This is a genomic window from Methylobacterium sp. BI1, assembly GCF_056680125.1.
Genome location: NZ_CM155267.1, coordinates 3642039 through 3698563, shown reverse-complemented (window position 1 = coordinate 3698563; position 56525 = coordinate 3642039). Strand labels below are relative to the sequence as shown.

Genomic DNA, 56525 nt, shown 5'->3' with positions numbered 1-56525 from the left:
ATCACCTTGGCCACCGAGGCCTTGATGCCCTCGTGCGCATCCGAGATCACCAGCTTGACGCCTCGCAAACCGCGCCGGGCGAGCTTGCGCAGGAAGGCGGTCCGATGCGTCTCGGCCTCGGAGGGTCCGCCGTCCATGCCCAACACTTCCCTTCGGCCGTCGCTGTTGACGCCGACCGCCACGATGACGGCGACCGAGACAATCCGGCCCTCGCTCCTGACCTTCACGTAGGTCGCGTCGATCCAGAGATACGGCCACTCGCCTTCGATGGGTTGGTCGAGGAACGCGCCGACCCGTTCGTCGATCTCCTGGCACAGGCGCAAGACCTGGCTCTTCGACACGCCCGTGCCGCCCATGGAGGGTCCCTATCGCGGCTTGCCGCGATGGGTGCCCTGTCTGGACGAGGTCGTCGATCGAGCGGGTCGAGATGCCCTGGATGTAGGCCTCCTAGATCACCGCCGTCAGCGCCTTCTCGGCCATCCGGCGCGGCTCCAGGAAGCCGGGGAAGTACGAGCCCTTGCGCAGCTTCGGGATGCGCAGTTCGACCGTGCCAGCCCGCGTCTGCCAGTCCCGGTCGCGATACCCATTGCGCTGGACCCTGCGCTCGGCGCTCTTCTCGCCGTGGGCCGCGCCGGTCAGGCCGCCCACTTCCAGCTCCATCAGGCGCTCGGCTGCAAAACCGATCATCTCACGAAGTAGATCGGCGTCGGCACTTTTCTCCATCAGCCCGCGCAGGGCCGTGATCTCGTCGGTCATCCGGGATCTCTCGGGTTCGGGGTTGGTCGTCGCAACCCGACCCTACCCGGCAACCGCCGATGACCACCCCCAGCTACACCACCGCCTGGGACACGACCCCCGGTTCCGCTTGGACACCTCGGAGAATCCCGTGATTGCGGGGTTTGGCCGTCGATTTGACGCCACTCGCAGCTTTGGCGTGATTGAACTGGCGTTCTAGCGTCCGGACTCATAACCAGTAGCTGACGGTCGCGGCGAGGCAGACGGCGGCGAGGTAGTTGACCGCCGAGCGGTCGTAGCGCGTAGCGATGCGGCGGAAGTCTTTCAGGCGACCGAACATCCGCTCGATGCTGTTGCGGCCCCGATAGAGCACAGGCGAGAAGCACGGCTTCCAGCGCCGGTTGACCTTGGGCGGGATGTTGGGCGCGGCTCCGGCCGCCTCGATTTGTCGGCGGATGGCATCGCTGTCGTAGCCCTTGTCAGCCAGCACGACGCGGCAGGCGGGCAGGCGTTCGAGCAGCAGCGCACCGGCCTTGCAGTCGGCGACCTGCCCGCCAGTCAGCAGGAAGGCGAGCGGGCGGCAGGCGCGGTCGGTGAGAGCGTGGATCTTGGTCGTGCGCCCGCCCCGCGAGCGGCCGATGGCCTGGTTTTGCTCCCCCCTTTACCCCCGGCGGCGCAGCGGTGGGCTTTCACGGCGGTGGAGTCGATCAGCACCTGGGAGGGCGGCCCGCCGGCCTGGGACAGTGTCTCGAATAACCCGACCCAGACCCCCTTGGCCGCCCAGCGCACGAAGCGGTTGTAGAGCGTCTTCTTCGGCCCGTAGACGTCCCGCGGCGCGTCCGTCCAGCGGCCGCCAGACTTGAGCACGTGGACGATACCACTGATCACCCGCCGGTCGTCCACGCGCTCCTTGCCCCGCGTGTCGGTGGGCAGGTGCGGCGCGATCCGCGCAAACTGCTCGTCCGTCAGCCAGAACTGATCCATCGGCCCCTCCCATGGGAGCCGTGAATCACACCTACGCCGTCCGCGCCACCCTTATGGGTCCGGACGCTAGTAATCTGGCGGTAGTCGTGAACGGGCTCAAGTGGCTATCCCGAGCGTCCCTCAGGCCGCCACTGGCCGGCCGTCGATCCAGAGGAAGCGCTTGAGGTTGTAGGCGAGGTTGGCGAGCCCGATCTTGGTCCGGGCCCGGGCTAGGCCGACGGTGCGCACAAACAGGCCGAAGCGGTGCTTCTGGCCGGCGAACACCGTCTCGACCGCCGAGCGGACTTTGGAGCGGACGCGGTTGGCCTTGCGCTGCGCCGGCGTCAGATCGAGGCCAGGCTGTCGCCGGAAGTGGATCTTCGAGCGCCGGCCATGCTTGGCCAGATGAGCTTCGTTGGCCTTCGAGCGGTAGGCGGTATCGGCGAGAGACGTCGCTCGCCGTGTTGGCCGGATCGAGGACGTTGGCCAGTTGCGCCCCGTCGTGAGCGGCCGCGCTGGTGACGGTGAAGCGGCGGACGAAGCCGTGCCTGCGGTCGATCAATATGTGCGTCTTGTAGCCGAACATCGGGATGGCGATCTCGACCCTGGCCTTCGTGCCGTCCGCCTTCGCCGGGCGCGCCTTGGCCCGCTTCAGGGTCCAGCGGGCGTCGCGATCCTTCTGAGCGAGCTTCTTCGGCTTGGCCGCCCACGCCTCCGGGATCCGGCCCTCCTTCAGATCCGCCTTCTCCGCATCGGTGTTGCGCTGACGCGGAGCCGCGATGATCGAGGCGTCGATGATCTGGCCCGACATCGCGAGGTAACCCTTGCCCTTCAGCCAGGCGTCGAAGGCGGCAAACAGCTCCTCGATCGCGCCGGCCCGGGTCAGGTGCTCCCGGAACAGCCACACCGTCTTGGCGTCGGGCACGGCATCCTCGAATCCGAGGCCGAGGAAGCGCATGAACGACAGCCTGTCTCGGATCTGGAACTCTGTGGCGTCGTCCGAGAGCGTGTAGAGCGTCTGCAGGATCAGGATCTTGAACATCAGCACCGGATCGTAGGGCGGGCGGCCACCCTTCGACCCATCGGACCGCTTCAGTGCAGTCGCCAACTTCGGCCGGAACGCCTCGAAGTCGATCAGCGCCGCGAGCTTCACCACCGGGTCGCCGTTCTCCGACAGGCGCTGATAGCGCTCATCCAGATCGAAGAACCCTGGCTGACCCATCCGAGTCTCCCCAACGCCGACAGCATCAGGGAATCACGACACCGCCCCGTACGGAAGGAGGTATTTCGAGGTGTCCAGTCGGCGCTTTCCAAATCAATGGTCCGAGCGATGGCCACAGACAGGCTCGGAGCATGGCTCGTGCGTGCCTGCACAGGCCTCGTCGCCTGGTTCGACTGCGGCGTCGGCCAGGACCGAGCTGCGGCTCAGACCGCCATAACGTTGCCATGGTCGGAAAGACAGATGGAAAGGCCGATCAAGAAACTCAAGCTCATGAAGCGTCAAATGTACGGACGCGGCAAGATCGACGTGTTGCAAGCTCGCCAGGTTGGCCTTGCGCCTCGATGAAGAGTGAGAGTGCGTCAGAGCCCTTTCCCCACGCCGATACACATCCAGATCGAAGAACCTTGCCTGACCCATTCGAGTCTCCTAAACGCCGACAGCATCAAAAATCACGGCACCACCCGCACGCAAGGAGCATTGCAAGGTCTCCTCTTGGCCGAGACAGGATTTGGGAACTCCCATCATTCCTGACTCCAACCTCAACGATGGATCATCCAAAGGAAATTGATCACCATAGATTAGCAAGCAATAGAATATTTGATTATGTTTGATCAAAACGGCCATTTTACCGAAATATCTTATAAGTCCCCACCGGCCTGTATCAAATCTTACGAATTACAGCTAAATCATGTCCTCCAGGAACAACACCAGCTTCGTATACGTCGATTTCCATCTGCGACGGCAAAACTTGCAGAAGGAATTCTGGAGTGGAGGTTTGATGTTCGCCTGCCACCCGGAAAGGCTCTTTGCTCCTGCTCGCCTTCTCGTCTGAATACGCATATAAAGCTATCAGAGCTTTGCCATTTGTTGTCAATATGCGAGTTAGTTCGTGGAGGCACTGTTGAAGCGAAATACTTGAGACATGCAGAAGCGCAGAAAAACTGTAAATATACTTGAAATAGTTATTTTCATAAGGAAGTCGATGAAGAGAATTTACTTTTTGTAGATGAATGAAGTCAGTATTTTCGTCTAGAAACCGAACCAAGTCGGCACGATGATCACAACCGAATAGTTCGACTCTCTTCAAGTCTCGATAAAAATGTCGCGCGGTACGTGCGCCTCCTACGCCAAGATCTAAAACGCGAATTTGGTCCTCGCCAAATTCGATGTGCCTGCGAAGCAAATCATAGCAGTCGCGGCCGCAAGCTAAGAAAGTACGTAGGTCAGTCTCGCCAGTCTCCGAGCTCATTTCTCTCCAATGAGGAAATACCACGGCTACATCTTGGATCTCACGCAAATATAGAATCCCTTCTGTATCTATAAAGCGCCAAAAATCTTCTTTGTCACGTTCCGGGAAACGTTCCATGATATCTGCCGCACGCGACCAATAAAGCTGTCCTCTCGCAAAATAGTGCTCGTAGCGCAACAAGGCCATTGGCAAGTTATACGACATATTTCGCCTCCTGTTTATCAATCAAAATTTAGAATTATTGTCCGCAACCGCTAAAAGACAATTTTCCGATCCACAGAAACGATACTTAAACCAGGGTCAAACAGCTATGGCTATCATTATATACCCATATAACACATTACGACCCGAATCCTTTTAGTTTATCTATTAAGCTGAACGGTACATATATTGTTTTTATTTATCACATCTGAGATGATTCTATCAAAGCTTCTTTCCATTCTAACAAATCAAAAAATTGGAACAGTCAGACGATATATTATTACGTCTTAAAGTAGCCAATTTTTATTATCTTAAGTTTTGATATTTTTTGTCGTGTCCATCTCTCTATTTGTGCACAGCCCTATACCACTAAGCGCTAAAATAGATTTGATTGAATACTAAATTTTACGAAGAACAACCAAGTCCTGCCAGCCTGAAATCGCACCCGCTTCATATGTTTCAACCTCTAAATTGGGAGGCAAGAAATTGGCTAGCTGGCGCTCATCCAGAAATGAGATACCGTATTGCTCTGTGTCGATGTCCGATGAACCAGCAACCTGAGGAGCCCAAAAAAAGCCTTTGCTTTCGAAATTCTGCTTTTGAAAATTATAATTCTCTTCACTTACATTGATAGACTGAATACGACCGGGCTCTTCCATTTTTTTGATTGCAGTAGAACCGTGCAGCGTAATAAGAGCTCTTCCTCCAGGCACTAATACTCGGGCAATCTCAAATGACCAAGCTCGAAATGCAACTTCGTTTAGATGCGTAAATACGGAGATGCTATAAACATAATCGAAAAATTCACTACCATAGTCGAGTGGCGGAAGATTGTTGGATTTATCCGCATGGATAAATTCGACTTGTTTGTCAAGAAATCGAATCGCGTCTCCATCTACATCACAACCAAACATTTCAGTGGTCGCTAAATCACGATAGAAATGGCGCGCGGTACGTCCGCAGCCAACGCCAAAATCCAAGATGCGCTTTCGGCCGTTTTCGAGCACCATGTACCGGTGCAGCAGGTCATAGCAGTCTCGACCGACGCCGAGAAAAATACGAAGATCAGTCTCACCACCGACCGTACTCATTTCCCTCCAAGGCGGGAAAGCAACGGCAACATCTTGGATTTCACGAATATATAGTATTGCTTCAACGTCAATATGGCGCCAGAAATCTGCTCTATCTCTTACCGGAAATCTCTTCCTTATTTCTGGAGAGCGCTCCCAATAAGCTTGCCCTCTAGCGAAATAATGCTCATAAAGTTTGGCAGCGGCATCAAGGTGATACGACATACTATCTCGCTTCTTCCCTTAAGATCTCGGACGCACATCACGAACGAGGCTGTGGCATCCGTTTACACCACATAGGTCAGATATCTGCCAGAAGCGCTAGTGGTTGAGGTCTGACGATTGAGGCCGTCCGCAATTTCGGTTGAGGCCCGTCCCGCGAGTCTAGCGGGATGCGCAGTGGCATCTCCTTCATGCTCTCAAGTTCGGAACGCCTTCGGGTCGAAGCACGCTTCTCGTATCGAAACACGCCACAGAAGCACGTCTGACGGGCCTGCATCGTTGAGTTGCGCGCCAATGTGCTCGGGACGCACGCGGTCGTGCATGAGGTAGGCGAGTCCAAGACAGCGGTCTGGCGCAACCAGGGACGCTTTGGGCAGGAGGGCGGCTACAGGCTCCTACGGGACAACGCATGACCGGCGCTCCCGCCGCTCGGATCAGAGGTGGCGGCGCGTGTGCTTACCCGGACGAAATGGGCTCCGCCCGGCGAGATCCCGCATTGGACGGCTTCCGCCATGAGCAAGCTCACGGCTATCAGCATCTCGTCGGTGCAGCGGATCTGGCGCGGGCATGGCCTGCAGCCGCATCGGGTTCGGCAGTTCAAGCTTTCCACTGAACCGGCCTTTACCGCCAAACTGCGCGAGGTCGTTGGGCTCTACGTCGACCCGCCCGCGCCGTCGTGCTCTCGTTCGTCGAGAAAAGCCCAATTCCGGCGCTCGCCCGCACGTAGGGTCCGTTGCCGATGAAGCTGGGCCAGCCGATGACGCGAACCCACGACTCCAAGCGCCATGGCACGACGACCCTGTTTGCCGCTCTGGACGTCCCGGAGGGCAAGGTGATCGGCCGCTGGATGCAGCGCCACCGGTATCAGGAGTTCATCCGCTTGCCGGGATGCGGTCGAGGCTGCGAGTCCGGCGGGCAAGATCGTCTACGCCATTGTGAACGACCACGCCGTTCACAAACACCCAAAGGTCAGTGCGTAGAGCGGTGTTCGTTTGGCTTGAATCGATTCGGGTTTCAAGCGCGCCGTAAATGTGTTTCGATGCGCGGCTTTCCGAGGGGGAGAGTTGGATGCCCTCAGCCTTGACGGTCGATTTGCGTGAACGCGTCCTGGTGAAGATTGGGGCAGGCGGCTCTTGCCGGAAAGCGACTAGTTTGTTCGAGGTCAGTCTGGCCAGCGCCGTGCGCTGGTACAGAGCCTTCGTGCGGGAAGGACTCACATGGGTCAAGCCGATGTGCAGCGATCAGAGCCCGCACACCATAGAGGCCAAGGCTGGCCTGATCTGGCGGACCTCTGAGCCTAAACCCGAATTGTTATTGCGCGAGCTACGCGCTCGACTTGCCGAACGTGGTCTGCGGGTCGAGGTGAGCAACCTGTCCCGCTCTTTCAAGCGCCACGGTATCACGCGTTACAAACACGAGCCAGACCTCTCAGTAGGATTAGACGTACGTGAAGGCGGCGCGCCTAGCCTGGTTCAAGGGCGAGCCCGAGATTGATCTCGCTAAGCTCGTATTCCCGGACAAGACCGGGAACCACCACGAAAATGGCGCGTCGCAACGGATAGCTTTCGTGGCAAGCGCTGCCGAGTTGCCGTGCTGTTCGGATTTATAGCTTCCGAAGTGAACATATCAACAGTAAAGAATTACAACCAGACGATAAGGGCGTTCTATTCAATGATTTGCTCAATCAAATGCGGATGCCGTTTGAAACGTAACAATTCAATCATCCTTGTGGTCATAGCATGCTTATCAAACTCAGCGCTTGCTAAAGAAGCTTTACCGAATTTTAATTTAACTGAAGAAATTAGTATAAAAGGTCCTCCCGGTTTGATTCTGCAAAAACTGGATTCTCAATTCGTTCTCGTGAAATCTGAAAGGCCTTCTCCTTCTAATATTCCTAACAGCTCGATCGACGATATATCTAATCTCCAAGTGCGGACTGATTTACTGCCATCTGGCAAGAGCCTTGCGTCCTGGCTGACTAGTCCGCTGTTTGGTGCCTTCGCAGGCTTACGCTTACGCCTCGATCCAATGGGATTGGTCGCGTCCAGTGGTGATCGAGGCAATCGAGGTCCGCTGCACGTATGGAACAATCCAATCGGTGAGACTCCCGCCGGCGAAAATGCTGGCTTGCAGATCTGGATCGGCGACAATCCGAGTGCCACACCTGCCGCGGGGGATACAGTTGGAGGCACGATCGCGGTGATAAACGGGAACGGTAGAAAGAAGCTCTATGGTTTAAACGTTTTCACTCAGGTTTGCAGTGCGCCGGCATGCGGCCCAGGCTATGACGACGCTCGAACCACTGGGATCGAGGTCGAAGCTGGGACGGGCTATCCAAACACCTCGACGGATCCCTGGGGTGGTGAGCCGAATAGGAAAAATGCCATCGAATTGACTGCCCAGTCCGGGTCCCTTGGTCGGATCACATCAGCAATCGAAACCTGGGCTAACGATAATTCTGGGATCGGATGGTGGAGTACTGGCCTAGCCCTGAGCCGCATTGCCGATGTCGGCATTCTAGCCAAAAGCAACCCAAACGGCACAGCTATAGGATCCGGCCCATTTAAAGCAGACGCAGTACGAGCATTTCAGACCTCCTTCATCTATGATAATTCGGATAGTAATTCGGTTCTCAAGGTGGGTCCCGGGAAACATAATTCCGTTTTTGACATGAGCAACGCCGCATCCCCCGGATATTTAATACGAGCCCGATTAGATGAGAATAGCAATTATGTAATCGGTAACAATGCAGATTTCAACGTAGCTTTAACTATAGATAGCGGGGACAGCGCTCGCGGACGCCAGTCGGATCTTACATTTGCTGCCGCCGGCGCTGCTAAGTGGATCACTGGGAAAGGAGGAGCAGGCGAATATCGAGTTTTCGATGTTACGCTTGGCGTTTCACCACTTTCCATCGCCGCGGGCACGAATATCGTTGCCATAGGCAATGCGCAAATAAGAGACAAACTGGTTATTCCGTTTGGAACGCCTTCGTCTAGCAATTCTTCGTGTGCTAAGGGTGAGATTAAAATCGATTCAGATTATATTTACACGTGCATTTCCAATGATACCTGGAAGCGTAATCATCTAGGGGAAACATGGTAGCTGCTCCTGTCTGAATTCACACCCATACTTACAATATCAGTGGATATCCCGGATTCTGCCTCTGCTAGTGGGGCGGGTTAGTCCAACCGTTGTGAGGTGATTAAGCAGTGGCACCAGAAAGATTTGCCGAACCCCCCATACAAAGCAGCGTCATCCTAATTCTATCTGCAAAGTTCGACTAGTTCAGCTGGGCTTTGCCCCGCGGTGAGTGGGTCGTCCGTCAACATCAAACGCCGTTCCCTCTCGCGAAGTCCTGTGTCGGAAACAGGGCCGCGGGCTTGCGACGGCTCAGACGCATCGCGGCCCCTTCGAAAATCCCCTCCGATCCTTGACAGCCTGGGATTCAGACTTGCCAAGGACGGGACAGCTTCGTGATCTTGAGGTCCCCCGAGCATGCAGGTGATTGAGACGGAGATTCAGGCGGTCCGGCGAGTGGTGCCGACGCGCTTCGGCGATGCGCGGGGCTGGTTCTCGGAAACGTACCGGGCGGACATCCTGGCGCGCGCCGGCATCGCGGATGTCTTCGTCCAGGACAACCAGTCCTTCTCCGCCCCGCGCGGCACGGTGCGGGGCCTGCATTTCCAGTGCCCCCCCATGGCCCAGGCCAAGCTCGTCCGGGTGCTCTCCGGCGCCATCCTGGACGTGGCCGTCGACCTGCGGCGCGCCTCGCCCACCTACGGCCGGCACGTGGCCGTGCGCCTCGACGCAGAGGCCGGCGAGCAGCTCTACATTCCGGTCGGCTTCGGGCACGGCTTCTGCACCCTGGAGCCCGACACCATGGTGGCCTACAAGGTCGCCGGCGGGGTCTACAGCCCCGAGCACGATGGCGGCCTGCTCTGGAACGATCCAGCGCTCGGCATCGCCTGGCCGGTGAGCGAGGCGCAGGCCCAGCTCTCGGCCAAGGACCGGATCGCCCCGCGCCTGGCCGATCTTCCGCCACTTTTCTGAAGCTCTTGCGGCAGAATACGACCGGATCCGGTTCCGCTGTTCCCCGCGATCGCTTTCCGATCGCCTTCACGAGAGATCTTTCATCCCATGCGCATCTTGGTGACGGGCGGCTGCGGCTTCATCGGATCGGCCCTGGTCCTGCATCTGGTGCAGGAGCTCGGGCACGACGTGGCGACGCTCGACGCGCTGACCTACGCGGCCAACCCGATCTCGCTCCAGCCGCTGGCGGACAACCCGCGCCACCGCCTGGTGGAGGCCGACATCTGCGACCCGGGGGCCGTGCACGCCCTCTATGCCGCGTTCCGGCCCGAGGCCGTGATGCACCTGGCCGCCGAGAGCCACGTCGACCGCTCGATCACCGATCCGGGTGCCTTCATCCGCACCAACGTGGTCGGCACCCAGGTCATGCTCGACGGGGCCCGCAGCCACTGGGACGGGCTCGCCGGCGAGGCCAAGGCGGCCTTCCGCTTCCTGCACGTCTCCACCGACGAGGTCTACGGCTCGCTGCCGCCCGACGGCTTCTTCACGGAGGCGAGCCGCTACGACCCGCGCTCGCCCTACTCGGCCTCCAAGGCGGCCTCCGACCACCTGGCCCGCGCCTGGCACGAGACCTACGGCCTGCCGGTCCTGGTGACGAACTGCTCGAATAACTACGGCCCGCGGCACTTCCCCGAGAAGCTCATCCCCCTGATGATCCTCAACGCCCTGGAGGGCAGGCCGCTGCCCGTCTACGGCGACGGCCTGAACGAGCGCGACTGGATCCACGTGGAGGACCATGCCCGCGGCCTCGTGGCGGTGCTGGAGAAGGGGCGGATCGGCGAGACCTACCTCCTGGGCGGACGCGCGGTGCGCAACAACCTCGGCGTCGTCAAGGCGCTCTGCGCCGCCTTCGACCGCCTGCGCCCGGAGCAGGCCCCCCACGACCGGCTGATCACCTACGTCACCGACCGGCCCGGCCACGACCGGCGCTACGCCATCGACCCGTCCAAGGCCGAGGCCGAGCTCGGCTGGCATCCGACCAAGGACTTCGAGCGGGCCCTGGAGGAGACCGTGCGCTGGTACCTCGCCAACGAGGCCTGGTGGCGCCCGATCCGCGAGGGCCGCTACACCGGCGAGCGCCTCGGTCTCGGCCAGGGTGTTCCTCCCGCGCAAGGCGCTCCTCCCACCCAGAGCACCTGAGCCCATGGACATCCTCATCCTCGGCGGCGCCGGCCAGGTCGGTACCGAGTTGCAGGCACCCGCGCTCTGGGAGGCGGGCACCCGCCTGCACGCCCCGAGCCGCACGGCGCTCGACGTCACGGACGCCGCCGCGATCGCGGCGGCCCTGAGCGCGCGCCCCTACGGGGCGGTGGTCAACGCGGCCGCCTACACCGCCGTGGACAAGGCCGAAAGCGAGATCGCCGCGGCCTGGGCCCTGAACGCGGTGGCGCCGGCGCTCCTGGCCGCCGCCACCGCCCGGGCCGGCATCCCCCTCGTCCACGTCTCCACCGACTACGTCTTCGACGGACGCGGGACGGCCCCCTGCACCCCCGACACGCCGATCGACCCGCAGAACGTCTACGGCGCGAGCAAGGCCGCCGGCGAGATCGCGGTGCGCAGTGCCAACCCGCGCCACGCCATCATCCGCACCGCCTGGGTGGTGAGCCCGCACCGGGGCAACTTCGTCAAGACGATGCTGCGCCTCGCCGCCGAGCGCGAGCGCCTCAGCGTGGTCGACGACCAGCACGGCAGCCCGACGAGCGCGGGCGACCTCGCCGCCGGCCTGGCGGTGATCGCCCAGGCGCTGGCCCGCGATCCCAGCGCGCCCACGGGCACGCATCACTTCGTCAATGCGGGCGCCACCACCTGGTGCGGCTTTGCCCGCGCCATCATGGCGGGTGCGGCCCGGCGCGGCGGCCGTTCCGTGCCGGTCGACGCCATCCCCACCCACGCCTTCCCGACCCCGGCGCGGCGCCCGGCCCATTCGGTGCTGTCGACCGCGAGCCTGACGGCCGCCTACGGCCTGAAGCCGCGCCCCTGGGCAGATGCCCTCGACGACATCCTCGACCGGCTGGTCGGCCCTGAACGGACAACGACGGAGACACAGGCATGAAGGGGATCGTTCTGGCCGGCGGCACGGGCACGCGCCTGCACCCGGCCACGCTGTCGATCAACAAGCAGCTGCTGCCGGTCTACGACAAGCCGATGATCTACTATCCGGTCTCGGTACTGATGCTGGCGGGCATCCGCGAGATCCTGATCATCTCCTCGCCCGAGCACCTGGACAACTACAAGCGCCTGTTCGGCACCGGCGAGCAGTTCGGGCTGTCCTTCAGCTACGCGATCCAGCCCCGGCCGGAGGGCCTGGCCCAGGCCTTCCTGATCGGGCGCGACTTCGTGGGCGACGACAGCGTCGCCCTGGTGCTCGGCGACAACCTGTTCTTCGGCTCGGGCATGAGCGAGATGCTGGCTCAGGCCCGGGCGCGCGAGAGCGGCGCCACGGTGTTCGCCTACCACGTCGACGATCCCTCGGCCTACGGCGTGGTGACCCTCGACCCGGACGGGCGGCCCCTGCGGCTCGTCGAGAAGCCGATCGAGCCCGAGAGCCCCTGGGCGGTGACGGGGCTGTACTTCTACGACAACCAGGTCCTCGACATCGCCGCGGCGGTCAGGCCCTCGGCCCGGGGCGAGCTCGAGATCACCAGCGTCAACGAGGCCTATCTCGAACGCGGGCAGCTGCATGTGGAGCGGATGAGCCGCGGCTATGCCTGGCTCGACACGGGCACCCATGACAGCCTCCTGGAGGCGGCCGAGTTCGTACGCACGCTCCAGCACCGCCAGGGCCTGCAGGTGGCCTGCCTGGAGGAGATCGCCTACCTGCAGGGCTTCATCGGCAAGGACCAGCTCATCGCCCGCGGCAAGCTCTTCGCCAAGACCGCCTACGGCCAGAACCTCCTCAAACTCGCACAGGAAGACCAAGCCGGGCTACTAGCGCGATGACCTAGGTTCCGACCTCTCGATTGATGCGTTCGAGGAGCCGACGGAAAGCAAACTTCCGTCGGGACAAAGCTCGAGCTTCATACCGATCCAATCTCTCAAGCTGGTCAAAAATTTCCAGAAATAAATCGTTCGGGGATCCTAGACCTGCTTCGGCTTGCGATGTTATGTTTGCTACTCCGCTCTGCAGCATTGCGGACTTAAATGCTTGTACACGCTGGAATTTAACCTGCGCCTCAGCAGTATCACGGGCTGCCTCCAGAATCCCATCAGCAATGCCGTCACTGTCGGCAATTAGCTCCGCCAAATGTTCGATTTCCGACTCCATCTCTGGATCAAGATCGACAATCGAGAGGCCGTGCTTACGGGCATTCTGTTTCGATTGCGCTTTCCCGGAGGGTGTACGGGGGCCTGTGCTCTTTACAGCATTTTGGCGATTGGCATGACTGGCGCGCTCAGACGTCATCACTGACCCAACGTTCAAAATAAACGGCTCACCGCTTGTCAATGCGCTCGATGTCAAGGATGTCCGCGGCAACTTTCCGGGCAAGCTGCCCAAACCCTTCTCGCTTGCGCTCGATCTCCCGGAGGAGTGCATCTCGACGCTGATCAGCGAGCAAAGCCATTCGATCGATGCGTTCGATAGAGGGCAAGTTCAAAAGGAAGCCGTGCGCAGCGACGTTTTCTGCCGTGAGACCACGCTCTCGTAGGAGGCCATCGACTTGTGCCTGCTGCTCTACATTTCCCGCCATCCAACCTGCGGCCAAGCTATTAGCCGATGGGGTCACGAACTGGTTCAATCCCATAGGATCCGCGTTCTGGAGGGCAGGGCGGATCAAATCCTCGGCTGCCTGTAGCTGAGCTTGAACCAGGATCTGCCTCCGCCAACGCCGGATCCGATTGGCCTCCCAGATCAAGTCCGTGATGTTCTTCACCCAGATCGCCTCGATGACGTCACCAGGGCGGATTTGATGAACGATGCTGCGCAGAAGGGTTTCGTACTGGTCTGGATCTTCGCCGGGCAGCAGGGGACGGTCGCTGAACAGAAAGTCGAGGTGAGCGGGGATCGCGGGGAGCACGTCTCCTGAGGCCGAAGTATCCTCCTGGCCCAGGCTCGCCAGTCCTGCCTTCGTTGCCGCTCGGTTCGCCATTTGCTCCCCCGTCCCTGACAAGACCTCCTTATCCGACAGCATCGCCTTCGGGCAAAGGTGCTCAGTCGGATTGGTCGCGGCGTCCACCGCGATCGGCATCGAGCAAAGTGCTTCAGCCTCACCGCTTTCCGCGGGAAACCCAACTGATTGACGGTACCGTGGACGCTCCTCGCGGAGCACAACCGTTCCATCAACCTTACGCTTGAGAGCTGAAGTCCGTGACCCAGGCATCGGGCGAGTGCTGGCCGCTGCCCCGAGATGCCGGAGTTTCTGTCGCTTCGCTTCAGCAGCTCGGGCGTGATCACCGCGCGTCTTCTCTCGCCCACACGCCTCATGCGCTGGTCCGAGGTTCTGGATCTCGTCCAACCCACCGAGTTCGAGAGCGCGTATGTGCTCGACGATCCAGCGGTCCCGCACACCGTCGATGCGACAATCGCAAACCACGCAGGTCCCGCCCGTCCGCTCCCAAGCCTGGAGCCGCCGGCGATTCGATAAAGACCCGCGCCGCGTTGTGCGAACGTCCTCAAGCGCGACGTACGGCATCAGGGCCTCCGCTTCGGATAAGCGGACGGTCAGCGAGCGCCTTTAGGGCCTGATAGGAAAGGTGCTCCCAGTCGTAAAGAAGTTGCTCATATCGCTCGATCAACACTCTGAGTTGTTCATCCTCGTCGCGGCCTATGAGCTTCACCTGGACACCTAGGGAAGCCACCGTTGGACGTGCAGGATCAGCCGCGCGCTGACGCGGTTTCTTGTGGGGCATCGTGGGCCTCCGACTGTGGTTAAATTGGTGATAGGATCGCGCGGCCGGCATAGGTGGGCCGTTTAATGCAGTGAGTTCAGCCGCAGATTTTACTCAATCCGACGAACCTACTTCGCATAGAAATGCGGTGATCCGTTCTGCAGAAATAGAACGAAGATGAGAGTTGCGGTTGGGCATCTACAGAGGCGGTTGTTTTGATAATACATCCAATGCGAAGCATGTATTTTCCTGGCGTATCCCCGGAAACTTCGCCCCAGATCCAGTGGAGACCGACGTTTCACTCCTGCCTGCAAAGCAACAGCTTTGTTGACGTTCGGCCGACTGGCGAGACGCTTTCGCTGCTGCCCAAGTCCCTCGAAGTGCGGCGGAGATGCACGTACGCCAGGTCTCGCCAGTCGCTGTGCGCCTCGCGTTCGCAGCCACTGCAGCCAAACGCATGATTGTACGTCGGTCGTAAGCTCCGAAGACAATCATCGGACAGTCATGCGCTAGCGCTTGTGCGCGATGGAAAGCCAGCTTAGCGAACGCCGTAGCTTGGAGGTGAAGGCGTCGTTCCGCTGGCGGCGTTTGCCCTCGGTCGGCTCGCAAACTTTGAAGCGCAGAAGACCACGAGATTGATCGACGGGATGTCATCAGCGCCTCCGGTATTTGATGCCCTGAGTATCACTTAATCGCTCATTGCTGTCAATACCTGAGGTATCATTTGAGCCTTGAGGAACCGATAAAATGCTAACGCTGACTAGCGAAATGGTACGCGCGGCACGTGCTCTCATCAGGTGGGAGCAAAAGGATCTTGCTCTCGCTTCCGGCGTTTCGCTGCCAACTATTAAGCGCCTTGAGGCGAAGCCTGGCGATCTCGGCGCTCATGGGCCAACCATATCGGCTTTACGGCAAGCACTCGAAGTGGCCGGTATCGAGTTCATCCCCGAAAACGGAGGAGGGGCCGGCGTTCGATTTCGTCACAAGCGCCAGGAGGGGCAACAGCACTTTGACACAAAATGAACTTTGGGTAGCTGCGCTGCTAAGGTCGTATCAACAGGCCTTGATTGTTATAAGTCTAATACTAATTTTCTTAAAAAATCTATCATAACTTATGGACCTGACATCGGCAATACCAGCACATCATCCGAAATCTGCGATGTGCCTCCAAATACCCGGCTAATTATTATTTGATCTTTAGAGGAATTCAGTGGACCGTAGTCTTTCTCAATTTTACTGCATAACCGGTCTATTCTCTCACTATCTTCCTCCCCATCACGGCACTGTATAACGAAAGAAAGCCCATGCCGACACATGGCATGCTCTAAGCGCCGTACACGGCGTCCGTAGGCCTTTCGATTACTCACCAGCCTTGCTGCTCCTCGAGAAGCGAAATGCGCCGGCTGAGCTCTTCGTCCCGCATCGCCTCGGCATGAACACCCACGAGCTTTGCAAGCTCGTTCGCTTCCTGGAAAGTTATTGTGCCGACCGCTGCAGCTTGCAGGATAACGTAGGTTGCTTTCGGAAGATCCTCAATCGTGGTGAGCTCGGGCAGCATGAATCCCGAAGACCGCAACCGCTGAGCCGAGAGCTCTCCGAGACAGTACCGCATCATCCCTGCGTCGCCGCCAAGCGCCATCTCGACAGCCTTATGCCTCAGCGCACTCTCAGCTGCCTCCATAATATCCTCTGCGCCGGACGAGTATACACGGAGCACTTCGTTCTGGCTCGAACGAGAAGATGGCGTTGAACGCCTTGATGTTGGTCTGCCTTTGTCGGACGGCACTGCCGTCGCCACTCGCATGGTGCGTGGCATCACACTCTCGGGATTGCTATCAGCCAGGTCGCTTAACGAAAAGCGGGATCTGGCGCAGGTTCAGAACTCACGTCCAAGCCGGACGCGGCGTTGAAAGAAACATACGTTTGCATCCTTTCGACTCGCGGCAGCAAATGCAAGAACGAAGCCGCAACACCTCCCAGCGAATTCCATTATGCCTTGAGAGAGCGTGCCGATCGAACGGAAGCGAAAAACGTTCGCACCCTCCAACCTGTGGATACCATCACCTCACCTTAATTTTGAATCATAGAAAGGTCGAATCTATAAAATAATATTTATTATTCATGTGCTTTTAAAGCTATTTTTTATATTTACAGTCGTTACAAGTCTCGCATCGTGAATTTATTTCGGATTTTTATCATTATTATATTTTCTATATCTTGTTTTGTTAGACATAATATTGCGCATTATTACAATAATTTGACTTTATTTGTGTTAGTTTGAACTAGGTCACCTTATATCCAGTCCCATAACCGCAAATTATTTATAGAGATCCAGGATTATTTGAACCCACTGCACAAAAGCATCATGCCAGAAGAGCGTTCCGCCAGGTTGAGACCGAGGAGGAGGGAGATACGCGACGTTTTCGCAGAACGAACCCATTTCTAGCGTCCGGACCCATAAGGGTGGCGCGGACGGCGTAGGTGTGATTCACGGCTCCCATGGGAGGGGCCGATGGATCAGTTCTGGCTGACGGACGAGCAGTTTGCGCGGATCGCGCCGCACCTGCCCACCGACACGCGGGGCAAGGAGCGCGTGGACGACCGGCGGGTGATCAGTGGTATCGTCCACGTGCTCAAGTCTGGCGGCCGCTGGACGGACGCGCCGCGGGACGTCTACGGGCCGAAGAAGACGCTCTACAACCGCTTCGTGCGCTGGGCGGCCAAGGGGGTCTGGGTCGGGTTATTCGAGACACTGTCCCAGGCCGGCGGGCCGCCCTCCCAGGTGCTGATCGACTCCACCGCCGTGAAAGCCCACCGCTGCGCCGCCGGGGGTAAAGGGGGGAGCAAAACCAGGCCATCGGCCGCTCGCGGGGCGGGCGCACGACCAAGATCCACGCTCTCACCGACCGCGCCTGCCGCCCGCTCGCCTTCCTGCTGACTGGCGGGCAGGTCGCCGACTGCAAGGCCGGTGCGCTGCTGCTCGAACGCCTGCCCGCCTGCCGCGTCGTGCTGGCTGACAAGGGCTACGACAGCGATGCCATCCGCCGACAAATCGAGGCGGCCGGAGCCGCGCCCAACATCCCGCCCAAGGTCAACCGGCGCTGGAAGCCGTGCTTCTCGCCTGTGCTCTATCGGGGCCGCAACAGCATCGAGCGGATGTTCGGTCGCCTGAAAGACTTCCGCCGCATCGCTACGCGCTACGACCGCTCGGCGGTCAACTACCTCGCCGCCGTCTGCCTCGCCGCGACCGTCAGCTACTGGTTATGAGTCCGGACGCTAATTAAAACGTTAGGTTCAAAGCTCGGTGCAGCGCAGCTACGGAACCTCGAAGTGCTGGCTCAGCGTCCGTAAATGTCGCCGTCGAGCCAAATATTAGAGCAAGCAACCGTTAAAGGTAGAAGCCACGTGATCGGCTTTTAGCCTAACGACTGTAGGTAAACTCAAATTAGTTCATAAATTTGATTTGGGATGTTTTGGGTTCATTGGGCAAATCCGAACCGCGATTCGCGCTGTCAGAGCATGCATCATCGACATCTATCGGCTTGAGCGATGAACACTTCTGGGGGGCGTGCACGCTTGAAGCGACCCGACCTCACGACGCTCCAGCGCCCCTATTCAAGGAGGAGTTAGAGACATCAGCGATCGAGTCAGGAGACTGGCTGGGGCGCCAGGATTCGAACCTGGGAATGGCGGTACCAAAAACCGCTGCCTTACCACTTGGCGACGCCCCATCGCGCTCGGCGGAGGTGTGTCTAGACGCAGTGTCGGGTGCTGGCAACAGGGGAAGGGGGCGCTTATGGCTCTTGGCGGCGCGATGGGGAGCGGGACATGGGCAGGCGGATCGCGGTGGTAACGGGGGCGGGGTCGGGGATTGGGCGGAGCGTGGCCCTGGCGCTCGCCGCGGCGGGCTATGACCTTGCCCTGGCAGGGCGGCGCCTCGCGCCCCTCGAGGAGGTGGCCGGTCTGGCCAGGGCTGCGGGTGTTACAGCGGAAGCCCTGGTGACCGACGTGGCGGACGCGGATTCGGTGGCGCGGCTGTTCGCCCGGGTGGGCGAGCGGTTCGGGCGGCTCGACCTGCTGTTCAACAATGCCGGGGTGTTCACGCCCGCGGCGGCGATCGACACGATCACCCTCGACGACTGGCGACGCTCGGTCGACGTGAACCTCACCGGTGCCTTCCTGTGCACGCAGGCGGCCTTCCGGATGATGAAGGCGCAGGATCCGCAAGGCGGGCGCATTATCAACAACGGCTCCATCGCCGCGCAGGCGCCCCGGCCGCACTCGGCCCCCTACGCGGCCACCAAGCACGCGATCACCGGGCTGACCAAGGCGACGGCCCTGGACGGGCGCCCCTTCGACATCGCCTGCGGGCAAATCGACGTCGGCAATGCCGAGACGGAGATGACGGCGGGCATCGCGAAGGGCGCCCGGCAGGCGGATGGCAGCATTCGCCCCGAGCCCGTGATGGATGCGCGGCACGTGGCCGACGCGGTGGTCTACATGGCGGGCCTGCCGCTCTCGGCCAACGTCCCGTTCCTCACCGTGATGGCCACCGCCATGCCCTATCTCGGACGCGGCTGAGTTTTGCGCATCGCGCGCGAAACGCCTACAGAACACCCCTTCGTCGCTTATCCGTCGCGAATGCAATGCCGCCCAGGGCGGACCCGGAAATTTTTGCCCGCCATGCTGATGCCGTCTGAGATCAAGCCGCCGGAGGCGAAGGCCGACCCCGTCGCCCGCCGCCGCACCTTCGCGATCATCTCGCACCCGGATGCCGGCAAGACCACGCTCACCGAGAAGCTGCTGCTGTTCGGCGGCGCGATCCAGCTCGCCGGCGAGGTTAAGGCCAAGCGCAACCGGGTCTCGACCCGCTCGGACTGGATGGGCATCGAGAAGGAGCGCGGCATCTCCGTCGTCACCTCGGTGATGACGTTCGAGTACGGCGACTGCGTCTTCAACCTCCTCGACACCCCCGGCCACGAGGACTTCTCCGAGGACACCTACCGCACCCTGACGGCCGTCGATTCGGCCGTGATGGTGATCGACGCCGCCAAGGGCATCGAGGCACGGACCCGCAAGCTGTTCGAGGTCTGCCGCCTGCGCGACATCCCCATCGTCACCTTCATCAACAAGCTCGACCGCGAGGCGCGCGATCCCTTCGAGCTCCTCGACGAGATCGAGAAGGTGCTCGCCCTCGACGTGGCGCCCGTGACCTGGCCGATCGGGCGCGGCCGGAGCTTTGCCGGCACCTACGATCTCGGCAACGGCCGGGTGCGCCGCCTCGACGCGGCGGACGATGCCGGAACCGTGGCGGTGACGGGCGTGGCGGATCCGCTCTTCGACCAGCTGCTGACCGAGGACGGCGAGGCGGCGACCTGGCGCGAGGAGGCGGAGCTCGCCGAGACCGGGCTGAAGCGCTTCGACCTCGCGGCATTCCGGGAAGGCCACCTCACGCCGGTGTTCTTCGGCTCGGCCCTGCGCAATTTCGGCGTGCGCGACCTGATCGACGGACTTGCCCGCTTCGCACCGCCACCGCGTGGCCAGGATGCCGACAAGCGCCTCGTGGAGCCGACCGAACCGAAGATGACGGGCTTCGTGTTCAAGATCCAGGCGAACATGGATCCGAACCACCGCGACCGCATCGCCTTCATGCGGGTCTGCTCGGGGCGCCTGAACCGGGGCATGAAGGCCAAGCTGGTGCGCACCGGCAAGCCGATGTCGCTCTCGGCCCCGCAGTTCTTCTTCGCCCAGGACCGGGCCATCGCCGACGAGGCCTTCGCCGGCGACGTCGTCGGCATCCCGAACCACGGCACCCTGCGCATCGGCGACACCCTGACGGAGGGCGAGGAGATCGTGTTCCGCGGGGTGCCGAGCTTTGCACCCGAGATCCTGCGCCGGATCAAGCTCACCGACGCCATGAAGGCCAAGAAGCTGAAGGAGGCGCTGCAGCAGATGGGCGAGGAAGGCGTCGTGCAGGTCTTCCGCCCGCATGACGGCTCCCAGGCCATCGTCGGCGTCGTGGGCGCCCTGCAGCTCGACGTGCTAAAGGAGCGTCTCCAGGCGGAGTACGGCCTGCCGATCGACTACGAGCCGACCCGGTTCTCGATCTGCCGCTGGATCACCGCCGAGAAGGAGCCCGAACTCGACAAGTTCATCGGCAGCCACGGCTCTGCCATGGCGAGCGACCTCGACGGGGCCCCGGTCTTCATGGCCACGACGGCCTTCTCCCTGCGCTACGAGGAGGAGCGCGCCCCGGAGGTTCGCTTCAGCGACATCAAGGACTATCAGAAGCGCGCAGCTTGACACGGGCCGCCCAACGCCAAGCTTTCCAACCGCGACAGACAGTATCCGAAAATCTTCGCCCGTAGATCCGTGTGGCTGAAGACAAGATCGCCGAAAGGGATTAGCGTCGAGAGTAGTCGCTCTCGGCGCAAGCACGCACGGGCATGCGCGGCGGGATTGGGTCCGGAAGGATTTTTGTCTTGCCGAGACGGGCTCGGGCGCCGACGTCGTGGGCATCCTCCCTGCGTGAGGGCTTGAGCCATGACGACCCTTCCGGTTCACGATTTCGGCCACAGCATGGCCCGCCCGGTGGTGAATGCCATCGACGGGCACGACCTCTCGATGGCGCTGCGCCGCGGCGTCGACGATTTCCTGGCGATGCCGACCCACGCCCTCTTCATCGGGCTGATCTATCCCCTCGTCGGCATCGTGCTGGCCACCGCCGCCTTCGGTACCGAGGTGCTGCCCCTGGTCTTTCCCCTGGCGGCGGGCTTTGCCCTGATCGGCCCGTTCGCGGCGATCGGCCTCTACGAACTGAGCCGCCGCCGCGAGCAGGGCCTGTCGACCGACTGGGCCTACGCCTTCGCCAACCTGACCCGGCCGGCAGCGGGCGCCCTCGCCGGGCTCGGATTGCTGCTGGCGGTGGTCTTCGCCTGCTGGCTGGTGGCGGCACAGGGGATCTACTGGGCGCTCTACGGAACGAGCGTGCCGGATTCGATCTTTGCCTTCGCCCAGGACGTGCTCACCACCCCGCGGGGCTGGGCCCTGATCGTCATCGGCAATCTCGTGGGCTTCGCCTTCTCCCTCGTGGTCCTCGCGCTCAGCGTGGTCTCTGTGCCGATGCTCGTGGACCGGGACGTGGACATGCTGACCGCGATCGAAACCTCGCTCGCCGCCTTCCGGCGTAATCCGCGAACCCTGACGGCCTGGGGATTCGTCGTGGCCGGCCTGCTCATCCTCGGGTCGCTGCCGCTCTTCGTCGGCCTCGCGGTCGTGATGCCGATCCTCGGTCACGCGACCTGGCACCTCTACAGGCGGGTGATCCCCGCCTGAGACCGGGGGTCGGCCTCAGAATTTTCCCAACATCGGGAAGTCGATGCTTAGGGCCGATTCGGTGGCCAGCGGCGCCTCGCGCCGGCGCGGCTTGCGATTGATGACCTGCTTCAGCTTGGCCTTCAGCACCGACATGTCGAAAGGCTTGAGAATGAAGGCGTCGGCCCCGGCCTGGTGCGCGAGGTTGATGTCCTCGAAGTCGAACGAGGCTTCCGTCAACAGGAACGGCGTGTTCATCAGGGCGTCGTCCGCCCGGATCTCCCGCAGGAATGAGAGGCCGTCCATCGGCTCCATGTCGAGATCGGAGATCACGAGCGCGTAGCGGCGCTCCCGCATGCGCTCGAGGGCCGTGACCGCATCGGTCACCCCCTCGACATCGGGGAAGCCGAGCCGATTCATCAGCAGGATGACCAGCTTGAGCAACTTCTCCTGGTCATCGACGATGAGGATCGCGGGCGTATCGCTCATGGAATTTCACGGGTTTGAGGACGGGGCGACGACGGCGCGCCACGCAACCGCAGCATCAGACGAAAAGGTGGTCGATACCCTGCTTCGTCATCGACTCCGCCTGAAGAGTCGCCGCGAGGGCATGGATCGCGATGCCCTTCGGCGTTCCGCGCTGGAACATCGGAAGCAAGTTGGCCTTCTGGAAGATGGCGTCGTTGACCGGCCCCCGGATTCCCGTGGTGAACGAATTCACGAACTCGCGCTTCAGGATCTCGCGCCATTCCACGATCTGCACGTCACGATGCCGCGAATCGTTGCTGATCCGGGCAAAGGTCTCACTGACCGAGGCCCGCTCACCCTCGATGACCTGCGCAGCGAAATTCTGCTCGATGAGCAGGAAACTGGTGATCACCGAGAATTCGTTCTTCTTCTGCGCCTGCCGCGTGATCTCGCCGATCTGCCGGGTCCGCGTCGCCGCGTCCGCCGCGAGGTTGAGTCGCGAGAAGTAGATCAGATGGACGAGGGTCGACCGTTTGGCTCTCATGATTTCGATCCACCACCTTGTTCCGGCGACCTTAGACGTGACGACGATAACGGCGCGTAAACGACCTCGTCGGTGAACCTTGACCCGGCAAAAGCTGCCGACAGGACGTGGAAAGGGCGATTTCTGCCGGGTCAACACACGGAAAACACTCTTATAACCAATGACTTGGCCTTGGCACACCGATTGCTCGACGGGGCAGAGGCCGTGCGGGAACGCCCCGCCACCGCCACCGTGACGCAAGGTTTTCGGCCATGGATGTCTTCACCGCGATGCAGACGGCCGTTTCCGGCCTGAAGGCGCAGTCGTTCTCGCTCGACAACATCTCGGGCAACATCGCGAACTCCCAGACGACCGGCTTCAAGCGGGTCGATACGAGCTTCGTCGATCTGGTCGCCGAGCAGCAGACGCCGAGCCGGCAGGTGGCCGGAACGGTCGCGGCGAATTCCCGGCAGACCACGACCGTGCAGGGCAGCCTGAACGCCACCGACATCGGCACGAACATGGCGTTGAACGGCGAAGGTTTCTTCGCCGTCACCACCAAGTCCGGCGACGCCAACGGCCAGGCGAACTTCGCCACCGGCGATTCCTACACCCGACGCGGCGACTTCGCCCTGGACAAGGACGGGTACCTCGTCAACGGCGGCGGTTCCTTCCTGAAGGGCACCAGCCTCGACCCGGTCACGGGACAGGCCACGAGCGAGGGCCCGATCCGGGTTTCGAACACGATCCTGCCCGCCCACGCGACCTCGACCATCACGTATTCGGCGAACCTGCCGAAGACGCCCGCCACCACCAACGCGAAGTCCAGCGTGCCCGGCTCCGAGCTTCTCGGCACCCTGGCCTCGGGGGCCAACCCGGCCATCCTGTCCGGGACCGGCGCCGCGACGGTCTCGGCCGCCGACGCCTCCAGCTTCATCAACGGCAGCATCGCCGGCCCGTCGCTGACCGCCTACACGGCGAGCGGCGGACCCGTCGGTGTCCAGACACGCTGGGCCAAGGTGCAGAACGCCGACACGGCGGCGGGCACCAGCGACGTCTGGAATCTCTTCTATGCGAATCAGAGCACGGTCACGAGCACGGCCACGCCCTGGACGAATGCGGGCACGGCCTTCCAGTTCAACAGCAGTGGACAGCTGACCTCGCCCGCTGCCAACGCCGTGACAATTCCGGCGCTCACCGTCGACGGCGTCAACCTCGGCAACATCCAGCTCAGCTACGGCAGCGGCGGGCTGACGGCCTACACCTCGGCCGCCGGCACCGTCACGACCAACACGTTGACCCAGGACGGCTACACGTCCGGAACGCTCAACAACCTCAGCATCACCACCGACGGCAAGGTCTCGGGCACCTACAGCAACGGCAACACGATCGCGCTGGCCAACATCAAGGTGGTGCAGTTCACCAACTCGGACGGCCTGAAGGCGAATTCGAACGGCACCTACCAGCAGACCCTCGAGTCCGGCACCGCCCTCGTCGGACTGAACGGCACCACCGTCGTCGGCAGCAACGTGGAGCAGTCGAATACCGACATCGCGAGCGAATTTTCTAAGATGATCGTAACCCAGCAGGCATATTCAGCCAACACGAAGGTCATCTCGACCGCCCAGGACATGATGTCCGCGTTGATCAACATCATCCGCTGAGGACGCCTGACGCCGGACGCGATCCGACACCGAGGGGAGGGGCTTCGTGAGCTTCAACGCCATCAACACCGCCTCCGCCGGGCTGAAGGCGACCCAGGCCGCGATCGGGGTCGTCTCGCAGAACATCGCCAATGTCGGCACCGTCGGGTACACGAAGCGTACCCTCGACACCGTCTCGACGGGCGTCGGCAATTCCGGCGTCGCGGTGGGCACGATTGCCCGCGCCTTCGACGCGGCCTCCCTCCGGCAGTTGCGCATGGAGACCTCGGGGGCCGCCTATACCGGCTCCCTCTCGGCGGTCCGGACGCAGCTCGATCAGCTCTACGGGACCCCCGGCTCGTCCACGGCCCTGGACGGGGTGATGAACGACTTCGCCCAGTCACTGCAAGCCCTCGCCAGCGAACCGACCTCGGCACCGGCCCGCGCCACGGTGGTGACGAAGGCCGCGAATCTGGCGTCCACCATCGGCACCATCGCGCAGGGCGTCCAGGACCTGCGCTCGGCGACCGAGAGCCAGCTCGGCAGCGACACGGCCAAGGCGAGCGCGTATCTCGCCTCCATCGCGACGCTCAACACGCAGATCACCGGCGCCACTGACGAGGGAGCCCGCGCCAGCCTGCTCGACCAGCGCGACCAGGCCGTGACCGGCCTGTCCGCCTTCCTGGACATCCAGACCGTCGACCAGCGGGACGGCACTCTGACCGTCATCACCACGTCGGGCATGACCCTCGTCGATCGCGGCGCCGCGGCGATCCTGAGCTTCGACGGCCGCGGCACCCTCTCGCCCGACTCGGAATACACGGACAACGCGGCGACCCGGGGGGTTGGAACGATCACCGCGACGACGCCCGGCGGCTCCAAGATCGACCTGATCGCCACCCAGGCGATCCGCTCCGGCTCGCTCGCCGCCGGGATCGAGCTCCGCGACACGGTCCTGCCGCAGGCCCAGCGCCAACTCGACGAACTGGCGGCCGGGCTCTCGCGCTCCCTGTCGGATCGCACCGCCGAGGGTACGGCGGTCACGGCCGGTACCTCCAGCGGGTTCGACATCGATCTCGACGGCCTGAAGGCCGGCAATGCGGTGACGGTGAGCGTGCGCGATGCCGCCGGCACGCAGCGCAACCTCGTCCTGATGCCCTACACCTCGGATCCGGCGCCGAAGATCGATCCCCAGGACATCAACGATCCGACGGCATCGATCATTCCGATCAAGCTGACGGGGACCAATGCCGGGCTGCGCGATGCCATCCAGACCGCCCTCGGGGCGAGCTTCAGCGTCACCAGCCAGCCGAGCGCCGGCACCGGCGGCCTCCGCATCGTCTCAGATCCGTCGGGTGGGGCGCCCACGCTCCTCGGCATCGGCGCCAGCGTCACGCAGCTGAAAGATCCGGACGATTTCCAGAGCGGCGCCGCTCAGATTCCGCTCTTCGTCGATGGGAACAAGAAGGGCACGCTCTACACCGGCTCCTTCGACGGCGGCTCGCAGCTCACGGGTTTCGCGCAGCGGATCAGCGTGAACCAGGCGGTGGTCAGCAACACCGCCAACCTCGTGACCCTCTCGTCCAAGACCCTGGCGTCGGATGCCTCGCGGCCCCAGTACCTCTACCAGGCCCTGACCGGTGCGAGCCGGACCTTCGCGGCGGCCAGCGGGATCGGCGGCGTCGCGGCCCCCTACACCGCGAGCGTCCAGGATTTCGCCCAGCGGATCATCGATGCCCAGGGGGCGGGCGCCGCCTCCGCGCAGGATCTCGACGAGGGGCAGGGTATCGCGCTGGCGACCGCTCAGGCCCGCGTCGCCTCCGTCTCCGGCGTGAGCATCGACGAGGAGATGTCGAAGCTCGTGCAGCTCCAGACCGCCTACAGCGCCAACGCGCGGGTGCTTACCGCCGCCCGCGACCTCCTCGACACCCTCCTGCGGATCTGAGGGCGGGCTCCCATGCGCCGCGCCCGACCGAGGTCCCGATCACTTCCGAGGCACCGATGAGCATCGCTCCGTTCAATGCCAGCACCTATCTGGGCGACCGCAACACGGCCAACCTCGTCGGCCTGAAGAGCCGCCTCGATACGCTGACGAACCAGCTCTCCAGCGGCAAGGTCGGCACGACCTATGGCAGCCTCGGCGCCGGGCGGACCACCAGCCTGAGCGCGCATGCGGCCCTCAGCGCCCTCGACGGCTACGACGCGGTGATCACGAACGCGACCACCCGCGTCACCCTCGCCAACGCGAGCGTCACGCAGATCAACACCCTCGGCGACGGGCTGCGGCGCTCGCTGACCGCGAGCAACAGCTCGACGATCGCCAACACGCCTCAGATCGCGCGCAACAGCCTCGATGCGGCGGTGGATGCCCTGAACGTCGATCTCGCAGGACAATACATCTTCGGCGGTCGCGCCACCGATGCGCCGCCGGTCGCCTCCACCGACACGATCCTGAACGGCGACGTCGCCAAGGGCCTCGCCGGCCTGAAAACGCTGATCGCGGAACAGAAGACCGCGGACCTCGGTCTGCCGGCAGGATCGGGCCGGATCAGTACGGCCGTGCCGGCATCACCGGGCAATAGCGTCACGATCAGCGAGGATGGGTCCGGTCCCGCCGGAACCGAGACGCGGGCCAATTTCGGTTTTCGGCTGCTCTCGGCAACGAGTTCCAACACGACGGCGATCGCCGCCAGCGCTACCACCGCCGCGACGGCTCCGCCGGTGACGTTCACCCTGGCGAAGCCGCCGGCCGAGGGGGATCGCCTTCGGATCGCGATCAATCAGCCGGACGGGACGCAGAGCTTCGTCGATCTCACCGCGAAGGCATCCTCGCCGGCGGGCGCGACAGACACCATGCCGGTCTTCGCCACGGCGGCCGAGGCGCAGACCTACCTCAACACCCGCTTCGCAAGCGCGCCCGTCGCCAGCATCCAGGGCCCGACCGAACTGGGTGTGCAAGCCAACTTCGGAACCGGCACGCCGGCCACGTTGAAGCTCGACGTCAATGGAACCCCCGTCGCGGGCGACACCGTGACGGTCAGCGTTGCCATGCGCGACGGCACGACCCAGACCCTGACCCTGACGGCCAGCGCCAACTCCGATCCCACCTCCACCACCGAATTCTCCCTGGCAGGCGGTCCACAGGCTGTCGCGAACAGTCTCTCGCAGGCCGTCACCAACGCCCTGAAGGGTGCGGCCTCCACCAGCCTCGCGGCGAGCTCGGCTTCCCGAGCGGCCCAGGACTTCTTCGCCGGATCGCAATCCGCCGGTCTCGCACCGCGGCGCATCAGCGCCGACGGCAACGGTTACGCCGAAGCGGCCAGCACCAAGACCGTGATCTGGTACACGGGCGACGACACCGCGTCGGATCCGCGTGCCACGGCCACGGCGCAGATCGGGGCGAACCGGGTCCTGAACATCGGCGTCCAGGCGAACGAAGCACCGATCCGGAAGGTGCTCGCCGGTCTCGCCATGATCGCGGCCGATTCGGGAACGACGGCCGTCAGCGGGACGCCGGAAGCCAAACGCTTCAGCGCGCTGTCCGACCACGCCGGCAGCCTGCTCGTCTCGAACGACACCACAGGGGGCGTTCCGGGCATCGCCAGCGATCTCGGCCTCGCCGCCAGCACCCTCTCCGACACCAAGACGGAAAACCGGACCAACCGCAACGCCCTTCAGGGCTCGCTCGACGGCGTCGAGAACATCTCGGCGGAGGACGTGACCGCGCAACTCCTGCAGCTGCAGACGCAGCTCCAGGCGAGCTACCAGGTGACCTCAATGCTCTCGAAGCTGACCTTGGTGAACTATCTCAGCTGAGGTGGGGATCGGCGAGTTGGTCCGGCGGCCGGGATGGCTTAACCCAAGGGCCGGAGCGAATGCGGGAGCCCGGTCATGACCCCCAGGATGCGTGCCGTTCTGGCCATGGCGGTGCTGACGTCGCCCGGCCTCTCGATGAGCGCCGGCGCGGCGGAGCGCCTCCGACCGCAGGTTCAGGGGGAGAAACTTCTACCCTGTCCCAAACAGGGTGCGGGCTTCGTCCGCGTGCCGGGCTCACCCACCTGCATCCGCCTCAGCGGCCGCGCCGTCGGTGGCATCGATGTCGGCAGCCACGGTGCCGCGCCGGTCACGGCGGGACAGCTCTCGATCGACACCCGCAGCGAATCCGAGTTCGGGCCGGTGCGTGCCTTCGTCCGCATGGGTCACGGACGTCCCTGACGCGCCGCGCGGATAGGATGTCCGCCGAGCCTTGGCGGTCAGAGGCTGCGCGACAGCACCAGCGGTTGGCTTCTGGCGACCCCGCTACGGCCGTAGGGGGAGGGCCCCTGGGACGGGCGGCCATAGACGGTGGGCGTGCGGGTGCGCCCGATCTCGTCCGCCAAGGTCTTCACGAGGCCTTCCGACACGGTTCGGGCCGTCGCCAGGACGGCCTGGTTGGTCTCCAGGGCCTGGGTGAAGCGGGCATGGGCCGCCTTGAGGTTAGCGATCCCCTCCGGCGCGAAGCGCGCGAGGGCGATGGCGTTGGCCTTCGTGGCCTCGAGGCCCTGGAAATAGGCGGCCGCCAGGGCCGACTTGCGCTCGTTCTCGGCGAGGCCCTCCCGCAGGCGGCCGACGCGGATGTGGTCGCTCTCGCGGGCGAGCACGCCCTCGAGCGCTTCGAGGCTCGCGATCACCCCGGCGACCAAGGCCGTCGCCCCGGCCCGGTCCGACACGCGGGGCGCCGGAACGTCAGCTGACCTTTGCACCGGCACCCTCCTGCATCTTCATCATCTCGCGGAACACCTGGTCGGCGATGCCGACGCCGCCGCTCTTCACGATCTGGCCAGCATATTCCTTGGTCAGCATCGACCGGTAGACCCCGCCGCCGGTACCGTTCTCACCGAGCGGGCCGTCGGTGCCCTCGGATTGCGACAGGCGGTCGAGGGACTGCTCGAGGAACATCGATTCGAAGTCCGTGGAGGCCTTCTTGGCCTTGGCCTCGGCGGCCGACTTCGCGGCGCTGCCGGCGCTCGAACCGACCGCGCTCTGCACGGTCTTGGCGATGTCGCCGACGATGGCCTTGCCGACCCCGAGGGCGGCGCTGGCGGCGAGGGGCGCGAACAGCATGGGATCAGGTCTCCGGCTGGAGGTGGGGGAGGGCGGCGAGGAGCATCACATCACCTCGATATCGGCCTGGAGGGCGCCTGCGGCCTTGATCGCCTGCAGGATCGAGATGAGGTCGCGAGGACCGATGCCGAGGGCGTTGAGGCCGTCGACGAGTTCGCGCAGGGTCACGCCCTCCTTGACGAGGGCGAGCTTGTTGCCGTCGCCCGTATCGACCTTGACGCCGGTGCGCGGCACGACGGTGGTGGTGCCGTTGGAGAGGGGCGCCGGCTGGCTCACCTGCGGCTGCTCGGTGATGGTCACGGTCAGGTTGCCCTGTGCGATCGCCACCGTGGAGACCCGCACATCGCGGCCCATCACGATGATGCCCGAGCGCTCGTCGACCACGACCCGTGCGGTCTGGTCCGGCTCGACCTTGAGCTGCTCGATCTCGGTGACGAGCCGGATCATGTTGCCGGTGTAGCGGGCGGGAATCTGCAGGGTCACCGTGGCCGGGTCGGTGGGCTCGGCCGTGTCGGCGCCCATGAAGTCGTTGATCGCGGCGGCGATGCGCTTCGAGGTGGTGAAGTCGGGATTGCGCAGGGACAGGCGCAGCGAGCGCATGTCGTTCATCTTGAACGCCATCTCGCGCTCGATCATCGCGCCGTTCGGCACCCGCCCGTTCGTCGGAACGCCGCGGGTGATCTTGGCGGCGTCGCCCTCGGCCGAGAAGCCCGCGATGGCCACCGAGCCCTGCGCCAGGGCGTAGACCTCGCCGTCGGCGCCCAGCAGCGGCGTGACCAGGAGAGTGCCGCCCTGGAGGGACTTGGCGTCGCCGAGGGACGAGACGGTGATGTCGATGCGGTTGCCCTGGGTTGCGAAGGGAGGCAGGCTCGCGGTCACCATCACGGCCGCGAGGTTCTGCGTGCGCATGGTGGCGCCGCGGGTGTTCACGCCGAGGCGCTCCAGCATCGCCTGCAGGGACTGCTTCGTGAACGGGATGTTGTTCAGGGTGTCGCCGGTGCCGTTGAGCCCGACCACGATGCCGTAGCCTACGAGCTGGTTCTGGCGCACGCCCTCCACGCTGGCGAGGTCCTTGACCCGCGACAGGGCGAGGGCAGGGACCGCCTGGCCGACCAGCATCGCCCACCCTGCCAGAATGCAGAGGGCGAGGCACCGGATTCGGATAGGGCCGTTCGGAGTGTCGGTCATGGGGCACTTTACGACGGGAAGGTCCTGTTCAGTCTGCCAGGACCATGCCAACCGAACGCTTGTGCCAAAGCGTTGTTTTTGAACGATATTCTCTCGCAATTTCAGCGCCGGCCGGTCGAACGTCCCGGACGCTTCCTGCCGACCCGGCACCTTCTGCCGGGTCGTTTACGACCGGTTAACCACGCCTGCCGGATTCTGCCGGCGCCGGGCGGACCATCGCCCCGATCGGTCTCACCTCATGCGCGTCGACACCCGCTTCGTCACTGCCAGCACCGGCCCGAGCGCGGCACCGCGCCGGAGCGAGGGCGCGCCCGCCTTCGCCGTCGCCAGCCCGGCGACGAGCGCGGGTGGGCCGGGCACCACCGCCGCGGCATCGCTCGCCGGTCTCGACGCCATCCTGACGCTTCAGAGCAACACCGATACGCCGGAGGAGCGCCGGCGCCGGTCGGCCCAACGCGGCAATGACCTGCTCGATGGGCTCGACCGGCTGAAAGCCTCCCTGATCATGGGCCGCGTCTCGACGCGCGACCTGCAGGCCATCGCGGCCCGCCTGTCGGAGCGCAACGGCACCAGCGGCGACCCCCGTCTCGACGGATTGATCGCCGAGATCGAGCTGCGGGCCGCGGTCGAAATCGCCAAGCTATCGGCCGCCAGCGCCGCCTGAGGCGCGGGGGCCGGAGCCGACCTCAGGCTTTCGTCTTCTTGGCGCGCGGCGTGTCGTCCGATCCGGCGGAAGTCTCGCTGCCCTCCGTGTTGATCCCCTCGGCGATCTGGCTCAGCAGGGCGTCGGTCTTCTTCTCCTCCTCGAGAGTCTGTTCCAGGAGCTTGGCGGCATCCTCGTAGCCGAGCTGGCGCGCCCAGGTCTTGAGGGTGCCGTAGCGGGCGATCTCATAATGCTCGACCGCCTGGGCACAGGCTGCCAGAACCGCATCGGCGGCCGGGCTGTCGCCGAAATCCTCGAGATCCTCCTCCATCTCGGAGGTGATGCCCTGCATCGCCTCACAGGTCTTCGCACGGGCCGGCTTGCCGATGATCTCGAACACCTGCTGGAGGCGCTCGACCTGTTCGGCACTCTCCTCCGCGTGGGTCTCGAACGCGCTGCGGAGTTCTGCGTGCTCGGCCGCCTTGGCCGACTTCTTCAGCGCTCGGACGGATTGTTTCTCGGCGTAGTAGACATCCTTGAGGGTCTCGTAGAACGCGTCGTGCAGGGTCTTGGCCTTGGCTGCCATGGGGCGATCTCCGAAGTCGTGACGAGGGGAAAGGGGCGCGATCACCCGCGGGGTCGGGGCCGAGAAACCGGAAGCGTCCCGCGAGCATCGCCCTGAGAGAACCGCACGCATCGAGGGCTGTTCCCCTGCTATTTTACTGTCATTTCGCTATCAAATTACGGCCCCTGAAGCTAAAACACTTGCATTTCACCGAAATTTAGCAGTTTCCTAAATATTTCTTCCGGTGCAGGGACGAAAATCTGCAGCAAAAGCCTCGCTCCGGAATTTTCACCTCCACGGCGCGGGATCGCTCGCAGTCGCCACCTGAGCGCCACGGCCAGCCCACGGGCGCAGGCGCGTTCGGGATCGCTCACGACGAAGACCTGCATTTTAACGCAGGACAGATTCTGAGTGACAAAGCGCGGCCGCTGTTGCAGTGCACAGCCTCCGGTGGCGCCTTTGCAGCCGTTGCGTGTTTGCCGCAGCGCGCAAAACATCCGAGAGGATTGCGGGGTGCGGTGATCACGATGCGTTGTCGTGGCCTGCACCCTGCATTATAGCCACGCAAAATGATCGCCGCGGACCGGCTGCAAGAGGCGCGAATGGCGAAGGTCACGATTGAGGACGGGTACGTACCAAGTGAGAGCGAGCCGTTCATGAATGATCGGCAGCGGGAGTATTTCCGTCGCAAATTGCTCGGCTGGAAGTCCGATATTCTGCGTGAGGCTCAGGATACGCTGGTCGCATTACAGACCGAGAACGAAAATCATCCTGATTTGGCGGATCGTGCCTCCTCCGAAACGGACCGGGCCATCGAGTTGCGGGCGCGCGACCGGCAGCGCAAGCTCACCGGCAAGATCGACGCCGCCCTGTCACGGCTGGAGGATGGGTCGTACGGCTATTGCGAGGAGACCGGCGAGCCGATCTCGCTGAAGCGCCTGGATGCCCGCCCCATCGCGACGCTGTCGCTCGAGGCGCAGGAGCGCCACGAGCGCCGCGAGCGGGTCTACCGGGACGATTGAGCCGTCCGGCCCACTCGGACAGCGATCCGAATGGGACGAACGGGCTCCGACGGGGCTCAGAACGGCAGCAGCACGTCGACCAGTTGCTGGCCGTAGCGCGGCTGCTGCACATCTGTGATCTGGCCGCGACCGCCATAGGCGATCCGGGCCTGGGCGATCTTGCTCGAATCAATGGTGTTGTCGGACTCGATGTCCTCGGGCCGGACCACGCCCGCGACGATGAGTTCGCGAACCTCGAAGTTGATGCGGATCTCCTGCTTGCCCTCCACCACGAGGTTTCCGTTGGGCAGCACCTGCGTGACGATGGCCGCGACGCTGGTGGTCACGGTCTCGTTGCGCTGAACCGAACCCGCACCGTCGCTCGAGGTGGTCGAGGTGGCGTTGATGAGCTTGTCGGGGCTGATCCCGGCCGCCGCCACCCCTTTGCTGCTCTCCAGGCCGAAGGCGTTGGGGAGGCCGAAGCCCTCGGCGTTCGAGCGCGATCGCTTGGTCTCGTTGTTCAGGTTCGCCTTGTCGGTGACGTTGACCTTCACGGTGACGAGGTCGCCGATCCGGGCGGCCCGCTGGTCCTTGAAGAAGGCGCGCGAGCCCGTCCGCCACAGGGAGTTCGGAGCGTACGAAACCGGCTGCACCTCCGGCATCGGCAGTCGCACCGGCTTGTATCCGGCCTGGGCGGTCGGGTCCTCGATGGCCGAAAGCGCCGGCGTCGCACCGATCTGGGACAGGCGGTCCGCGGTGTTGCAGGCGCCGAGAGTCGTGCAGAGGAGCGCGACGGCGAGGGCAGGGGAGACGCGGTGGGTCATCGGGACCGAACCTTTGGCAAACCGAAAGGGGACGCGGACGGGGCGGCTCAGCGCTGAAGCGCGGGACCGTCGAGGGCGGCGCTGGCCTGGCGCACCAGGGGCGCGGGACCGACGGAGACGCGGCCGGGACCGGTCACGGTGGCGGACAGGATCTTCTTCGAGACCGGGTTGGTGACCGTGATCATGGCGCCGAGGCGGCCCCCCTCGTTGGCCAGTCCGCGGAGGGAGAGATTGAGGCCGGGGGAATCGAAGAGGATCGTGACGGCCTCGCCCCGGGCGACGAGGTCGGGCGGCGCGAGGTCGCCCGAGCGCAGGATCGCACCGGCGCTGAGGCTGCGCTGCGCCACCTGTCCGGCGAGATCGCCGAGGGATCCCTGCGCGTCCGACGGCGTCGCCTCGCGCGGACGGCGCTCGAGGGTCAGGTCGGCCGCGTTGATCGTCTCGCCGCGATTGAGGCTGCGCCCCAGGACGGCGACCTCCCGGATCTCCATGACCTGGCCGGAGACCCGGAGGGATGCCTGGCGCTCGCCCAGGGTGATCAGACCGGCGATCCGGCGCGAGCGCGGATCGTAGCTCAGGTCGAGGGCGACGGCCTGACCGTTCAGGTCCAGGGGAGCCAGAAGGGTCGGGGCCTCGCCGTCGAGGCGGATGGCGAGGTTGCGCGGATCGACGCCGTAGCCGGATTCCAGGGCGCGCTTCAGGGCAGCCTCGATCTCCGGCTGCGTCACCCGGCGGGCGGCGCGCTGGACCGAGACCTGGACCCGGCCGCCGGTCTCCACCGGGCCGAGCCCGAGACCGGCCACCGCATCGGCGATGCGACGCGCCTGGATCGTGCCGGTGGCGCCGAGGGCCGGCGCCCGGAACAGCGGACGCTGCGCCGTCTCCGCAGAGCTCCCCTCGACGAGATCGCCAAGAGTGAGAACGTCGCCGCGGGCGGTGACGTCGCCGCGCAGCCTTAGGGGCGTGCCGCTGGAACGGGCCTCCTGGGCGAGGACCTGGAAGGTGAGGAACGAGAAGGCCAGGACGGCCAGCAGGGTCCGGCCCACGATGGCGACGCTCAGGGTCGAGACCCGGGTCGGGCGGCGGGGGGCGATCTGTCTGAGGGCATGCATGGTCAGGACCTCGATCAGCTGCGGAACATCTGGGAGGTGGTCGAGAGCATCTGGTCGGCGGCGGTCACCACCTTAGAGTTCATCTCGTAGGCGCGCTGCGCCGCGATCAGCGACGAGATCTCTGTGACGGCGTTGACGTTCGCCTCCTCCAGGTAGCTCTGCTGCAGGTTGCCGAAGCCTTCCGAGCCGGGCAGGCCGTTGATCGCCGGGCCGGAGCCGGCGGTCTCGATGAACAGGTTGTCGCCGATCGATTCGAGGCCGACCTTGTTCACGAAGCGGGCGAGCTGGAACTGGCCCAGGGCCTGCGGCGCGGTCTGCCCCGGGACGGTGGCCTGGACCGCGCCCTGAGCGCTGATCGTCACCGACGTGGCGTTGTTCGGCACCGTCACCCCGGGATCGACGAGGTAGCCGTCGCGGGTGACGAGCTGCCCCTGGGCCGAGAGGTCGAACGAGCCATCACGGGTATAGGCCGTGCGCCCGTCCGGCAGCGTCACCCGGAACAGGCCCTCGCCGCGGATGGCGACGTCGTATTCCTTCTCGGTGCTCGTCAGCGTTCCCTGCGACATCACCCGGGCGGTCGACGTCGTCTTCACGCCCGAGCCGATGGCGAGGCCCGCGGGCAGCTGGGTGTTCTGGTCGGAGGTCGAGGAGCCCGCCCGGCGCAGGTTCTGGTAGAGCAGATCCTGGAAATGCGGCTGCTGGCGCTTGTAGCCGGTGGTGCGCAGGTTCGCGATGTTGTTCGAGATGACCTGGACGTTGAGTTCCTGGGCCGCCATGCCGGTGGCGGCAGCGTAGAGGGCGCGCATCTGCGGAGATCCTTACGCGACGTCGGCGAGACGGCGGATCGCCGTGCCGCGCAGGTCGTCGAGGCGCGAGATCACGCCCGAGACCATGGTGTAGGTGCGATTCACGTCCATGAGCCGGGTCATCTCGATGACGGGCTTCACGTTCGAGCGCTCCAGGGCGCCGGCTTCCACCCGGCCGGCGAGGCCGGCCGCCTGGGGCTGTGCCGCGGAGGCGTAGAGATTCGCGCCCTCGTTGGTCAGGGCCTGGGGGTTCGCGAAGGTGACCAGGCGGACGCGACCGCGGATGCCGAGGTTGGTCGAGACCGTGCCGTCCGGGCCGATCGACACGCCGGTCTCCTGCTGGCCGATCTGGATCGGCCCCGCCTCGCCCTGCACCGGGTACCCGTCGCTGGTGACCAGCGTCCCCTGGGCGTCGGTCTCGAACGCGCCGTTGCGGGTGTAGCGGTCGCCGTTCGGGGTGCGCACCACCAGGAAGGCCTCGCCGCGCACCGCCACGTGGAGGGGATTGCCGGTCTGCTCGATGGGTCCTTGGGCGAGGTCCAGGGCGGTGCCCTGGTCGATCACGTAGGAGACGCGGCGGTCCGGCCTCTGGAAGGAATCCACGCTCGCCACCGGCATCAGGTATTCCTGGAACCGGCTGTTTCGCCCCTTGAAGCCGTTGGTGGAGATGTTGGCCATGTTGTTGGCGATGACGTCCAGCTCGCGCTGGAGCGCGACCTGGCTCGAAACCCCCACGAACAATGCGTTCTGCATGACACTCTCAGCCCCAACGAGCGATGTTGTCCCGACATCCGCATGGGCCGTGCCAGCTCCGGAAATTCGTATTTTTCGAGCGTATTCAGTGTGTTAAATAGATATCGACGACCAGCCAGCGCCTGCCGTGTGCGGCCGCGCGGCAAGTCCGACCCGGCAGCTTTTGCCGCCTTAACGACGCGTTAACCTTGCTGGCCCGATACCTCTGCGAGGGTCGACATCCGAGGGTGTCGATGCCGTCGAGCGGGTCCCGCTCGCCCCACCGCGCAGTCCCGAGGTCCAGCGATGGCCAAGAAGCCGAAGAAGGCCGCCGCCGAGGGTGAGGAGGGCGCGGAGGGCGAGGCCCCGAAAGGCGGCAAGAAGAAGCTCATCATCATCGGCGCGGTGGTGCTGGCGCTGGTGGGCGGCGGCGGTTTCGTCTTCCTGAAGAAGAAGGCCGGCGACGGCCACGCCGAAGCGGCCGCCGAGGTGAAGAAGCCGGTGGTGTTCCTCGATGTCCGCGAGATGATGATCAATCTCGCCAGCGAGCCGGGCCAGGACCGGACGCGCTTCGCCAAGATCAAGGTCGCGATCGAACTCAAGGACGCCAAGGTCGAGGGCGAGGTGAAGCCCCTGATGCCGCGCATCGAGGACGCTTTCCAGGTCTACCTGCGCGAGCTGCGTGCGAGCGACCTCGCCGGGTCGGCCGGTATCTATCGCCTGCGCGAGGAATTGCTGCGCCGGGTCAACGTCGCCATCCATCCGGCCCGGGCGGAGGCGGTCCTCTTCAAGGACGTGGTGATCCAGTAGGCGGGCGCCGCCGATCGGGATGGATGAAGTTTCGCAGGTGACGAGAGTCTGATGGCCGGACCGGAAGACGAGATCGACGAGGACGACTGGGCCGCAGCCCTCATCGCCCAGAACGGCGAGGGGGGCGAAGCCTCGCTCGCCGACGAGTGGGGCGCAGCGCTCGCCGAGCAGGGCACCACCACCCATGCCAGCGACGTCGCCGCCGAATGGGCGACGATGATCGAGGACGGGGAGACCGACAATCTCCCCGAACTGGCCGGCAACGACCGCATCCTGAACCAGGACGAGATCGACGGCGTCCTCGGCTTCTCCCTGCGCGAGCTCTCGGCCTCCGGGGCCGGCGGCGTCCGCGCCATCGTCGATTCCGGCGTCGTTCAGTACGAACGCCTGCCGATGCTGGAAATCGTCTTCGACCGGATGATCCGGTTGTTGTCGACATCCTTGCGCAATTTCTTCCAGGACAACGTCGAGGTGACTCTCGACAACATCACCTCGGTGCGTTTCGGCGACTACCTGAACGCGATCCCGCTGCCGACGCTGCTCGGCGTCTTCCGGGCCGATGCCTGGGAGAATTCCGGGCTCGTCACGGTGGAGTCGAACCTCGCCTACTCCACCCTCGACCTGCTCCTCGGCGGCAAGCGCGGCGGCTCGTCGACCCGCCTGGACGGGCGTCCCTTCACCACCATCGAGATGCAGCTCGTGCGGCGCCTCGTGGAGATCATCCTCACGGACCTCGAGCTCTCGTTCCAGCCGCTCTCGCCGGTGCGCTTCGCCATCGACCGGATCGAGACCAACCCGCGCTTCGCCACCATCACCCGGCCCGCCAACGCCGCCATCCTGATCAGCCTCAAGCTCGACATGGACGGGCGCGGCGGCCTGCTGCAGATCCTGTTCCCCTACGCCACCATCGAGCCGATCCGTGAACTGCTCATGCAGAGCTTCATGGGCGAGAAGCTCGGACGCGACCACGTCTGGGAAAGCCACCTCGCCACGGAGATCTGGCAGGCCGACGCCACCATGGAGGCGGTTTTGCACGAGATGATGCTGCCCCTGAAGAAGGTGCTTTCGCTGAAGGTCGGCGACACCCTGATGTTCGACACCAAACCCTCGGACCTGATCGCGGTGCGCTGCGGCGACTGGGCCCTGACCCAGGGCCGAATCGGCCGGATCGACGACAACATCGCGGTGCAGCTCACCCGGCCGCTGCGCCGGTCGCGCACCACGCTCCAGGCCTTCGAGGCCTCCATGAACAACCGCAACGACGGGTGACGCGACCAGCCATGAGCCTCCTCGTCACCCTCCTGGCCGATGGCCTTGTCGCCGTCCTGCTGGTCGCCAGCATCGTCTCCTCGATGCGCCTGAGCGGTCGCATCACCAAGCTCAAGGCCGACGAGGCGGCCCTGCGCCAGACCATCGGCGACCTCGTCATGGCGAGTTCCACCGCCGAGCGGGCCATCGTCGGCCTGCGCGCCACCCTCGACGAGTGCGACCGGACCCTGGCCGACCGCCTCGGCACCGCCGAGCGCTACGCCACCGACCTCGCCGCCCATGTGGAGGCGGGCGAGACGGTGATCGCCCGCATCGCCTCAATCGTGGCGCAGGCCGCCCCGGCCCGTGAGATCGTGCGCACGGCGGCGCCGGCGCCCCTGGCGGAGCCGCGCGACCTCGAGCGCGTGATCCCGCCCGTCCGCGTCGCGCCGCCCGCGCCGTCGAGCCCGAACGGCGAACGCCTCGGGGTCGCCGCCGCCGCCGCCCTCGCCATGTCCGAGCGCGCCCTGGGTCGCCTGCGGAGCAAGGCCGCGTGACGAAGCCCTCCCCCGGGACGCGATCCGGCAGCCTCGTCCGGTTCCGACAGACGCGGCCGCTCAAGCTGCGCCTGATCGATGCCGTGACCCTGGCGGCGGCCGGACTCCTGGTGCTGAAGGTCGCCGCCATCGCGGTGGAGGAAACGAAGCCGCAGCCAGGCGCGACGATGCCGGATTTTGCGCGCGTCCTCGCCAAGGCCCGCACGAATTACGAACCGGCCGACCCGTCCACCACAGGCTCGGTGACGCCGAAGGAGCCCGAGAAGCCGGCCCCGGAGCCCGAGAAACCGGCACCGCGCCCGCCGCCGCCGCCGGAGCCGATGCCGGCCTCCGAGCGCGCCATCCTCGAACGCCTCGCGGCCCGCCGCGATACCCTCAAGCAGCGCAGCGAGGCCCTCGATCTGCGCGAGCAGTTGCTCGGCACCGCCGAACGCAGGCTGGAGGAGGGCGTCGACACGCTCAAGCAGGGCGAGGACAAGGCCGAGGGGGGCAGTTCGCAGCGCGCGGAAGCCGAGCGGACCGCGCTGAAGAACATCGTCACGATGTACGAGACGATGAAGCCGAAGGACGCCGCGCGGGTGTTCGACCGGCTGAGCCTCGACGTCCTCGTGCCCATCGTCCTGGCGATGAATCCGCGCAAGATGGCCGAGGTGCTGGCGCTGATGCAGTCGGAACCGGCGGAAAAGCTCACCGTGGCCCTGGCCAACCGGGCGCGCGGGCAAGGCGGCGGCCCGGCGGCCACGGTCGCGGCCGGTCTCGGCCCGAACGAGCTCCCGGCGATCGACGCACCGGCGCCTCCGCCCCGGCGCTGACCGCCCTGACGTTTGCGGGCGGTCATCCACTGGGTTGTCCGTGCCTCCATTGCGCGTTCGTGCGCGCCCGACTAGGGGCAGGCATCCCGAGCGGATGAAATCCCCACCGCGCGGGTTCGGGGAGCCAAGCACGTGCCGTCCACCAGCCTGATCCGAGTCCTCGCCGTCCTGAGCTTCGCCCTGACCGTGGCGGCTCCCGCCGCTGCCCAGGACGCCGAAGCTCCGGCCGCCACCGAGGCGCCGGCCAAGCCGAAACCGCGCAAGGCCGCCCCGCCGAAGCCGGCTCCGGCGAAGCCCGCGACTCCGACGCCGGTCGCCGCCTCCGCGCCTGCCACCGCAACCGCAGGCTGGCCGACCGGCGCAAGCTCGCTCACCGAAGTCTATGGCGACTGGACCGTGACCTGCGCGAAGGCCGACGCCAAGGCCGACGCCAAGGCGGAATGCGCGATCATGCAGGCCCAGGGGGCCAAGGGACGGCGCGAATTCGCCCTGGAGATCCGTCCTCCGAGCGATGGGCGCGCACAGGGCTTCATCCTGATGCCGCTCGGCCTCGCCATCGAGCCCGGCATCTCCTTCAAGCTCGACGAGGCCGTGCTCGGCAAGGGCGCACCCTATCTGTCCTGCAGCCAGGAGGGATGTCTCGTGCCCATCAGCCTGCCCACCCTGGCGACCGACACGATGAAGACCTCCAAGAACCTGCTGGTTTCCGCGACGAAGCCGGAGGCCAAGGAGCCCGTCACCATCACGGTTCCGCTCGAAGGGTTCGCCAACGCGCTCGCCCGCGCCATCGCGCTGACGAGCTGAGTCGGACCGTGGCGGGGCCGAACCCCAGGAGTGCAGCCATGAAGCGATCGGCCCTGTTCACCCGAAGCGTGATGCCCCTGCTGGTGGCCGGAGCCCTTGCGGCGCCGGTGCGGGCCCAGGAGGAACGGCTGCCCGAGAAGCCATCCGGGCCCCCGCCGACGGCCGCCGAGGTCAAGGCCGAGCGCCAGAAGAACAGCGCGGCCAAGCTCGCCGGCCTGCTCGCCTTCGTGGAGACCTACTGCCGCGACCTCAAGCCGAACACCGAGCGCTTGAACTCCGTCGTCGCCGGGCTCGGCGTCGCACCGGACGACCTGGCCCAGGGCGACCTGAACCTGCGCAGCCGAGCCTATACGGAGATCTACACCAAGGACATTTCCGCCAATTGCGCCCGCGCCGCCGAGAATTTCGGCGAGGCCGGCCGGACGATCCCGGGTCTGATCGCCAAACGTTAGCGGTCCGGACAAAGCGGCACCGCGTCTTAAGCGCCCGTTAGCCTCGACGGGCGAGAGTGCCCGGACAGTGCGGCGTAAGGCGGATCGGCTCGGCTGCGAGTCGCTCCGCCCCATGGGTTTGGCGTATCCTGCGATGGCTCTCGATGCCGGTATCGCGACACGACGGCGTCGGCTTCGGGCCGGCCTCGCCGCGATCTCGATCGTGGCCGCGACCCTCTGCGGGGGGACGGACGCGACCGCCGCGCGCCTCACGACGATCAAGGGGGCGCAGATCGAGCGCTACGGGCGCCTCGTCCTGACCTTCGACAGCCCGGTTTCGGTCAAGGCACGGACGTCCGGGTCCGTGCTCGTCCTCGGCTTCTCGGAGAAGACGAGTGCCGGCCCCGAGCGAATCGCCGCCGAGATGCCGGACTACGTCTCAGCCGTGCGGCGCGATCCCGACGGCCTGGGCCTGCGGCTGGCCCTGCAACGTCCCTACCGCGTCAACGTCCAGGAAGCGGGGGAGAAGGTCTTCGTCGATCTCCTGCCACAGGATTGGAGCGGTCTGCCGCCGGCCCTGCCGCCGGAGGTGGTGGCCGAGCTGTTCCGGCGGACCCAGGCGGCTGAGGCGGCCCTGCGTGCGGCGCGTCCCCTCGCCGAGCCGAAGACCCTGCGCCTCGAACTGGCTCATCTTCCGACGCTCACCCGCCTGAGCCTGCGTGCCCCGGTGTCCGCCGCACCGCGCTTCGAGACCGTCGGCCCGGCCACGCGCCTCGTGATCCCGGGGGCCTGGCGCATCGACGAAGTCGCCACCCGGGGGCGCTTGAAGCCATCCATCGAGAGCCTGGCGGTCGAGGGCGACGAGGCCGGCGCCCGCCTGCTCGTCACCCCCGCGGACGGCTACGAGATCCGAACTTTCAGCGACGAAGACGGCGCGACGATCGACGTCGTCCGCAAGCCGGCCGAGAAGCCGAAGGCCGCCGTGCAGGATGCGAAGGGCGGAGAGGGCGTCGGGCCCATCGTTGGGGCCAAGGCGGTGGAAGCCAAAATGGCCGAGGCCAAGACGGCCGAGGCCAAGACGACTGATAAGGCGATGGAAATCAGGGCGGCTGACGCCAAACCCGAGAGGGCGCCGCAACCGACGCCGGGGCAGACGGCGGAGACGTCCATGCCTCCGCCGGCGGCGCCTTCCGCCGTGGCGATCCAGCGCCCGAGCGGCCCCGGCCTCGTGTTCCCGTTCAAGTCCCTGCCGCCGGCCGCCCTGTTCGAGCGCGCGGGCATCGCCAATCTGGTCTTCGAGACCGCGGACCCGGTCATCGTCCCCTCGGGCGATCCCATGCTCGCGCCGCTCGGTCCGCCGACGCGGACCGGTCGGATCGTCACCCTGCGCTTCCCCGTCCCGCGCGACCGCCTCCTGGACCTCGTGCCCGTCGGGCCAGCTGGGGCACCGACCGGCTGGGAACTGGTGGCCGGCGAGAACCTGTCGGCGAGCGAGGCTCTCTCGGCCATTCGCGTCGCCGATGCGGCCGGGCGGATCAGTGTCGGCGTGCATCTCCCGAACCCCGGGGTCGCCTCCTGGCTCAGCCTCGACGGGGAGCGCATCGCCGTCGTCACGGGCCGGGGACCGAAGCCGGCCGGGATCCCGAAGCGTCAGGTCTTCGTCGACTTCGAGCTGCTGCCGAGCCGGCAGGGCGTCGCGGTCCTGGCGCAGGCGGACGACCTCCTGGTACGGCCGGACCTCGACGGGGTCGCGATCGGCCGGGAGAGCGGCATGGCCGTCTCCGGCGTCGCGCGCGCCGCCGATGCGCCGCTGACGACCCTGAGCGACCTCGCGGTGAATCGGGGTCCCTGGGAGGCCTCGCAGCGCGGCGACACCCGCGAGCTGATCCGCGACCAGCTCGAGGCGGCCGCGGAGGCACCGCGCGCCGCGCGCGGACCGCTCCGGATGGTCCTGGCGCGCACGATGCTCGCCAACCGCCTCTCCCTGGAAGCCCTCGGCGTCCTGAAGACCACCTTCGGCGACGATCCCGTCCTGGCCGGCCAGCGCGATATCCCGATGCTCACCGTGATCGGGAACGCCTTGATCGGGCGTACGTCCGACATGCGCACGAGTCTGGCCGTCGAGATCCTCAGGAACGATCCCGAGGCACGGCTATGGCAGGGCTATCTCGAAGCCCTCGAGGGTCGCTGGAGCGCGGCCGATGCCTCGTTCCGCGCGACCGCGAACGTGCTCGACCGCTATCCCGACGACCTCCAGGCGCTCCTGCGCACCGCGGCCGCCGAAGCCGCGGTCGAGACCGGAGACTGGGATGCGGCCAACCGCCAGATCGTCGCGGCCACCCGCGCGGCGGACCGCCCGACCCAGGAACGTCTCGCCCTGCTGCGCGCCCGGATCGACGAGGTCACCGGCCAGACCGTGGCCGCGCTCGATGCCTATGAGCGCCTGAGCGACAGCGGAGAGGCGGCGGTTGCCGCCTCGGCCCGCCTGAGGGCGACCGTGCTGGGGCACGCGGCGGGGAAGATCCCGGTGGCGGACGCCATCGAGCGCCTGGAATTGCTCGCCCTGTCCTGGCACGGCGGCGACCTCGAGCCGCGAACCATCTCGGCCCTGGCCAAGCTCTACGTCGAAGCGGGACGCTGGCGTCAGGCGATGATGACCGCCCGTCGCGCCGATTCCATCGGTACGGATCTACCGCTGGTACGTGACGTGCACGACATGGCCCAGACCCTCTTCGAGGATCTCTACCTCGGTGAGCGCAGCGCCAAGCTGTCCGGCGTCGAGGCCCTGGCGCTGTATTTCGACTTCAAGGAGTTCGCCCCCCTGGGCCGCCGCGGCGACGAGATCGTCCGGCGGCTGTCGGATCGCCTCGTGGAGTTGGATCTCCTCGATTCCGCCTCCGAACTGCTGCAGCATCAGATCGACCATCGCCTGAGCGGTCCCAGCCGAGCGGGCACGGCCGCGCGGCTTGCCGCCATCCGTCTCATGGACGAGAAGCCGCTGCAGGCCCTTCAGACCCTGGACGCCACCTACCTGCCCGAATTGCCCGAGGATCTGCGCCGGGCGCGGGCGCTGCTGCGCGCGCGCGCCCTGTCCGATCTGTCCCGTACCGACCTCGCCCTGGAGACCATCGAGGGCGAGACGGGACCCGACGCCGACCGCCTCAGGGCGGACATCCTCTGGACCGGCCGGCGCTGGCGCGAGGCCGGGGAGGCGCACGAGGCGCTGGTGGGCGATGCCTGGCGCCGCCGCGCGCCCCTCGACGACGCCGCCCGCACGGACATCCTCCGCGCGGCGATCGCCTACGGGCTCGCCAGCGAGACCCTTGGTCTCGAGCGCCTGCGCGCGAAATTCGCAGGTCCGATGGCCGAGAGCGTGGATGCCCGCACCTTCGCCCTCCTCACCCAGGCCAACGCCGTCCGTACCGCGGGCTTCCGCGAGATTGCCCAGAAGGCCACCAGCGCCGAGACGCTTCAGGCGTTCCTTTCGGAATACCGCAAGCGCTATCCCGAGAGCGCCGTGCCGGCACCGGGCAAGCGCGAGACGGATGCGCGGGCCGACGCCCAGGCGGGTGCGACCCCGCCCGGCTGAGCGGGCACGACCGCGCGCCAGAGTTGCGGCGTAAAAGCCTGATGCGATTCGTTGAATTCTGCCCGGACTGGCGCAACAAACGCGCCCCGGCGACGTTCTGCCTCCAATCCCCATGACCCGTGCGGCTTACGTTCCAGCCCGGCATAGCAGAGGCCTTCCCATGCTCACGGAACCGCTCGATACCAAGACCGGAAAGACCCACCTCGACATCTTCGACACCCAGCAGCGCAGCGCGATGGCCACGCGCCTCGGCGTATCGGAAGATCGCCTGAAACGCGCCGTCCGCCTCGTCGGCAACCGCATCTCGACCCTGAAGAGCTACCTCGAGCGCTGATCGCGCGGAGAGGCCTGTGACCATATGGAAGGGCGCCCTCGGGCGCCCTTTTTCGTGCGCGCTCACCGAACGGAAGCGGCCCGTCAGGTCCCGTAGCTCTGCACCAGCGAGCCCGCCACCAGGGTCCAGCCGTCGACGAGGACGAAGAAGATCAGCTTGAACGGCAACGCCACGGTTGCGGGCGGCACCATCATCATGCCGACGGCCATGAGGATCGAGGCGACGACGAGGTCGATGATCAGGAAAGGAATAAACAGCAGGAAGCCGATCTCGAAGGCACGGCGCAACTCGGAGATCATGAAGGCCGGCGTCACCACTTCGAGGCCCACGGCTTCGGGACCGGCCGGAACCGGCGCCTTCGCCATGTCGAGGAAGAGCTTGAGGTCCTTCTCACGCACGTTCTTCAGCATAAAGGTCTTGAAGGGCGCGGAGGCGCGCTCGAAGGCGACGCTCTGCGTGATCTGCCCGGCGATCAGCGGCTCGATGCCGTTGCGATAGGCCTCGCGTCCGACGGGTGCCATCACGAAGGCGGTCAGAAACAGCGCGAGGCTGGTGACGACTGCGTTCGGCGGGGCGCTCTGAGTCCCAAGCGCCGAGCGGAGAATCGACAGTACCACCACGATGCGGGTGAAGGACGTGGCCATCACCAGCACCGAGGGCGCCAGTGCGAGGACGGTGAGAAGCGCGACGAGCTGGAGCGCCCGTTCAGTCACCCCGCCGGTGCCGAGATCGACCGACAGGCTCTGGGCCTGCACCCCCGTCGTGGCGCAGGCCAGCCCCAGCCCGATCAGGATCGGCAGGCGCAAGCGTCTGGAGGGAAAGGAGCGGGGTTCGGTCATACCGGTTCCGGACGACGCGGCGCGACACGGCCGCGCGTCCCTCATAGCATTCGCGCCCTAGCCCGCATCCCCCGCGCGGGGCCACGCGCCTTCTCCTGCGAGGAAGAGAGCGAGCCGGGGGGTGGGGAACACCCTGACCCGCCTACTGCTTGCGATCGAGGGGCCGGCCGAGCAGTCTCGCGAACTCCGCCTCGATTTCTTCCACGGAGAAGGGATTGGGACTGGCCGGCGCCTTCACGGACGCAGGCGCCGGAGGAGGAGGTGGCGGAGCCGGCGCTGCGGTAGGTGGCGGCTCGATCACGGCCGGGGGAGCAGCGTCTTCGGCCTTCGGTGCATCGGCGACCGCCGCGTGGATCACCGGGTCCGGCTCGATCGGGGCGGGCTGCGGCGAAGCCGGCGGTTCCATCGGAACAGCTTCGGGCGCCGGCTCCTCGATACGGTCGGCAAAGAGCGCGTCGTCGACGGCTGGCTGCAGTTCGACGGCGACCCGCTCGTCCGAGGCCGGTGCCTCGGCGGTGGCGGCCATCGCCGCGGCGATGGGATCGATGGCGGGCGCCTCGACGGGTGAGACCGGGTTCACTTCCGGCGGGTGTTCGAGTGGCGCCTCCGGAGTCGCGGGCACGCCCTCGTGTATTGCAGGAGCGGCAGGCTCGGCCACGGGGGGCTGAACGGGCATGGCGGGACGGACGGCGGCCGAGGGCCGGCGCAGGGCCTCCTCCAGCTGGCGTGCCATGTCGGAGAGGATCGCGGCATCGACGCCGCGGGCCGTGGGCGCCGCGACGGGAGGCGTCGGTGCGGCAAGGGGCTCCACGGGCGCATCGCGACCGGTCTCGGGCTCGGCTCCACGCTCCGGCATCCCGACGCGCTCCGCGATCGCCGCGGGAACGAAGTTCGCCAGAGAGGGCGGGGTCCGGCGCATCACGCGCGCAAGCTGAGAATCGCGCTGCCGCGGCGCGACCGGCTCCGGGGCCGGGACTTCCGGCATCGGCTCTGGGTCAGGCACCCGCGCGCGATCGCCCAGGGGGGGGGCCGCTTCGTAATCCGCGCCGGGAGGCGGCACCGCCATCTCGAAGACCGGCTCACGGTAGGGAGCCACCGGCGCCACGGCCGGCGCCAGGCTCGGGACCGGAGCCTGCTGGGATACCGGAGGTTCCGGCATCGTATTCAGCACCGGCTCCGGGGCCTCGTCGAAGGCGGGCTCGTCGGAAGCCATCCGGGCGCTCATTCCGCGCAGGATGTTGCGCTCGATCACGACGTCGTTCGGTCCGCCCACGAGAAGCAGGTGTTCGACGTTGTCGCGCCGCAGCAGGATCAGCTGTCGCTGTCGGTCGAGCTCGTAGATGTCGACGATGCCGAGGCGCGGCTGGCGCCCGCGGGGTGAATTCTTACCGGAGAGGGGCGACCCCTTCCCACCGAGTCGCCGCACCAGAAAGACGCCGGCCGCCAGGACAAGGAAGATGACGACGAAGATGATGGCGAACTGGAGGGGAAACGAGCCATCCGAGCTGAAGAACGATGACAAGACCGGGGTCTCTCGCTTTTGGGGCTCGTAGCCCGACGCAACACTGAAAAAGCAGTATCATGTCCGGTGCCGACGCGGGCAACAACGTTAAGACTTCGTTAACAGCTCCTTTGGCCAACCGAAATTCGTCAGCGCTCGTCTGGGCTTACGGCTCGCGGGGAGGCGCCCCGCCGCCCGATCTGATCACGGAACGGCGGGGCGTGCCGTGTCTCCACGGCGAAGCCGATACGCAACGCGGCCTGGAGCGACCGTGCCCCGCCCGCGGTTAGCAGCGCATCAAGGGCGCCTTCGCGGCTCGTCTCGAAACGGGACCCGCCGCAGGTCCTGGCGCGTTGGATGGGCGATACAGCCGGAGGGGTTCGAGGTGGCATCCGTGGAAGATCAGCATCAGGCGTATCTGCGCGACGCGGTCGCGCTGGCCCGCGACAACGTCCTCCAGGGCGGGCGCCCTTACGGCGCGGTGATCGTCCGCGACGGCGAGGTGCTGTCGCGGGCGGTCAACACCATCGCGATCACCCAGGATCCCACCGACCACGCCGAGATGGTGGCGATCCGGGAAGTGAGCCGTCGCCTCGGGCGCCCCAAGCTCGACGGCTGCATCGTCTACGCCAGCGGTCGTCCCTGTCCGATGTGCCATGCGGCCATGCGCCTGGCCGGCATCCAGCAGGCCTACTTCGCCTACAGTGCGGAGGAGGGCGAGCGCCACGGGCTTCTCGGCGCCGGCATCTATGCCGAACTGTGTCAGCCCCTGGGCGACCAGCCGATGCGTGTGGAGCATCGCCCCGTGGCGGTGGAGGAGCATCCCTACGTGCTCTGGCGCGACCGGCAGGGCGCCTCCAAGAAGGCCTGAGGCGATGACCGTTCCGCGCTGGATCCCCTTCCTCGCTGCCGGCCTCTTCCTCGCGGCCGCCATCACCCTCGCCATTCTCTGGAGCCGCGGCGCCCTTCGCCATCCCAGCGAGGATGCGCGATCGCCCAGCGCGCCCGTGGCATGCGCGCCCCTCAACCCGAGCGGGCCGCCGCCCGCGGACTGCCCGCAGGCGAAACCGCCGACGCAGAGGACACCCTGAAGACCATCCCGATTTCGGGGAAGGCGCACGGCGTTTAACCGGGCGTTAACCATGGTGGCGGCAGATTTTGCCGGTCCCACCGGGCAGATTCTTCCGGGTGAGGGGAGGGTCCAGCCCATGTCCGTCACCGACCTGCCCATCCTCGGCATGCTGCGCACCCGGATGCAGTGGCACCAGACGCGCCAGAAGCTCCTGGCGGAGAACGTGGCGAATGCCGACCTGCCCGGCTTCAAGCCGCGCGACCTCGCCAGCCCCGACCTCGGGCGGTCCGGTCCCGTCCTGTCGCAGCCGCAGGGCGCCACCACGAGCAGCAGCCTCGCGGTGACCAACGTCTCTCACATCGCCCCGGGCGGAGGGCCGGACGGCCCCGGAGCCGACCCGCGCCGCGTGAAGGGATTCGAGATCCGTCCCAGCGGAAACGGCGTCAACCTCGAAGAGGAGATGATGAAGGCCGGCGACAACCAGGCGGATTATCAAATGGCCGCCTCGCTCTACCAGAAGAGCCTCGAGACCATCAAAATCGCCATCGGCAAGCGCTGAGCGACCCTTCAACGTCTCACGGAGCGCGCCATGGACTTCCTGAAATCCCTCACCACCGCCGCCTCGGGCCTGAAGGCCCAGTCGAGCCGGATGCGGATCATTGCCGAGAACATCGCCAACGCGGATTCCGCTCCGACCACCGTCGGCGGCCAGCCCTACCGGCGCAAGATCCCGACCTTCACCCAGCAGGTCGACCGCGAGACCGGCGCATCGCTGATCGAGGCGGGGCGGGTGCGCCGCGATACCTCGCCGTTCCGGACCAAGTACGACCCGGGCAATCCGAGCGCCAACGCCAGGGGCGAGGTGGCGATGCCCAACGTCAACGGCCTGATCGAGAACATGGACATGCGCGAGGCCCAGCGCTCCTACGAGGCCAACCTCAACATGGTCACGGCGACCCGCCGCATGGTCGCCAAGACCCTCGAGATCCTCAAGGCCTGACCGTCCGCTTCCGTCCCCTGAAAGTCCGCCGCCATGACCAGCAACGCCTTCGCCGCCGGAGCCTACGCGGCGATCCAGAACATCGGCGCCAAGGGAGCCCCGAAGATCGCGCCGGCCACCGGCGCGTCGGGCTCGAACTTCACCTCGCTCCTGACGTCCACCCTGGACAGCGTCGGCGAGGCGGGGCGCAAGGCCGACAGTCAGGCACTGGCCGTCGCAGGCGGCAAGGCGAACGTCGTCGACGTGGTGACGGCGGTGGCCGAGAGCGAGACCGCCCTGCAGACCCTGGTCGCCGTCCGCGACCGGGTGATCTCGGCCTACGAGGAAATCATGCGGATGCAGATCTAGGCCGCCCCCTCGCGGTTCCGCCGACGCACCCGACCCCTTCGCACGAAGCCCTCCGCCCAGACGCGAGATGACATCCCCTTCATGACCGGTCTCGCCATCATCGACGTCGCCCGCGACGGCATCTTCGTCTTCCTCAAGGTGGCGGGACCGGTGATGCTGGTCGCCCTCGTGGTCGGCCTCGTGGTCTCCCTGTTCCAGGCGCTGACGCAGATCCAGGAGCAGACCCTGATCTACGTCCCCAAGATCGTGGCCGTGTTCGCGACCCTGCTCCTGATGCTGCCCTTCATGGGCGACGCGCTGGGCAGCTACATGACCCGGATCGCGGCCCGCATCGTCTCCGGCGGCTGAAGTCTGCTATGACGGGGCATGAACCTCCTTCTGCCGGGCATCGCGGCGGCCTTCCTCCTCACCTTCGCCCGCATCGGCACCCTGGTGATGCTGATGCCGGGCGTGGGCGAGCAGTTGGTCTCGCCGCGCCTGCGCCTCGCCTTCGCGCTTCTGCTCTCCCTCATCCTGTTTCCGACGGTGCGGCCGCTGCTGCCGATGCAGGGCGGGGCCATCGCGGGCCCGGGACTGATCGCGCTCCTGATCGGGGAGTTGCTGGTGGGACTGGTGCTCGGCCTGACCGTGCGGATGGTTCTCGCCGCCCTGCAGACCGCCGGCATGATCGTCTCGCAGCAGCTCGGGCTGTCCTACGCCATGACGGTGGATCCGACGCAGGGCGGGCAGCAGACGGCGATCGGCAATTTCCTGGCGCTTCTCGGCGTGACGCTGATTCTCGCCACCGATCTGCACCACGTGGCCCTGGACGCGATCGGGCGCAGCTACGTGCTGCTGCCGCCGGACGGGGTCCCCGGCATGGGGGAGGCGGCGAGCCTCGCGCTCAAGGCGATCGCGCGCGGCTTCGCGCTCGGCGTCCAGATCTCGGCCCCGTTCATCGCCTTCGGCATCCTGTTCAACGTGGGTCTCGGCGTGCTGGCGCGCCTGATGCCACAGATGCAGGTGTTCTTCGTGGCCGTTCCGGCGTCGGTCCTCATCGGCATGCTGCTGCTCCTCGGCAGCCTCGGTGTGATGATGGGCGTCTTCCTGGACGATATCGGGCACTACCTGGCGGATCTCGCCGGGCGCTGAGCCCCCGCGGGGAGGCCTGAGCCGTGGCGGACGATTCCGATCCGGAAGACAAGACCGAAGACCCGACTCCGCGGCGGATCGAGAAGGCGATCGAGCAGGGCAACGTTCCCAACAGCCCCGAGATCAACACCTTCTTCATCCTGGCCGCCTTCACCATGGCGCTGCTGATGGCCTCGGGCATGATCGCCAAGGACCTCGTGGCGAGCCTGCGCGGCTTCCTGACGAACGCCTATGCGGTACCGTCGGACCCGGCGGCCTATTCCGAGATGGGGGTGCGCACGCTGATCATATGCGCGCAGGCTCTCTGTATACCAGTAGGTCTCGTCCTGGTCGCGGGCTTGGCGGCCGGTCTCCTCCAGCATCCGTTCGTCTTCAGCACGGAAGCGCTCGGCCCAAAATGGGACCGGGTCTCGCCGATGGCCGGCGTCAAGCGCGTCTTCGGGATGGAGGCCCTGTTCCAGTTCGTGAAGGGGCTGGCCAAGCTCGGCATGGTCGGGGTCGTGGCCGGAACGATCCTGTGGAGCGAGCGCGACCGGATGGAGGTGTTCGCGCGCCTCGACCCGATTGCCGTCCTGGCCGCGATCCTGACGCTCGCCCTGAAGATGATGGCGGGCATGCTCGCGGTGTTCATCGCCATCGCGCTGGGCGACGCCGTCTACCAGCGCTTCCGTTGGCGCCAGCGGCTGCGCATGTCCAAGGAGGAGATGAAGCAGGAGCACAAGGAGAGCGAGGGCAGTCCCGAGGTGAAGGGACGCATGAAGCAGATCCGCGCCCAGCGCGTGAAGAAGCGCATGATGGCCGCCGTGCCCACCGCCACCGTCATCGTCACCAATCCGACCCACTACGCGGTCGCCCTGCGCTACGAGGCCGGCATGACGGCGCCCGTCTGCGTGGCCAAGGGCGTCGACTCGCTCGCCCTCAAGATCCGCGCGGTGGCCAAGGACCACGACGTCCCGATCCTCGAGAACCCGCCGCTGGCGCGCGCGCTCCACGCCACCGTGGAGATCGACGAGGAGATTCCGGCGGAACATTACCGCGCGGTGGCCGAAGTGATCGGCTACGTGATGCGCCTGCGCCGGCGGGCCGCGTGAGGATTGGCGCTTGCGCTCGCCACGCTTTATGCACCCTCTTTCGCGAGAATTCTCGGCAACATACGCCGGTTTGCCCTTGCTGCGAGCGAATGCGGGGCGCTAACCGGATGGGCTTCACGGGTGGGTCGGCGGCGGATGGTTGAGTTCAGCGGACACGGCAAGCCCGCGTCGAACGCGATCGATCGCTCCGAGCGGCCCGGACGGGTCGGGCTCCTCCTCGTGCTGGCGGGCCTGCTCGTCGGCGCCGCCGTGGGCCTGTCCTTCGTCGCGAGCGAGCAGGCCCAGCCGCTGATCCTCGGCCTGCTGGCGCTCCTCGCCATGGCGGGCGTGTTCTGCCTCTTCGCGCTGGCCATCGGGGCGATCCAGTTCGCCGGGCAGACGACCCGGGACGACATCACCAAGGCGATCGTCGACGCCGCGCCCGAGGGCGCGATCGTGGTCGAGGAGGGCGGGCGCCTCATCTACGCCAACGAATCCTACCTGCGCATCGCCGGCGGCGAGACCTTCGCCAGCCTGCGCCCGGTGGAGCGGGTCTTCGTCGGCTCGCCGGAGGTCTCGGAGGCGGTCTACCGCCTCGCCCAGGCCTCGCGCGACGGCCTCGGGCATGCCGAGGAGATCCGGATGGCGCCGCCTCCGGGCAGCGCGGCCGAGCGGGCCTTCGCGTGGTTCCGCATCGGCGTGCGCCCGATCGAGCGGCCGCGCCGCCCCGCGACCCTGTGGACGGTGACCGACATCACCCACGAGCGCGAGCGCCAGGAGAACGTCTTCCAGGAACTCCAGCACGCGATCGACTACCTCGACCACGCCCCCGCCGGATTCCTCTCGATCGATCCGGCCGGCGCGATCGTCTACATGAACGCGACCCTGGCCGCCTGGCTCGGCTACGATCTCGCGACGGTCGGCTCCGGCGGCCTGCGCCTGCCCGAGATCGCCCCCGGGGCCGACGTCCTGACCGCCTCCGAGGGGCTGCCGGGCGAGGTCCGGACCGATCGCTTCGACCTGGACCTGCGCCGCCGCAACGGCCATCCGCTGCCCGCGCGCCTGTACCATCGGGTCGCCTTCGGCCAGGACGGACGGCCCGGCCCATCCCGGACCTTCGTGCTCAACCGCTCGGCCGGCGCCGAGAGCGACGAACCGCAACGGGTCGCCGAGGTGCGGCTCGCGCGCTTCCTGAACAACAGCCCCATCGCCATCGCGACCCTCGACCAGAGCGGCCACATCGCCCGCGCCAATGCCTCCTTCGCCCGGCTGTTCGGCGGCCTCCCGCGCCAGGCCCTGCCCGACGGGCGCAACGACCTCCAGGGCGAGCCCACCATGTGGGACGCGATCGCCGAGCGCGATCGCGCCGGCCTCGAGGCGGCCCTGGGCAAGGCCGCCGCCGGCCTCGTCGAGGTGCAGCCCATCGAGATCGCGCTCTCGGGGCCCGGCAACCGGTCGGCACGCGTCTGGCTGAGCCCGGCGGGCGGCGAGCCGGCCGGCGGCGGCCGGGACGAGGCCGATCAGAGCGACCGCGAGCGGGTCATCCTCTACGCCCTCGACACCACGGCCCAACGCCAGCTCGAGCAGCAGGTGGCGCAGGCGCAGAAGATGGACACGGTGGGCCAGCTCGCCGGCGGCATCGCCCACGACTTCAACAACGTCCTCCAGGCGATCATCGGCTACTCGGACCTGCTCCTGGCCAGCCATCGGCCGACCGACCCGGCCTTCCAGGACATCATGCAGATCAAGCAGAACGCGAACCGGGCCGCGAGCCTGGTGCGCCAGCTGCTGGCCTTCTCGCGGCGCCAGACCCTGCGCCCGGAGGTGATGAACGTCGGCGAGGCCCTCTCGGACCTGACGCTCCTGCTCAAGCGCCTCCTCGGCGAGCGGGTGGACCTCGACCTGAAGCACGGGCGCGACATCTGGCCGATCAAGGCCGACGTGAACCAGTTCGAACAGGTGATCGTGAACCTCGCGGTGAATGCGCGCGACGCGATGCCGGAGGGCGGCCGCCTGCTGATCCGCACCGCCAACGTCGTCGACGAGGCGGTGCCGAGCGAGAGCCGCGTCGGCATGCCGGTGGGCGACCACGTGCTGATCGAGGTCCTGGACACCGGGCAGGGCATCCCGCCCGACGTCATGGAAAAGATCTTCGAGCCGTTCTTCACCACCAAGGAGATCGGCAAGGGCACCGGCCTCGGTCTCTCGACGGTGTTCGGCATCGTCAAGCAGAGCGGCGGCACCATCGACGTGCGCTCCACGGTGGGGGAGGGCACCGCCTTCCGGATCTACTTCCCGCGCCACGAACCCGCGGCCGAGCCGGCGCCCGAGCCGGAGGTCGCGCTGCCCCCGCCGACGGCGCAGACGACCGCGTCGATCGCCGCCACCCGGCTCAAGGGCGGATCGGACCGGACGCGACCGGACGGCGAGAAGCCCGCCCCCCGCAAGCCGGCCCCGGACCATACCGGCCAGGGCGTGATCCTGCTGGTGGAGGACGAGGATCCCGTGCGCGCCGTCAACAGCCGCGCGCTCTCGGCCCGCGGCTACACGGTGCTGGAAGCGGCCTCGGGGCTCGACGCCCTGCGGATCATCGCCGAGACCACCGAGACCATCGACCTCGTCGTCTCCGACGTGGTCATGCCGGAGATGGACGGGCCGACCCTGCTGCGCGAATTGCGCAAGCAATCCCCCGACCTCAAGGTCATCTTCGTCTCAGGCTACGCCGAGGACGCCTTCCGCAAGAACCTTCCGGACGGCGAAGACTTCAACTTCCTGCCCAAGCCCTTCAGCCTGAAGCAGCTCGTCGAGACGGTGAAGGAGACCATCGCCCGCTGAGGCGCGACACCGGAAGATTCGTGGCCCGCGACGCGCGAATTCTCCGGTGTCGCCCTTGCCGAATGAGAACAAAACGGGTACACAATCGGCAACCGGGGCGCATTGAGCCTTGCTCCTCCCCCATGCATAAGGATGCCGACGAATGGCCCAGCCCGCGCTGAAAGTTGTGGATTCCCCGATGGTGGACAAGGACAAGGCGAAGGCGATCGACGCCGCGCTGTCGCAGATCGAGCGGGCCTTCGGCAAAGGCTCGATCATGCGCCTGGGCAAGAACGACAAGGTCGCGGAAGTCGAGGTCATCTCCACCGGCTCGCTGGGCCTCGACATCGCGCTGGGCGTCGGCGGCCTGCCCCGCGGTCGTGTCATCGAGATCTACGGCCCGGAATCGTCGGGCAAGACCACGCTGGCCCTGCACACCATCGCGGAGGCCCAGAAGAAGGGCGGCGTCTGCGCCTTCGTGGACGCCGAGCACGCCCTCGACCCGGTCTACGCGCGCAAGCTCGGCGTGCAGCTCGACGATCTCCTGATCTCGCAGCCCGATACGGGCGAGCAGGCCCTGGAGATCACCGACACCCTGGTGCGCTCGGGCGCCATCGACGTGCTGGTGGTCGATTCGGTCGCGGCCCTGACGCCGCGGGCCGAGATCGAGGGTGAGATGGGCGATTCGCAGCCCGGCCTGCAGGCCCGCCTGATGAGCCAGGCCCTGCGCAAGCTCACCGGTTCGATCTCGCGCTCGAAGTGCATGGTCATCTTCATCAACCAGATCCGCATGAAGATCGGCGTGATGTACGGCAGCCCGGAGACCACCACGGGCGGCAACGCGCTGAAGTTCTACGCCTCGGTGCGCCTCGACATCCGCCGCGTCTCGACCCTCAAGGATCGCGACGAGGCCATCGGCAATCAAGTCCGCGTCAAGGTCGTCAAGAACAAGGTCGCGCCGCCCTTCAAGCAGGTCGAGTTCGACATCATGTTCGGCGAGGGTGTCTCGAAGGTCGGCGAGCTCATCGACCTCGGGGTCAAGGCCGGGATCGTCGAGAAGTCCGGCGCCTGGTTCTCCTATGCCAGCCAGCGCCTTGGCCAGGGCCGCGAGAACTCGAAGGGCTTCCTGCGCGACAACCCGGAGATCGCCGGCAAGATCGAGGCGTCGATCCGCCAGAATTCCGGCCTGGTCGCCGAGAAGATCCTCGAGAACGCCAAGCCGACCGAGGACGAGCTCGACGAGGGGGAGGCCTGAGGGCCTTCCGCGCTCCCGCAACAGGGCGGCGCGGTTCTTCGAGCCGGACGGAAAAAGGCCGCCGGGCATGATGCCCGGCGGCCTTTCGCGTTCCGGAATGCGCGCCTCAGCCCGGAGGCAGAACGTCGACCTGAATCGCCGCGTAGTAGGCGGCCAGATCCGCGATTTCAGTGTCGCTAAGGGGTTTGGCCACGACGTTCATGATCTCGTTGCGCCGCGTGCCGTCCCGATATTCCTTGAGCGCCTTCACGAGGTAGGGCTCGACCTGACCCGACAGGTTCGGCGCCTCAGGGAGCTTCGAGACCCCATCGAGGCCGTGGCAGGTCTGGCAGGCGACCGCCGCCTTGCGGCCGGCCTTCGCGTCCGCCGCCCAAGCCCCCGTGGAGAGGAGCAGGAGCGGGAGGACG

The 56525-nt window shown here is 65.7% G+C and carries 52 protein-coding genes, 1 tRNA gene and 4 pseudogenes (2 of these 57 cut by a window edge); 34 read left to right on the top strand and 23 right to left on the bottom strand.

What is annotated here, in order from left to right:
- The 3 genes and pseudogenes from AC1MGR_RS17495 to AC1MGR_RS17485 form a co-directional block, all read right to left on the bottom strand.
- Positions 1–756: pseudogene (locus AC1MGR_RS17495) on the bottom strand (IS256 family transposase); its annotated part reaches 46 nt to the left of the window's first position; the annotation flags it as partial.
- A gap of 208 nt (positions 757–964) precedes the next feature.
- Positions 965–1719 (bottom strand): IS5 family transposase gene (locus tag AC1MGR_RS17490; protein WP_480232369.1). Its coding sequence is split into 2 segments (ribosomal slippage): positions 965–1389 and positions 1389–1719, totalling 756 coding nucleotides; the frame shifts between segments, so codons are not numbered across the junction.
- Positions 1720–1839: 120 nt separating this feature from the next.
- Positions 1840–2920, bottom strand: a pseudogene (locus AC1MGR_RS17485) (IS5 family transposase).
- A 68-nt stretch (positions 2921–2988) separates the two neighbouring features.
- On the opposite strand from AC1MGR_RS17485, the pseudogene AC1MGR_RS17480 reads away from it, so the two are divergent.
- Positions 2989–3265, top strand: a pseudogene (locus AC1MGR_RS17480) (ISL3 family transposase); the annotation flags it as partial.
- A gap of 316 nt (positions 3266–3581) precedes the next feature.
- Here AC1MGR_RS17480 and AC1MGR_RS17475 read toward each other — a convergent pair.
- Positions 3582–4373: a class I SAM-dependent methyltransferase gene (locus AC1MGR_RS17475; protein ID WP_480232379.1), complete on the bottom strand. Its 792-nt coding sequence runs from the start codon at positions 4371–4373 to the stop codon at positions 3582–3584.
- A gap of 395 nt (positions 4374–4768) precedes the next feature.
- Positions 4769–5665 (bottom strand): class I SAM-dependent methyltransferase, encoded by an 897-nt coding sequence (locus AC1MGR_RS17470; RefSeq protein WP_480232378.1) that lies wholly within the window; start codon positions 5663–5665, stop codon positions 4769–4771.
- 509 nt (positions 5666–6174) lie between these two features.
- Here AC1MGR_RS17470 and AC1MGR_RS17465 point away from each other — a divergent pair.
- The 6 genes from AC1MGR_RS17465 to rfbA all read left to right on the top strand — a co-directional run bounded on the left by AC1MGR_RS17465 (position 6175) and on the right by rfbA (position 12694).
- The gene (locus tag AC1MGR_RS17465; protein WP_480232377.1) at positions 6175–6405 is read left to right on the top strand and encodes a hypothetical protein; all 231 of its coding nucleotides are present in this window, start codon (positions 6175–6177) and stop codon (positions 6403–6405) included.
- 847 nt (positions 6406–7252) lie between these two features.
- On the top strand, positions 7253–8767 hold the full coding sequence (locus AC1MGR_RS17460) for a hypothetical protein (protein ID WP_480232376.1): 1515 nt from the start codon (positions 7253–7255) through the stop codon (positions 8765–8767).
- Positions 8768–9160: 393 nt separating this feature from the next.
- Positions 9161–9715, top strand: a complete 555-nt coding sequence (rfbC, locus tag AC1MGR_RS17455; RefSeq protein ID WP_480232375.1) for a dTDP-4-dehydrorhamnose 3,5-epimerase — start codon at positions 9161–9163, stop codon at positions 9713–9715.
- An 87-nt stretch (positions 9716–9802) separates the two neighbouring features.
- Positions 9803–10894, top strand: coding sequence for a dTDP-glucose 4,6-dehydratase (rfbB, locus tag AC1MGR_RS17450; RefSeq protein ID WP_480232374.1), 1092 nt, complete (start codon positions 9803–9805; stop codon positions 10892–10894).
- 4 nt (positions 10895–10898) lie between these two features.
- The gene (gene rfbD / locus AC1MGR_RS17445) at positions 10899–11807 is read left to right on the top strand and encodes a dTDP-4-dehydrorhamnose reductase (protein WP_480232373.1); all 909 of its coding nucleotides are present in this window, start codon (positions 10899–10901) and stop codon (positions 11805–11807) included.
- A complete protein-coding gene (rfbA, locus tag AC1MGR_RS17440; protein ID WP_480232372.1) occupies positions 11804–12694 on the top strand; it encodes a glucose-1-phosphate thymidylyltransferase RfbA in 891 nt (296 codons plus the stop codon). The genes rfbD and rfbA overlap by 4 nt, the downstream gene beginning before the upstream one ends.
- A gap of 1 nt (position 12695) precedes the next feature.
- On the opposite strand, the gene AC1MGR_RS17435 is transcribed toward rfbA, so the two are convergent.
- The 4 genes and pseudogenes from AC1MGR_RS17435 to AC1MGR_RS17420 all read right to left on the bottom strand — a co-directional run bounded on the left by AC1MGR_RS17435 (position 12696) and on the right by AC1MGR_RS17420 (position 16397).
- The gene (locus AC1MGR_RS17435) at positions 12696–13157 is read right to left on the bottom strand and encodes a hypothetical protein (protein ID WP_480232371.1); all 462 of its coding nucleotides are present in this window, start codon (positions 13155–13157) and stop codon (positions 12696–12698) included.
- A gap of 28 nt (positions 13158–13185) precedes the next feature.
- Positions 13186–13941 carry a hypothetical protein gene (locus AC1MGR_RS17430; RefSeq protein ID WP_480234932.1) on the bottom strand — a complete coding sequence of 252 codons (756 nt, stop codon included), beginning with the start codon at positions 13939–13941 and terminating at the stop codon, positions 13186–13188.
- A 219-nt stretch (positions 13942–14160) separates the two neighbouring features.
- Positions 14161–14385, bottom strand: a pseudogene (locus tag AC1MGR_RS17425) (HNH endonuclease); the annotation flags it as partial.
- A gap of 1559 nt (positions 14386–15944) precedes the next feature.
- Positions 15945–16397: a hypothetical protein gene (locus AC1MGR_RS17420; protein WP_480232370.1), complete on the bottom strand. Its 453-nt coding sequence runs from the start codon at positions 16395–16397 to the stop codon at positions 15945–15947.
- Between the two features lie 696 nt (positions 16398–17093).
- Here AC1MGR_RS17420 and AC1MGR_RS17415 point away from each other — a divergent pair.
- Positions 17094–17848 (top strand): IS5 family transposase gene (locus AC1MGR_RS17415; RefSeq protein WP_480232369.1). Its coding sequence is split into 2 segments (ribosomal slippage): positions 17094–17424 and positions 17424–17848, totalling 756 coding nucleotides; the frame shifts between segments, so codons are not numbered across the junction.
- A gap of 389 nt (positions 17849–18237) precedes the next feature.
- Here the strand turns inward: AC1MGR_RS17415 and AC1MGR_RS17410 are convergent.
- A tRNA-Gln gene (locus AC1MGR_RS17410) sits at positions 18238–18312 on the bottom strand.
- A gap of 97 nt (positions 18313–18409) precedes the next feature.
- Here AC1MGR_RS17410 and AC1MGR_RS17405 point away from each other — a divergent pair.
- The 3 genes from AC1MGR_RS17405 (at position 18410) to AC1MGR_RS17395 (ending at position 21916) form a co-directional block, all read left to right on the top strand.
- The gene (locus tag AC1MGR_RS17405) at positions 18410–19162 is read left to right on the top strand and encodes an SDR family oxidoreductase (protein ID WP_480232368.1); all 753 of its coding nucleotides are present in this window, start codon (positions 18410–18412) and stop codon (positions 19160–19162) included.
- Between the two features lie 102 nt (positions 19163–19264).
- Positions 19265–20884 (top strand): peptide chain release factor 3, encoded by a 1620-nt coding sequence (locus tag AC1MGR_RS17400; protein ID WP_108037466.1) that lies wholly within the window; start codon positions 19265–19267, stop codon positions 20882–20884.
- A gap of 240 nt (positions 20885–21124) precedes the next feature.
- Positions 21125–21916: a DUF2189 domain-containing protein gene (locus AC1MGR_RS17395; RefSeq protein ID WP_108037464.1), complete on the top strand. Its 792-nt coding sequence runs from the start codon at positions 21125–21127 to the stop codon at positions 21914–21916.
- A gap of 15 nt (positions 21917–21931) precedes the next feature.
- On the opposite strand, the gene AC1MGR_RS17390 is transcribed toward AC1MGR_RS17395, so the two are convergent.
- Positions 21932–22384: a response regulator gene (locus AC1MGR_RS17390; protein ID WP_056215936.1), complete on the bottom strand. Its 453-nt coding sequence runs from the start codon at positions 22382–22384 to the stop codon at positions 21932–21934.
- Between the two features lie 55 nt (positions 22385–22439).
- On the bottom strand, positions 22440–22907 hold the full coding sequence (locus AC1MGR_RS17385) for a BLUF domain-containing protein (RefSeq protein WP_108037462.1): 468 nt from the start codon (positions 22905–22907) through the stop codon (positions 22440–22442).
- A 251-nt stretch (positions 22908–23158) separates the two neighbouring features.
- On the opposite strand from AC1MGR_RS17385, the gene AC1MGR_RS17380 reads away from it, so the two are divergent.
- The 4 genes from AC1MGR_RS17380 (at position 23159) to AC1MGR_RS17365 (ending at position 28744) form a co-directional block, all read left to right on the top strand.
- On the top strand, positions 23159–24550 hold the full coding sequence (locus tag AC1MGR_RS17380; protein ID WP_108037460.1) for a flagellar hook-basal body complex protein: 1392 nt from the start codon (positions 23159–23161) through the stop codon (positions 24548–24550).
- A 46-nt stretch (positions 24551–24596) separates the two neighbouring features.
- On the top strand, positions 24597–26474 hold the full coding sequence (flgK, locus tag AC1MGR_RS17375; RefSeq protein ID WP_480232367.1) for a flagellar hook-associated protein FlgK: 1878 nt from the start codon (positions 24597–24599) through the stop codon (positions 26472–26474).
- 56 nt (positions 26475–26530) lie between these two features.
- A complete protein-coding gene (locus AC1MGR_RS17370; protein ID WP_480232366.1) occupies positions 26531–28345 on the top strand; it encodes a hypothetical protein in 1815 nt (604 codons plus the stop codon).
- A gap of 75 nt (positions 28346–28420) precedes the next feature.
- Complete coding sequence (locus AC1MGR_RS17365; protein ID WP_480232365.1) at positions 28421–28744, top strand: porin; 324 nt, start codon at positions 28421–28423, stop codon at positions 28742–28744.
- Between the two features lie 38 nt (positions 28745–28782).
- On the opposite strand, the gene AC1MGR_RS17360 is transcribed toward AC1MGR_RS17365, so the two are convergent.
- The 3 genes from AC1MGR_RS17360 to AC1MGR_RS17350 are packed head-to-tail and all read right to left on the bottom strand — an operon-like array spanning position 28783 to position 30751.
- Positions 28783–29271 (bottom strand): hypothetical protein, encoded by a 489-nt coding sequence (locus AC1MGR_RS17360; protein WP_480232364.1) that lies wholly within the window; start codon positions 29269–29271, stop codon positions 28783–28785.
- Positions 29255–29632 carry a rod-binding protein gene (locus tag AC1MGR_RS17355; protein WP_480232363.1) on the bottom strand — a complete coding sequence of 126 codons (378 nt, stop codon included), beginning with the start codon at positions 29630–29632 and terminating at the stop codon, positions 29255–29257. The genes AC1MGR_RS17360 and AC1MGR_RS17355 overlap by 17 nt, the downstream gene beginning before the upstream one ends.
- Positions 29633–29677: 45 nt before the next feature.
- Positions 29678–30751 (bottom strand): flagellar basal body P-ring protein FlgI, encoded by a 1074-nt coding sequence (locus AC1MGR_RS17350; RefSeq protein ID WP_244477271.1) that lies wholly within the window; start codon positions 30749–30751, stop codon positions 29678–29680.
- 307 nt (positions 30752–31058) lie between these two features.
- Between AC1MGR_RS17350 and AC1MGR_RS17345 the strand changes: the two genes are divergently transcribed.
- On the top strand, positions 31059–31484 hold the full coding sequence (locus AC1MGR_RS17345; RefSeq protein ID WP_480232362.1) for a flagellar assembly protein FliX: 426 nt from the start codon (positions 31059–31061) through the stop codon (positions 31482–31484).
- Between the two features lie 22 nt (positions 31485–31506).
- On the opposite strand, the gene AC1MGR_RS17340 is transcribed toward AC1MGR_RS17345, so the two are convergent.
- The gene (locus AC1MGR_RS17340; RefSeq protein WP_108037446.1) at positions 31507–32049 is read right to left on the bottom strand and encodes a ferritin-like domain-containing protein; all 543 of its coding nucleotides are present in this window, start codon (positions 32047–32049) and stop codon (positions 31507–31509) included.
- Between the two features lie 581 nt (positions 32050–32630).
- Between AC1MGR_RS17340 and dksA the strand changes: the two genes are divergently transcribed.
- Positions 32631–33050 carry an RNA polymerase-binding protein DksA gene (gene dksA, locus AC1MGR_RS17335; protein ID WP_108037496.1) on the top strand — a complete coding sequence of 140 codons (420 nt, stop codon included), beginning with the start codon at positions 32631–32633 and terminating at the stop codon, positions 33048–33050.
- A 56-nt stretch (positions 33051–33106) separates the two neighbouring features.
- On the opposite strand, the gene flgH is transcribed toward dksA, so the two are convergent.
- Genes flgH through flgF form a run of 4 tightly spaced genes read right to left on the bottom strand, consistent with a single transcriptional unit; the run spans position 33107 to position 36524 of the window.
- Positions 33107–33853 (bottom strand): flagellar basal body L-ring protein FlgH, encoded by a 747-nt coding sequence (gene flgH, locus AC1MGR_RS17330; protein ID WP_108037443.1) that lies wholly within the window; start codon positions 33851–33853, stop codon positions 33107–33109.
- Positions 33854–33900: 47 nt separating this feature from the next.
- Positions 33901–34965, bottom strand: a complete 1065-nt coding sequence (gene flgA, locus AC1MGR_RS17325) for a flagellar basal body P-ring formation chaperone FlgA (protein WP_108037441.1) — start codon at positions 34963–34965, stop codon at positions 33901–33903.
- A 14-nt stretch (positions 34966–34979) separates the two neighbouring features.
- Positions 34980–35771, bottom strand: coding sequence for a flagellar basal-body rod protein FlgG (gene flgG, locus AC1MGR_RS17320; protein ID WP_055951334.1), 792 nt, complete (start codon positions 35769–35771; stop codon positions 34980–34982).
- A 12-nt stretch (positions 35772–35783) separates the two neighbouring features.
- Positions 35784–36524 carry a flagellar basal-body rod protein FlgF gene (gene flgF / locus AC1MGR_RS17315; protein ID WP_108037439.1) on the bottom strand — a complete coding sequence of 247 codons (741 nt, stop codon included), beginning with the start codon at positions 36522–36524 and terminating at the stop codon, positions 35784–35786.
- Positions 36525–36809: 285 nt separating this feature from the next.
- On the opposite strand from flgF, the gene fliL reads away from it, so the two are divergent.
- From fliL to AC1MGR_RS17275, 8 genes are all read left to right on the top strand, one after another.
- Entirely contained in the window at positions 36810–37313 is a 504-nt protein-coding gene (gene fliL / locus AC1MGR_RS17310) for a flagellar basal body-associated protein FliL (protein WP_480232361.1), read from the top strand.
- A 51-nt stretch (positions 37314–37364) separates the two neighbouring features.
- On the top strand, positions 37365–38582 hold the full coding sequence (gene fliM / locus AC1MGR_RS17305; protein ID WP_055951326.1) for a flagellar motor switch protein FliM: 1218 nt from the start codon (positions 37365–37367) through the stop codon (positions 38580–38582).
- A gap of 11 nt (positions 38583–38593) precedes the next feature.
- Positions 38594–39118, top strand: a complete 525-nt coding sequence (locus AC1MGR_RS17300) for a DUF6468 domain-containing protein (protein WP_108037434.1) — start codon at positions 38594–38596, stop codon at positions 39116–39118.
- Entirely contained in the window at positions 39115–39930 is an 816-nt protein-coding gene (locus AC1MGR_RS17295; protein WP_108037432.1) for a MotE family protein, read from the top strand. The genes AC1MGR_RS17300 and AC1MGR_RS17295 overlap by 4 nt, the downstream gene beginning before the upstream one ends.
- Positions 39931–40062: 132 nt before the next feature.
- Positions 40063–40734, top strand: coding sequence for an invasion associated locus B family protein (locus AC1MGR_RS17290; protein ID WP_480232360.1), 672 nt, complete (start codon positions 40063–40065; stop codon positions 40732–40734).
- A 38-nt stretch (positions 40735–40772) separates the two neighbouring features.
- Positions 40773–41186 carry a hypothetical protein gene (locus tag AC1MGR_RS17285; RefSeq protein WP_480232359.1) on the top strand — a complete coding sequence of 138 codons (414 nt, stop codon included), beginning with the start codon at positions 40773–40775 and terminating at the stop codon, positions 41184–41186.
- A 133-nt stretch (positions 41187–41319) separates the two neighbouring features.
- A complete protein-coding gene (locus AC1MGR_RS17280; RefSeq protein WP_480232358.1) occupies positions 41320–44754 on the top strand; it encodes a hypothetical protein in 3435 nt (1144 codons plus the stop codon).
- 160 nt (positions 44755–44914) lie between these two features.
- Positions 44915–45088: a DUF3606 domain-containing protein gene (locus AC1MGR_RS17275; RefSeq protein WP_480232357.1), complete on the top strand. Its 174-nt coding sequence runs from the start codon at positions 44915–44917 to the stop codon at positions 45086–45088.
- Between the two features lie 83 nt (positions 45089–45171).
- Here the strand turns inward: AC1MGR_RS17275 and fliP are convergent, their stop codons facing one another.
- Together fliP and AC1MGR_RS17265 are read right to left on the bottom strand one after the other, a co-directional pair.
- Positions 45172–45927 (bottom strand): flagellar type III secretion system pore protein FliP, encoded by a 756-nt coding sequence (gene fliP, locus AC1MGR_RS17270; RefSeq protein ID WP_108037424.1) that lies wholly within the window; start codon positions 45925–45927, stop codon positions 45172–45174.
- A gap of 142 nt (positions 45928–46069) precedes the next feature.
- Positions 46070–47449, bottom strand: a complete 1380-nt coding sequence (locus AC1MGR_RS17265; protein ID WP_480232356.1) for a flagellar biosynthetic protein FliO — start codon at positions 47447–47449, stop codon at positions 46070–46072.
- A gap of 373 nt (positions 47450–47822) precedes the next feature.
- Here AC1MGR_RS17265 and AC1MGR_RS17260 point away from each other — a divergent pair, with 373 nt between their 5' ends.
- The 9 genes from AC1MGR_RS17260 to recA all read left to right on the top strand — a co-directional run bounded on the left by AC1MGR_RS17260 (position 47823) and on the right by recA (position 56118).
- On the top strand, positions 47823–48299 hold the full coding sequence (locus tag AC1MGR_RS17260; protein WP_480232355.1) for a nucleoside deaminase: 477 nt from the start codon (positions 47823–47825) through the stop codon (positions 48297–48299).
- A gap of 337 nt (positions 48300–48636) precedes the next feature.
- On the top strand, positions 48637–49059 hold the full coding sequence (gene flgB / locus AC1MGR_RS17255) for a flagellar basal body rod protein FlgB (RefSeq protein ID WP_108037419.1): 423 nt from the start codon (positions 48637–48639) through the stop codon (positions 49057–49059).
- 30 nt (positions 49060–49089) lie between these two features.
- Positions 49090–49500, top strand: a complete 411-nt coding sequence (flgC, locus tag AC1MGR_RS17250; RefSeq protein ID WP_055951301.1) for a flagellar basal body rod protein FlgC — start codon at positions 49090–49092, stop codon at positions 49498–49500.
- Between the two features lie 33 nt (positions 49501–49533).
- Positions 49534–49848 (top strand): flagellar hook-basal body complex protein FliE, encoded by a 315-nt coding sequence (gene fliE, locus AC1MGR_RS17245; protein ID WP_480232354.1) that lies wholly within the window; start codon positions 49534–49536, stop codon positions 49846–49848.
- 81 nt (positions 49849–49929) lie between these two features.
- The gene (gene fliQ / locus AC1MGR_RS17240) at positions 49930–50196 is read left to right on the top strand and encodes a flagellar biosynthesis protein FliQ (RefSeq protein WP_108037415.1); all 267 of its coding nucleotides are present in this window, start codon (positions 49930–49932) and stop codon (positions 50194–50196) included.
- A gap of 18 nt (positions 50197–50214) precedes the next feature.
- On the top strand, positions 50215–50979 hold the full coding sequence (gene fliR / locus AC1MGR_RS17235; protein ID WP_108037413.1) for a flagellar biosynthetic protein FliR: 765 nt from the start codon (positions 50215–50217) through the stop codon (positions 50977–50979).
- 23 nt (positions 50980–51002) lie between these two features.
- Positions 51003–52070: a flagellar biosynthesis protein FlhB gene (gene flhB / locus AC1MGR_RS17230; protein ID WP_480232353.1), complete on the top strand. Its 1068-nt coding sequence runs from the start codon at positions 51003–51005 to the stop codon at positions 52068–52070.
- 135 nt (positions 52071–52205) lie between these two features.
- A complete protein-coding gene (gene cckA, locus AC1MGR_RS17225; protein WP_480232352.1) occupies positions 52206–54884 on the top strand; it encodes a cell cycle histidine kinase CckA in 2679 nt (892 codons plus the stop codon).
- 142 nt (positions 54885–55026) lie between these two features.
- A complete protein-coding gene (recA, locus tag AC1MGR_RS17220) occupies positions 55027–56118 on the top strand; it encodes a recombinase RecA (RefSeq protein ID WP_480232351.1) in 1092 nt (363 codons plus the stop codon).
- 106 nt (positions 56119–56224) lie between these two features.
- On the opposite strand, the gene AC1MGR_RS17215 is transcribed toward recA, so the two are convergent.
- A protein-coding gene (locus AC1MGR_RS17215; RefSeq protein WP_480234826.1) for a c-type cytochrome crosses the window boundary here: on the bottom strand, positions 56225–56525 show its 3' portion. Its footprint extends 20 nt past the window's final position; 301 of the gene's 321 nt are visible here — the last part of the coding sequence; the start codon falls outside the window, past its right edge; its stop codon occupies positions 56225–56227.

Bases quoted from the DNA above. Each gene is read 5' to 3' on its own strand.
- AC1MGR_RS17475 (WP_480232379.1), bottom strand. From the start codon at position 4,373: ATGTCGTATAACTTGCCAATGGCCTTGTTGCGCTACGAGCACTATTTT.
- AC1MGR_RS17470 (WP_480232378.1), bottom strand. From the start codon at position 5,665: ATGTCGTATCACCTTGATGCCGCTGCCAAACTTTATGAGCATTATTTC.
- AC1MGR_RS17465 (WP_480232377.1), top strand. From the start codon at position 6,175: ATGAGCAAGCTCACGGCTATCAGCATCTCGTCGGTGCAGCGGATCTGG.
- rfbC (WP_480232375.1), top strand. From the start codon at position 9,161: ATGCAGGTGATTGAGACGGAGATTCAGGCGGTCCGGCGAGTGGTGCCG.
- rfbB (WP_480232374.1), top strand. From the start codon at position 9,803: ATGCGCATCTTGGTGACGGGCGGCTGCGGCTTCATCGGATCGGCCCTG.
- rfbD (WP_480232373.1), top strand. From the start codon at position 10,899: ATGGACATCCTCATCCTCGGCGGCGCCGGCCAGGTCGGTACCGAGTTG.
- rfbA (WP_480232372.1), top strand. From the start codon at position 11,804: ATGAAGGGGATCGTTCTGGCCGGCGGCACGGGCACGCGCCTGCACCCG.
- AC1MGR_RS17435 (WP_480232371.1), bottom strand. From the start codon at position 13,157: ATGACGTCTGAGCGCGCCAGTCATGCCAATCGCCAAAATGCTGTAAAG.
- AC1MGR_RS17430 (WP_480234932.1), bottom strand. From the start codon at position 13,941: ATGCCGATCGCGGTGGACGCCGCGACCAATCCGACTGAGCACCTTTGC.
- AC1MGR_RS17420 (WP_480232370.1), bottom strand. From the start codon at position 16,397: ATGCCACGCACCATGCGAGTGGCGACGGCAGTGCCGTCCGACAAAGGC.
- AC1MGR_RS17405 (WP_480232368.1), top strand. From the start codon at position 18,410: ATGGGCAGGCGGATCGCGGTGGTAACGGGGGCGGGGTCGGGGATTGGG.
- AC1MGR_RS17400 (WP_108037466.1), top strand. From the start codon at position 19,265: ATGCTGATGCCGTCTGAGATCAAGCCGCCGGAGGCGAAGGCCGACCCC.
- AC1MGR_RS17395 (WP_108037464.1), top strand. From the start codon at position 21,125: ATGACGACCCTTCCGGTTCACGATTTCGGCCACAGCATGGCCCGCCCG.
- AC1MGR_RS17390 (WP_056215936.1), bottom strand. From the start codon at position 22,384: ATGAGCGATACGCCCGCGATCCTCATCGTCGATGACCAGGAGAAGTTG.
- AC1MGR_RS17385 (WP_108037462.1), bottom strand. From the start codon at position 22,907: ATGAGAGCCAAACGGTCGACCCTCGTCCATCTGATCTACTTCTCGCGA.
- AC1MGR_RS17380 (WP_108037460.1), top strand. From the start codon at position 23,159: ATGGATGTCTTCACCGCGATGCAGACGGCCGTTTCCGGCCTGAAGGCG.
- AC1MGR_RS17370 (WP_480232366.1), top strand. From the start codon at position 26,531: ATGAGCATCGCTCCGTTCAATGCCAGCACCTATCTGGGCGACCGCAAC.
- AC1MGR_RS17365 (WP_480232365.1), top strand. From the start codon at position 28,421: ATGACCCCCAGGATGCGTGCCGTTCTGGCCATGGCGGTGCTGACGTCG.
- AC1MGR_RS17355 (WP_480232363.1), bottom strand. From the start codon at position 29,632: ATGCTGTTCGCGCCCCTCGCCGCCAGCGCCGCCCTCGGGGTCGGCAAG.
- AC1MGR_RS17350 (WP_244477271.1), bottom strand. From the start codon at position 30,751: ATGCTGGTCGGCCAGGCGGTCCCTGCCCTCGCCCTGTCGCGGGTCAAG.
- AC1MGR_RS17345 (WP_480232362.1), top strand. From the start codon at position 31,059: ATGCGCGTCGACACCCGCTTCGTCACTGCCAGCACCGGCCCGAGCGCG.
- AC1MGR_RS17340 (WP_108037446.1), bottom strand. From the start codon at position 32,049: ATGGCAGCCAAGGCCAAGACCCTGCACGACGCGTTCTACGAGACCCTC.
- dksA (WP_108037496.1), top strand. From the start codon at position 32,631: ATGGCGAAGGTCACGATTGAGGACGGGTACGTACCAAGTGAGAGCGAG.
- flgH (WP_108037443.1), bottom strand. From the start codon at position 33,853: ATGACCCACCGCGTCTCCCCTGCCCTCGCCGTCGCGCTCCTCTGCACG.
- flgA (WP_108037441.1), bottom strand. From the start codon at position 34,965: ATGCATGCCCTCAGACAGATCGCCCCCCGCCGCCCGACCCGGGTCTCG.
- flgG (WP_055951334.1), bottom strand. From the start codon at position 35,771: ATGCGCGCCCTCTACGCTGCCGCCACCGGCATGGCGGCCCAGGAACTC.
- flgF (WP_108037439.1), bottom strand. From the start codon at position 36,524: ATGCAGAACGCATTGTTCGTGGGGGTTTCGAGCCAGGTCGCGCTCCAG.
- fliL (WP_480232361.1), top strand. From the start codon at position 36,810: ATGGCCAAGAAGCCGAAGAAGGCCGCCGCCGAGGGTGAGGAGGGCGCG.
- fliM (WP_055951326.1), top strand. From the start codon at position 37,365: ATGGCCGGACCGGAAGACGAGATCGACGAGGACGACTGGGCCGCAGCC.
- AC1MGR_RS17300 (WP_108037434.1), top strand. From the start codon at position 38,594: ATGAGCCTCCTCGTCACCCTCCTGGCCGATGGCCTTGTCGCCGTCCTG.
- AC1MGR_RS17285 (WP_480232359.1), top strand. From the start codon at position 40,773: ATGAAGCGATCGGCCCTGTTCACCCGAAGCGTGATGCCCCTGCTGGTG.
- AC1MGR_RS17280 (WP_480232358.1), top strand. From the start codon at position 41,320: ATGGCTCTCGATGCCGGTATCGCGACACGACGGCGTCGGCTTCGGGCC.
- AC1MGR_RS17275 (WP_480232357.1), top strand. From the start codon at position 44,915: ATGCTCACGGAACCGCTCGATACCAAGACCGGAAAGACCCACCTCGAC.
- fliP (WP_108037424.1), bottom strand. From the start codon at position 45,927: ATGACCGAACCCCGCTCCTTTCCCTCCAGACGCTTGCGCCTGCCGATC.
- flgB (WP_108037419.1), top strand. From the start codon at position 48,637: ATGTCCGTCACCGACCTGCCCATCCTCGGCATGCTGCGCACCCGGATG.
- flgC (WP_055951301.1), top strand. From the start codon at position 49,090: ATGGACTTCCTGAAATCCCTCACCACCGCCGCCTCGGGCCTGAAGGCC.
- fliE (WP_480232354.1), top strand. From the start codon at position 49,534: ATGACCAGCAACGCCTTCGCCGCCGGAGCCTACGCGGCGATCCAGAAC.
- fliQ (WP_108037415.1), top strand. From the start codon at position 49,930: ATGACCGGTCTCGCCATCATCGACGTCGCCCGCGACGGCATCTTCGTC.
- fliR (WP_108037413.1), top strand. From the start codon at position 50,215: ATGAACCTCCTTCTGCCGGGCATCGCGGCGGCCTTCCTCCTCACCTTC.
- cckA (WP_480232352.1), top strand. From the start codon at position 52,206: ATGGTTGAGTTCAGCGGACACGGCAAGCCCGCGTCGAACGCGATCGAT.
- recA (WP_480232351.1), top strand. From the start codon at position 55,027: ATGGCCCAGCCCGCGCTGAAAGTTGTGGATTCCCCGATGGTGGACAAG.